Source organism: Actinomadura sp. NPDC048021 (assembly GCF_040653135.1).
In the GTDB taxonomy this organism is placed as follows: domain Bacteria; phylum Actinomycetota; class Actinomycetes; order Streptosporangiales; family Streptosporangiaceae; genus Spirillospora; species Spirillospora verrucosospora.
Map to the genome: position 1 here is coordinate 365,717 of NZ_JBEZJQ010000003.1, position 57,671 is coordinate 423,387.

Sequence of the window (57,671 nt, forward strand, 5' to 3'; positions counted from 1 at the left end):
GCGGGCCGAGGGCGGACACGATCCGGATCCGCTCGGACAGGTTCGCGGCCCGGGCCGCGAGGTCCACGGGAAAGGTCGGCTTCACTCGGGCGGGCTCCTCGCCTGGGAAAGTTCGGGGTGATGGGCCGATGGCTTCGGCCCATCGGTGCTTCCGCGAGCCCGGCGCTACGGCCGGGCGCTAACGCCGAGGCGTTACTTGGTGCTTCCGTCGCACGCGAAGGTGAACGGCCCCGAGCTGCACGTGGACGCGCAGGCGTAGGCGTCGACGGCGGCGACGCCCTCGGTCCAGTAGCCCAGCGAGGCGGTGTCCGGCTGCGCGACGGCGGCGGGGACGGCGGCGGCGGGCACCCCGAACCGTCCCGCTCCGGCGAGCAGTTCCGTGCGGATGTCGGCGTCGGCGGCGGCGTGCCGCAGAATCGTGCTGGGTGACATTTCTTCCTCCTGGTTCGTTGCTGTTCACTCGACCGTTCGAGGCGCCAGCCTGATGCCGAGTCGGCGCTCGGCCTCCTGGAACTCCTCGACGGCGATGTCCATGCTCGGCTTGTCGTTCTGCCAGTCGATCAACTCCCTTTCCTCGGGGGAAATGCCGACCCGAGTCCAGAAGAACTCGAGCCAGGTCTTGGTGGCCTGCGGGTGGAGGTCGCGGATCGGCTCGACACCGTCCGGGAACTCCTCGTTGCGGACGTCGAGCGCGAGCCTGAGCATCTCGCGCGCCTTTCCGTCCGGGGGCAGCACCGAGCACAGGACCATCAGGAACTGGATCTGGCGGACGGTCTCGATGCCCTTGTGCTTCGTCAGGTCGCTGGGCGGCTTCGGGCCAGACCTCACGGCTCACCCTCCTTGCGTTCTCGGCCGCCGGACGCGCAATTCTTCGGTGCCATTCGAGCGGCCCGCGGGACGGACATCAGGAAAACTCTGCGTGCGCATTCCTTTACGCAGAGTGACCATAACAAGGGGGTGCGGGACAGGTCAATGGCGAGAAAGTCGGCCGCGCCGATCCGCCGATACCGGGAGAACGGGCCAATTCGACGGCCGTTTAGAGGCTTCCAGCCCGCTATGCGAGTACTTCACCTGACCGCCGCGGTCAGGTTTCAGTTCCCCGGGGAGACCCTTCCACTTCCCGGCCTCGGCCCGCCGGGGGAGTCTCGCGGCGACCCTCCGCCGCCGGGCCGCGCCCCCGGACGGCGGGCGGCGCATCGCCCGAATGGTGCGCGCCGAAGTTGCTCGGATCCGGTGTGCATCCTCGCTTTCGAGGAAGAAAACCCCGTTCGTCCCGGCCGATATCCCGAGCTTCCGAAAATGCCTGGAACGGTCCCTATGAAAACCTTCTGAAAGATCCGGTGAAGGTAGTGGTGCGACCACCCCTCGGATACGGTCGGCCGATCAACAGTTACCCGAAAGGCTGACCGTGCCGGACACCATCTGGGGCCTGCCCGTCCACCCGCTCATCGTCCATCTTGTGGTCTTTCTGGTTCCGCTGACCGTGGTGGCCGCCCTGGCGGTGACGCTTTGGCCCAAGGCGCGGCGACCGGGGGCTCCCTGGGTTCTCGGCCTGGCCACCATCGCCCTGATAACGATCCCCCTGGCCACCGACAGCGGCGAACACCTGGAGGAGCAAGTCCCCCGCTCTTCCCTGGTGGAAGAGCACGCGGAACTGGGAGACACCCTGCTGCCGCTGGTGGCCACGCTCTGGGTGGCGCTCGCCGTCATCGTCGCCATCGGTTTCCACGTCCGGCGGAAGACGGAACGACCGCCGAGCTGGACCAAGGCGGTGACCCTTGTGGCCGTGGTCATCGCGGTCGGCGCGGCGGTCGTCTCGGGCGTGCAGGTGGTCCGGATCGGGCACAGCGGCGCGAAGGCCGTCTGGAGCGATGTGGGCAAGGGTCAGGGCGACTGATACGCCTTGGGCAGCCGCATGCCGCGCTCGGCCATGATCCGGCGTACGCGGTCGGGGTAGTCGGTGATGACGCCGTCCACGCCCATGTCCATCAGGGCCTCGACGGTGGCGGGGTCGTCGCAGGTCCACGGGATGACCTTCAGGCCCCGGGCGTGGGCCCGCGACACCATCGCGCGGTCGGGGTAGAAGCGGAACCCGGGGTCGCCGACCTGGCCGTTCTGCGGGAACCCGTAGTTGGGCGACAGGGCGGTGACCCCCCTGACGGCGGCGGCGGCCCTCACGAAGTCGCCCCCGTAGTCGTCGACGTCGAGGCCGCCCAGCCAGGGAGAGGCGCCGGGCCGGCCGACCTGGAGGAAGTCGTAGTTCGTCAGCGCCACCAGCGGCCATCTCGGCGCGAGCCGGTGCATGCGCTCCAACGCGCCCCAGTCGAAGGACTGGATGGTGACCTGCCGCTCGATCCCTGACGCGCGGATCTCCTCGAAGACCCGGCGGACGAACAACTCGCGCGGCGCGGTCTGGTCGGGCGCCCCCGCCTCGACCTTGGTCTCGATGTTGAGCTTGACCTGCTTGGCGCGGTAGCGCTTGACCAGGTCCAGCACGTCCTTGAGCTCGACCATCCGGAAGCCGTGGACGACCTCCTGCTCGGGGAAGCCGGGCAACTGCCGGTATCCGCAGTCCATCGTCCTTATCTGGGCCAGTGTCAGATCCTTGATGTACTTGCCGACGTAGGGGTACATCGGGTCGCCGGGGGCGACCGAACCGGTGTCGCGGCATTTCTGGGCGCTGATCTGCCGGTCGTGGTTGACGACGACCTTCTGGTCCTTCGTGACGTGGGTGTCGAGCTCCAGGGTGCTGACCCCCAGGCGCATCGCCTTGCCGAACCCTTCCAGCGACTCCTCCGTCGTCATGCCGAGGCCGCCACGGTGGGCCTGTAGATCGAACTGGGTCTTCTGAGGAAGTACCCCGGGGCCTCCGGCGGTCGCCGCGCGGGCGGGCGCCGGCGCGGCGACCGCGGACGCGAGGGCCAGGCTCGTCAGGACAAGGCGCACGGACATCGAGACCTCCGCTCCGTCGTGCTCCGATCAACTCCCGCGACGCTAGACCGGGGCCCGGCACCCGTGGTTGACGTGGCGTGATGGCCTCATGAACTCGCGAAGGACACGAGCCGGATCACCCTCCATGCCGAACGCGTCGCCCGCCCGACCGGACGCCCCGGCCGGAAGGAATCCGCTCGGCGTGCCGTAGGGGCGTCGCTCAGCGAAACCGCGAAGCCCACCTCTGCGATTTGGATAGGTTTGCCTTTTGCCCGAGACGTGATCGTCAGTACCCAGAAAGGTGCGCCCTGTGCAGGAGCAGCCGAGGCGGACGCGACTGCCCAGCGGTGGCGAGCCGCTCCGGCCCGGCGACCCGCCGGCCATCGGGGAGTACGAGGTGGTCGGACGGCTGGGGGAGGGCGGCATGGGCGCCGTCTACCTGGCCCGGGACGGCGGCGGGCGACACGTCGCGATCAAGGTGATCCGCGCGGAGCTGGCGGCCGACGAGGGATTCCGGGCCCGGTTCCGCGACGAGGTGCGCAACGCCCGCCGGGTGGCCTCGTTCTGCACGGCGAAGGTGCTGGACCACGGTGAGGAGGCCGGGCGGCCCTACCTGGTCACCGAGTACGTGGACGGCACCCCGCTGGACGCCTACATGGAGACCGGAGGGGCGCTGCCGGACGGCACCCTGAACGGCGTCGCGGTGGGGGTGGCCGCGGCGCTGACCGCGATCCACGCCGCCGGGCTGATCCACCGTGACCTCAAGCCGCCCAACGTGATCCTGTCGGTGTCGGGTCCGCGGGTGATCGACTTCGGTATCGCCAAGGCCGCCGACGCGCCCTCCGGGCACACGCTGGCGGGGTTCGTCGTCGGCACGCCGGGGTGGATGGCGCCCGAGCAGGTGATGCTCGGCGAGGTGTCCACGGCCGCCGACGTCTTCGCGTGGGGCTGCCTGGTGGCCTTCGCCGGGACCGGACGCCACCCGCACGGCACGGGCACGGTCATGACGATGGCGGCCCGCGCCGAGAACGGCGAGCACGACCTGACCGGCCTGGCCGAGCCGCTGCGGACGCTCGTCGAGCGGGCCCTGAACCCCGACCCGGCGCGCCGTCCGGAGGCGCAGGAGCTGCTGCTCGAACTGGTCTCCGGCGCGTCGCCCGGGGCGGCCTCGCCCAGCGCGGCCCAGGCCGCGGTCGACGCCGCGCTGACCCGGAACTGGCAGGCCGACGCGCTGCCCCCGCCCTGGATCCCGCCGTCCCCGCCGCGGGGCGTGCAGCCCCGGACCCGGGTCTACGAGCCCGCCCCGCCGCCGCCGGTTCCGGCGCAGCCGGGGCCGATGCCGCCGCCGCCCGCGGCGCCGTGGACGCAGCCTCCGGCGGCGGCCCCGGCGCCCCCGCGGCGGCGACGCGGGCGCGGCTGCACGGGCTGCCTGACCGCCGCCGTCGTGGTCATCGGTCTGATGATCGTCGTGGGAGTCGCGGGGTACCGCTACTTCCAGCCCGTCGAGGGACGGCAGAACACGCCGGCCAGGGACGGCCAGTTCACCTTCGTGGCGTCCCCGACGGCCTGCGGCGTCACCGTGCGCGGCCTCAAGCCCGACTTCGGCGAGAAGCTGTGCCGCGTCAGGATCACCGTGACCAACACCGGGACCAAGACCCGCACGCTCACCGCGGAGCACCAGAAGCTGATCGACGACGGCGGGACGTCGTACGAGGCGCGGGCGATGCCGCGGAGCGGCACCGCGGACGCGCGCACCGCCTCGCTCGCCGAGGTGCTGTCTCCCGGCGCCAGGTTCAACGGCATGCTGATCTTCGAGATCGCCGCCACGGCGCAGCCGGTCTCGGTGGTCCTTCACGACGCCGCTCTGAGCAAGGGCGTGCGCATCGCCGCCAAGGCCGGCTGAGCGACGCGGGTCGGCAGCGGCCGAGGAAGGCGGGACGCAGCGAGCTGACCTTGCCGCGCGGCGATTTTCGCGGTCTTCGCGGTTGCAAGATCGACAGGACTCCGGACGGTGTCCTGTAAGCGGTGTCGGTGCGGTGATGGCGGGTCCATGGCGTCACCGGCGCCGCCGCGGTCCGGGCGTTCGCCGACCGGGCCGCGGAACGTCTCTGACCTGTGGAGAAGACCTGTCCTGATGGCCGTCGACATGCGCTCCGAGGAGCTCCTGCCGCGGCGGCGGACGAAGGAGTGGCCGTGAAGCCGCAGAACAAGGGCGTCGAGATGGCCCGCTCGCGGGTCGGCTGGTGGGCCGCGGCGGCCCTGGTCACCGTGCTGCTGCTCGCCACGATGCTGGGCGGGGGGCGGGTCGGCCTCGCCGTCGCGGCCACCGACGGCAGCGCCTGGCTGTGGAGCCGGACGGCGGGCGAGGTGGACCGGGTCAACCCCGACAGCGGCCGGGTGGAGCAGCGCCGCCAGGTGACCGACGCCCGCGGCCACCGGGTGCAGGTGACCCAGAACGACCGGTTCCTTCTCATCCACGACCTGGACACCGGCCGCGTGTCGTCGCTCGACCTCAACGGCCTGGGCTTCTCGGGACGGCTGGACATCGGCACCCGCGGCGATCCGCACCTGGCGATGGGCTCCAACGGAGCCGCGCTGGTCGAGCGCACGACCGGCGCGGTGCGCGCGCTCGACCCGGCCACGCTGCGGCCGGTGGGCCCGGTCCTGCAACTGCCCGGCCCGCTGGTCGGCGGCGAGTTCGACGACGCCGGCCTGCTGTGGGTCGCCGCGCCCCGGCAGGGCACCGTCCTCGCCGTGAAGGTCGCCGCCCAGGGCCCCAGCGTCGTCCGCACGGCCGAGGCGGCCCCGCCCGATCACGACCTGGCGATGACCGTGCTGGACGAGGGCGCCCTCGTGGTCGACCGCGACGGGCGCGGACTGGTGGTCGCGACGGGCGGCGGCACCCGCCGGGTCACGACGCCGGTGTCGCTCGTCGGCGCCATGGTGCCGGCGCGCACCCACGGCGCGCTCGCCGCGGTCACCGTGCCCGCGGCCGGCGCGGTGGTCACGCTGGGCGACGTGCGCCAGGGCGGCCCGGTGCGGTCGTTCCCCCTGACCGATCCCGTCCAGGAGCCCGCCGTGCCGTTCGCCGGCAAGGTGTACCTGCCCGTGCGGGAGACCGGGCAGGTGCGGGTCTTCGAACCGGCGGGCCGGCAGACCGGCATGCTGTCGATGCCGGCCGGGCGCGGCGACATGGAGCTTCAGGTCCGCGAGGGCAACCTGTTCGTCAACTCGCCGGGCAGCACGGACGCCCTGGTCGTCGGCGGGGACGGTGTGGCCCGCAAGGTCGGCAAGTACCCGGGCGGGCCGGGGCGCGGCGGAGGCCGCCCGCACAAGCCCGGCGGCGGGGCGAGCAGTCCGCCGCCGGTGCCGGCGCCGCCCGCCGATCCGGTCTTCCCGGACCCGTTCGAGCCGGACCCCCCTTCCGAGGGACCCGAGACGCCGCCGTCCACCCCCGCGACGCCGCCTGCGGACCCCCGCACGGAGGCGCCCCGGCCGTCGGCGACGCCCGGCCCGCACCTTCCGTCGCCACGGGTGCCCTCGCGCACGCCCACGGCATCGCCCAGCGGGAGCAGGCCGACCACGCCGAGGCCGACCACGAGCAGGCCGGCGTCCACCAGGCCGGCGACGCCGAGGCCGACCACCACCAGGCCCACCGCGCCGAGGCCGACCACGCCGAGGCCGACCACGCCCAGGCCGACCACCCCCAGGCCGACGACGCCCAAGCCCACCCCGACCAAGCCGAAGCCGAAGCCCACCCAGACGCGCAACCCGTACACGCCGGCGCAGGTCTGCAACGCGACGGCGGGCGGCAACTACCAGGTCCAGCGGTCGTCGTCGTTCGCGGGCGGACGGATCTACCAGCTCTACAGCGCGTCCACCAAGAAGAACTGCGCGGTCACGATGAAGACCGCGGACATCGGCAAGGCCACCAACGTCTGGGTCCGCCTCCAGAGCCAGAACGGCGGCAAGGTCGCCTCCGACAACGGCTCGTTCAAGTACTACGCCGGACCGGTCTTCGTCCTGGCGCCGGGCGACTGCGTCCGGTACTCGGGCGGCGCCTCCGGCGCCAGCGCCTCGGCGGGCTGGGGCAACTGCGGCTAATGAAGGGCAATGAGTGAGCACCACGACCGCGACGCCGGCGCTGCCCGACGAGGAGGCGCTGCTGGCCGCCGCCGCCTTCGAGCGGATGGCCTCCGGCATCCAGTCGGCGGCGCGCTGCGATCCCGCCACGGTGCGGCTGATCCTCACCGCGTTCGCCGCGGGCGGGCACGTCCTGCTGGAGGACCTGCCCGGCATGGGCAAGACGACCCTGGCGCGCGCCCTGGCGGCGGTGACCGGCGGGAAGATCGGACGCGTGCAGTGCACGCCCGACCTGCTGCCGTCCGACGTCACCGGAGTGACGATCTTCAATGAGCGGAGCCGCGAGTTCGAGTTCCATCCGGGCCCGGTGTTCGCCAACGTCGTCATCGTGGACGAGGTCAACCGGACCTCCCCGAAGACGCAGTCGGCGCTGCTGGAGGTCATGCAGGAAGGGCGGATCACCGTGGACGGGAAGGCGCACCCGGTGCCGCGCCCGTTCCTGGTGGTGGCCACGCAGAACCCCATCGACCTGGAGGGGACGTTCCCGCTGCCCGAGGCGCAGCTCGACCGCTTCCTGATGCGGCTGTCGCTGGGGTACCCGGGCGAGGAGGCGGAGCTGTCGCTGCTGCGCGGCTCGTCGCTGACCGAGCCCGAGGACCTGGCGCCGGTGCTGATCGGCGAGGAGATGGCGCGGCTCGGCGCCGCCGCCGAGCGCGTCGCCGTCGCCGACTCCGTCAACCGGTACGTCCTGCAACTGGCCCAGCGCACCCGGCGGCATCCGCAGCTGCGGGCCGGCGTCTCCCTCCGGGGCTCCATCGCCCTGTGCCGGACGGCGCGGATCTACGCGCTGGCCGACGGCCGCGGCTATGTCACCCCGGACGACGTCAAGGCCCTGGCGCGCCCGGTCTGGGCGCACCGGCTGGTGCCGCTCTCGGGCGCCGCGGGCGCGGCCGAGACCGCGGAGCTGCTGGACGGCGTCCTGGCCGAAGTCCCCGTCCCGGCGGCGCAGGGGAACGGCTAGGCCGTGGCCGGCGGCACCCTCCGCCCCACCGCCCGCGGCTGGGCGCTGCTCGCGGCCGGAGCCGTCCTGTGCGGCTGGGGCTTCGGCCTGGGCTACCCGGCGCCCGGTGCGCTGGGGGCGCTCGCCTTCCCGGCGGTCGCGCTGGCCATGGCCCTCGCCGGCCGGCTCCCGGCCGCCCGGGTCGGCCGCCGGATCACGGCGTCGCGGGTCCGCGCCGGAGAACCCGTGACCGTCGTCCTGGACGTCGCGGCGGGCAAGGGCGCCGGGAGCGCCACCGTCGCCGAGCGCGTCACCGGGATCGGTGATCCGGTCGTCCTTCCCCTGGGCCTCGCCCGCCCGAGGATCCGGTACGAGCTGACCCCGCGGCGGCGCGGCGTGGTGGAGGCGGGACCGCTCAGCCTGGTCCGCACCGACCCGCTGGGGCTCGCGCGCGCGGTCCGGGCGGCCGACGACGTGCCGGTGCGGTTGCTGGTGCATCCGCGCCACCACCACCTCGCCCCCGTGCCGGCGGCGGGCGGCGGGGGCCGGGACACCTCGTCGGCGTCGGTCCGGGCCTCCGAGGGGGCGTTCGCGGGGCTGCGCGAGCACGCGCCCGGCGACGACGTCCGGCAGATCCACTGGCGGACGTCGGCGCGCCGCGGGCGCCTGATGGTCCGCGAGCACGCCGACTCCGCCGGCACGGGCATGACCCTGCTGGTCGACGACCGGTACGGTCCGGACGAACTGGACGCCCTCGTGGAGGCCGCGGCGTCGATCGTGCGGTCCGGCCCGGACGTCCCGGTCGAGTTGCGGCTGGCCGGCGGTGTGCGGTCCGCCGCGGCGGCGGGGGTCGTCGCGCACCTGGACGTGCTCGCCGAGGCGGCGGCGCGGCCCGGCGCGGACTTCCCGGGCGCCTGCGCGGGGCTGCGCTCGGCCCCGACGGGGCGCGCGATCGTGCTGCTGTCCACGGCGGCGGCGGACGAGGACGCCGCCGCGGCCATGCGGCTGCTCGCGGCGCGGCACACCGTCTCCCTGGTCGGCCTGATCGGCCCCGGCGACGGCGGGGGCCTCGTGCCGCCCGCCGGGGTGCGGCTGCTGCGCGCGGCCGACGCGGCCGGCTTCGCCGAGCGGTGGAACGAGAGCCGCTGGTGGGCGCAGTGAACCGGATCCGGGCCGCGCTGTCGTCCGCCGCCGTCGCGCTGGCCTCCGCCGCGTCGGCGCCGCTGCTCGCGGCCGGGTACGACCGGCCCCTTCCCGCGTTCACGGTGCTGGCGGTGACCGCGGCCCTCGCCGTCGCGGTGACGTCGGCCGCGTACCGGATGCTGCGCGGCCTCGGCCCCGCCGCGATCCTGGCGGGCCTGCCCGTCGCCGCGGTCTGGCTGGTCGTCCTGGCCTCCTGGGCCCCGGGGCCGGTCAAGGGACCGGTGCCGGGCGCCGCGGACGCGGTGCTGCACTCGGGTGCCCGCATCCTCACGACCTCGCCGCGGGCCCCGGTGACCGTGGACCTGCTGGCGTTCCCGGTGGCGGCGATCTGGCTGGCCGCGGCCATCGCGACGGTGCTGCGCCGCGACGGGCGCGTCCTGCCCGCGCTGCTGCCCGGTGCGCTGCTCCTGTGCGGGGCCACGGCGCTCAACCCGCAGGCGGCCGGGCCCGGCTACTGGTCGGCCGCCCTGGTCGCCGCCTGCGCCGCCGTACTGCTGGCCGCCGCACCGCGTGCGCGTCCGGACACCGCGAGCGCCGGGTTCACCGTCCGCGTTCCGGACCTGGCGGACGCGGGGCCCGCGCCCGCCCGCCGCCGCCCTCGCGCGCGCGTCGGCGCGATGGTCGCGGCGGTGGCCTGCGCGGTGGCCCTGCCCGGGGCCGTCGCCGCGGTCGGCGGGTCCGGCATGCTGGACGACTGGCCGGTCAAGGCGGCCGATCCCCGCCGGGCCGCCGAGGCCCCCGAGGCGCCGGCCGAGGAACGCAACCCCCTGGCGTACCTTTCGGCTTGGTCGGCCGAGCCCGATGCGCCGTTGCTGAACGTGTCGGGGCCGAAGACCCAACTGCGGTGGGCCGTGCTCTCCGAGTTCACCGGGCCGACCTGGCTGCCCGACAGCACCTACCTTCCCAGCGGGGCGACCCTGCTCCCTCCCGCCGACATGCCTCCGAAGACGGTGCGGACGAGCGTGCGCGTCTCGGTCGGCAGGCTGCCCGGCCGCTGGGTGCCGGTCCCCGGCATCCCGACCCGGGTGGACGGTCTCGCGGTCGAGCAGGACCAGGAGTCCGGCACGCTCCTGTCGTCGGACGGCCCGGTGGCCGGGCGGAAGTACGCCGCGACGGGCGAGGTCCCGGAGTGGAGCGGCTCGCAGGCGGCCGGAGCCGTGATCGACTCCGGCGAGCAGTACCAGCGCTACCTCCGGCTGCCGCCCGGTGCGCCGCGCAAGCTCGAGGAGATCGCCCTCGCGGCCGCGGGGGACGGCACCGCGCACCAGCGCGCGTCCCGCCTCGCCGCGTATCTGCGCGCCTCCTACACCTTCAAGCCGGGCGCCCCGGGCGGGCACGGCTACGCCGAACTCGCGAAGCTGCTCGTCGCCCCGGGCCGCCGGGGCGGCGGCGCGACGTCGGAGCAGTTCGCCAGCGCGTTCGCGGTGCTGGCGAGGGCGGCCGGTCTGCCGAGCCGGGTGGCGGTCGGGTTCGGGCCGGGCAGCGGCGACCGCGAACGGGTGGTCCGCACCGGCGACGCGGTGGCCTGGGGCGAGATCTACTTCCGGGGCCTGGGCTGGGTGCCCTACGACCCGAACCCGCGCGAGCGTACGCAGGCGTCCCCCCAGACCGGTTCCGGGAAGCGGATCGAAGAAGGCGATGAGCCGTCCGACGGTCCCGACGCCCAGGACCTCGGCGACCAGGGCGGTGCGGGCGGCGGCGGGCGCTCGGGTTCGGGCTCGGGCCCGGAGGGCCTGCTCGTTCTCCCGGCGCTGGTCCTGCTGGCCTTCCTGATCGGGGCGCCGCTGCTGGGCGCGATCCGGGCCCGGCGGCTGCGCCGGGGGGCCGCGCCCGACCGGATCCGGGCGGCCTGGACGGAGTTGCTGGTGGCGACGCGCGTCGCGGGGCTGCCCGTTCCCGCGTCCGCCACCCCGGTCGAGATGGCGGAGCGGCTCGCGCGGGAACTGCCGCGCACCGACCCTGCCCGGCTGCGCAGGGTGGGCCGCCTGGTGAACGCCGTCCGCTACGGGGGCTCGGTCACCCTGGAGGACGCCGCGTTCACGGTCGCGGAGGTCCGTTCCGTGACCGCCGCGCTGCGCCGCTCCCGGCCGCTGCCGCGCCGCCTGCTCTGGTGGTGGGACCCGCGTGCGCCGCTGTGGGCGGCTCAGCCCTCCCGCTTGCCGCGGTGAGTGCAGACGGGCTTGGCGTAGGCGACCCGGTCGACGTCCAGCACGGCGACGACGGTCAGGCAGTACTCCACGCTCGGGTTCAGGGCGAGGATCGTGGCCTTCGCGGTCCCCGCCGGCACGTTGGCCATGGTGGACGGCGTGCGCCCCGCCGGACCGCCGACCACGTAGTACGCGGCCTTGCCGCCGGTGGCGTCCTTCCAGCTGATCTCGATCGAGACGCGGTTGTCGACGATCTGCACCTGGCTGGGGCTGAACTTGGTCTCCGGCCGCACCGCCGTCGGGGTGGACGTGGGCGTCGGCGAGCCCGAGCTGGGCGCGGGGGTGGCGGGAGCCTGCGACGCCGGAGCCTGCGAGGCGGGCGGCGACGCCGCGGGCGGGTCCGCACGGCGCCGATCGGCCGAGCCTGAGCCCGTCAGGAGGGCGATCACGCTGAACACGACCGCGGCGAGCACGAGCCCCACCAGCGCCAGCAGCACGATCCGGGGGCGCTGCGACTTCGCGGGCTCCCCCTGCGGGGTGAAAGGCCCCTGCGGTTCCGCGAAGTGCAGCGGCTGGTCCGCGAATTCCGTGAGCGGCGCCTGCGGCTCCTCGAAGGGCACGTGCCGGTACGAGGGCTGTGCATACTGCTGCGGGGGCGGCGCCTGCTGTCCCTCGAACGGCATCTGCTCGTAGGTGGACGGCGCCTGCTGTTCCGCGAAGGCCGCCTGCCATTCCGCGAAGGACGCCTGCGGCCCTCCCGGGGAGACCTGCGTTTCCGCCGACGGCGTTCGCGGTTCCGCGAAGTGCACCTGCTGGTCTTCCAAGGGCGCCTGCTGCCCCCCGAAGTGCACCTGCTGATCCTCGAAGGGCGCCTGCTGCCCCCCGAAGTGCACCTGCTGGTCCTCGAAGGGCGCCTGCGGTTCCGCGAAGTGCACCTCCTGGTCAGCGAGAGGCACCTGCGGCTCCGGGACGGCGGCCGGTGCCGGAACGGGCTCCGGTGCCGCCTTGTCCCACGGCGACCAAGGCGCGTATTCCCCAGGGACGTCGTGCGGGGGAACGGCGCGGAGCCCCTCCTCCAGCGCCTCGACGAACGCACGCGCCGTCGGGTACCGGTCGGCGGGCTCGCTCGCCAGCGCCTTTCCGAGGACGTTCCCGAGCCACTCCGGCACGTCGTCGCGCGGCACCCGGGGAGCCGCCTCGTCCGGGGCGCGTCCGCCGCCGGTGGCGAAGGGAGCGCGCCCGGCCAGCAGGCCCCACAGGGTGGCGCCGAGCCCGTACACGTCGGCCTGCACGGTCTGCGGACGCCCCAGCAGCGCCTCCGGAGCGGCGAACCCGGGCTCGACGCGGTCCCGGGCGACCGGCGCCAGGACGCCCGGCGCGGTGTGCGCCGCCAGTCCCCGCGCGGTCGCCGGACCGGTGAGCAGCGGTCCCGCCTCGCCCCGCATGATCCGGCTCGGGCGGACGTCGCCGTGCACCAGTCCCTCGTCGTGCAGCGCCTGCAGGGCCCGGCCCGTCGCGACGGCGGTCCCGACCGCGTCCGCGATCGGCAGAGGCTCCGGCGGGAGAGCGCCGGCGGGGCAGTACACGGCCACCGTGTACCGCTGCCCGCTCGTGGCGCGGCCGCTCTCCAGCACGCTCACCAGGTGCTCGCCGCGGGAGGCGCGTTCGAGGGCGGCCAGTTCCTCCGCCGGGGTCTCGGAACCGTCGAGCCGCACCCTGACGGCGACCTCGGCGCCGGACTCCTCGTGCACGGCGCGGTAGGTCACCGAGCCGGCGCCGCGACGGAGGATCGACAGCCCGCCGTACCCGGGGAGCAGGCTCGACGAGTCGGCGCGGGGGGCGGCGGCGACCCTCAGCTCGGGCGGGGGGCTGTCGGACGGCCAGGTGAACGTCGTCCCCGCCGGGCCCGGCGCCGGCTCGGACCGGGGGGCGCCGAGCAGTTCCAGCAGCTCCGCCAGGGTCAGCGGCTTCGCCGTCGCGATCACTTCGGGGGCGAAGACGTCGCCGCGCTCGGTGAAGAAACCGTGGACGATCACGGTGTGGCCGCTCGCCGCCAGCCTGTCGGCCAGGAAGGGGACACCGGCCTCCGGAAGGTCCTCCTCGAAGTCCGGCGCGAACATGAACGCCGCCGGGGCGCGGACCCTGCCGCTCTTGGACAGGTCACGCAGCCCGCTGGCGGAGGCGGCGTCGAACACGGCGGGGAAACGACCCGTGGCGCGCAGCCTCTGGGCGAGGTCCGGGTTCCCCGCCACGATGAGGTTCGGTGCGGTGACCATTACCTCGGGCCCCGGACGAGAAGGTCGGACGTCGGCACAGGGACCCTCCTCGCTGACCTGTCGACGAATGTATAGCCCATCCCTTCTAGACGTCCGTGCGCGCCGTCATTGCGCAACCCTCCTCGGGCTCCCGATCGCCGCTCGATCTCACCAGACGACGGCGGACTCGTCGCCTTCCTCGTCGCCCGGCGCGGCCACGTCGTGGAGCGTGGCGGTCGGGGCCGGCTGACCGGCGTGCATCTTCTGGATCATCGCCTCGGCCGCCGCCTTGCCCCTCGCGATGGCGTCCCGGTCACCGCGCTTCCACCAGGGGGTGAGCCACATCTCGACGGGACGGGCGGTGCCGGCGACGACGGCGGCGCGGCCGAACGGCATCGTCCGCAGCTCCTCGGGGGTGAGGATGTGCTTTCCCTCGTGCTTGCCCACGAGGTCGGCGAGGTCGGAGAGGTCCTTGACCGTGCCGGAGCCGCCCGAAATGATCTTGACGGTGGCGTTGTCCCACAGGGACGCGGCGCCGTCCGTGCCCCACACCCGGCGGGCCTCCGCCAGCGACGTCAGGTAGACGTGCACGCTGATCGAGTAGCCGCCGGACTCGCCCATGTAGGTGGCGAGGCCGCCGAGGGGGCAGATGTCGGCCACCTGGTTCAGCTCGAACGTCAGCGGCGGGTCGAGGCGGCCGCTCGGATTCTTCATCGCCGTGCCGCGCGCGCTGCGGAAGTACTGCTCGATGATGGTCGTGACGATGGGGGCGATGCCGCCCCAGTCGCTCTGCTTCTTGGAGACGAAGTACAGGGTGTTCCGGCCCTGGAGGAACTTCCGGAAGTCGAACTCCTCACCGGGGTCCGGCGTGCAGTCCGCCAGCACCTCGGGCTGCGAGAAGCACGACATGACCTGGATCACTCCGGACCACATGCTCTCGTTCCGCATGTTGAACTCGAGCGCCCCGGTATAACCGGGGGCGGTCCGCCCCTCGCGCTCGCCCTGGCGCAGGATCTCCAGCGCCTCCTCGCCGTTGGCCTCGTAGACCCAGCGCATCACCTCGCGGAAGTTGAGGCGGCCGATCGCGCCGGCGTGCAGCAGGCAGCGGATGATCGTCATGATGCCACCGAGCAGGCTGCCGCCTTCGTGCCCGATGTCGAAACCGCTCGTCTGGACGAGCGTGCCCGCCCGGACCGCGCACACGTTCGGGTCCTCGCACCCCTGCAGCGGCGACCAGCGCATCCGGTTCGGCCAGCCGGTCCAGTTGAACGGGTCGAAGACGTACACCTCGCCGAACTGCGACCGCACCATGGCCGTGTTGATGAACGTCTCGCGGCGGCTGGACGTGACGATGCAGGGGCCGGGCGCGTCGATGGTGAACGGCGTGACGAAGTGCACGTCCTTCCCCTGCCGCGGCGCCGCGAGGATGATCGCGGTGTCCTCCAGGGACGCGTACAGCTTCCGCCGGGACCTGATGTCCCGGCCGATGTAGAACCCGACGTCCTCGGGCTTCACCGAGCGCGCGGGAACGTTCTGCGTCGACGGCCGGACCTGTGCGGCCTTGCTCTGGACGGTCCGGGCGCTCAGCAGCTTGCGGACCTCCCAGCCGGAGGCGAAGCCCAGCCGCAGCCGGCGCCACGTCCGGTGGCGCCGCCAGTTCAGCAGGAGCCGGATCAGGACGTAGGCGCCGAGGGCCATCGCCAGGAGCAGCACGGCGAGCAGGCCGAAGAAGATCGGGGCCGACCCCAGGGCCGCCGCCGCCGCGGGCGGCCACGCGCCGCGCGGATCGTTCGGATGGCGCACGAGGTTGTAGGTGATGCGCAGGCAGTCCGTCGGGCTGGAATCCGGCCATCCGCCGCCCGAAAGGACCCCGGACAACTGGCCCGCCAACCACGTCAGGAAACTGCTCGCCCCGCCCAGCAGCGCGCTCACAAAGCCAATACCTATGAAGACCACGTAAACGTCGTCGTCGTCATTGCCGGCCATAGAGCCTCCTCAATCGTGATGTCCGGTTCAAGCGGTTCCGACCGCCGACACGCGCCACGGGGCGCTCGGATCCTTGCGCCGGAGGGTGACGAACGCGGTGGCGTGGACGGGGGAGCCCTTCCAGCCGTCCCGGCCGGTGGGCGTGACGGTGATCCCCCATCCCCGGTGAGCCAGCGTGGGCGTGTCGGCGGGGACGTCGCCTTCGGGGGTTCGCCGGGTGAGGCGGACCTTGGCGTAGGCATGGTGCTCGCTCCACTGCCCGGGAACGACGCCGCCGGGCTGGTCGGAGACGGACACCTTGTAGAAGTCGTCCAGAAGGGGCATCGCTCGCTGGTAGGCGTCGCGCTGGCTGTGATCGGTGGTGGAGTCGACGAGCCACATCAGGGTGAGCGCCGCCTTGGACACCGCCGTGGCGTCGTAGTGGTCGAGCCGGGTGAGGTCGGGCAGGCCGCCGGGCACTTTCGGGGACGCGGTCGCAGGCGGCGGAGAGGAGATCGCGCTGGTGGGGGCGGTGCTGGGGGCCGGTGTGGCCCGGGGCGTCCCGCAGGAGGCGAGGGCGCAGGTGAGCGCGGCGAGGAACACGATGCGCGGCGGGCGTCCGGGGGCGGCCATGGGCTCCTTCCGAAGGGCGGCGGGCGGATGCGTGCCGCGGCGCGGCCGGGCGGCCCCGTGGTCAGGCAGCACGTACGTCGCCCAGCACGGAGATGTGGACATGGTCGTAGTGGTTGGCCGTCAGGCCGCCGCGGTCCTCCATCTGCCGCCAGCCCTCGCCGGCCCTGTCGGGATTCCAGATGTGCTGGCGGTAGATGATGTACATGATGCCGAGGCGCCCGGCGTTGGCCTTGGCCCAGTTGGCGATGTCGTAGCCGAGCTGGACCTCGCGGGCGTTCGGCGCCCCTGAGCTGATCATGAAGTCGCAGGCGCGGCCGAGGGGGTGTTCGCCCCCACCGGGGATGCCGCCGTTGGCGCGGTAGCAGCCGATCCCGCGCGGGACGCCGAACAGGGTCTTGATCTGGTCGCGGACGCAGGCCGTCCGCTTGGTGATGTTGCCTTCGACCATGCCCCCGCCCGCGGGGCAGACCGATCCCGGCTTCCAGTTGCCGCCGTCGCCGAACGAGGCGCATGATGCTCCGGCATTGTTCTGACCGCCGAGGGAGAACTTGCCGCCCGCGTAGCGTTCGGCCCACGACAGCACCAGGTTCACATAGTCCGTGGAATGGTTGTAGGCGAAGATCGCCTTTCTGGTGTCACCGGGCGCGCCGCTGGCGTGCAGATAGTTCGCGGCACTGAAAATTGCGTCCGCCGGGTCGTAGCGGCTCTTTTTACCGTCGTTGTTCCCGTCGACCGCATAAGCGTTGAAGGTGCTCTGCAGGAACTGCATCGGACCGCCCGCGCCGGCGTAGTTCTCCCCCGATGAAACGCCCGGAAGTTTGGACCGCCCGTGGTCGGTCTCCACCTTTCCGATTCCGGCGAGCAGGTACCAGGGAATGCCGTACTTCGGGCCCGCGGCCTTGTACAGCTGGACGTAGTTGGCGGGAATGCTGTCCGTGGGGGCCTTGGCCGCCGCGGCGACGTTCCGCACGGCTCCGGCGTCGAGGGACCCTCCGGCCTGAGCGCGGCGGTAGACCACCGGCGCCACGGTCGGGCCGCCCGTCCGGCTCGGCTTGGGCGCCGGGCTCAGCAGGTCGGGGCCGTCGGGATTCGCCGGTCCGCAGGCGAAGGTGGCGCCGGGCGCGAGGATGTTCTGGACCGCCACGAACATCGCCGCGACCAGGAGCGCTGCGATGGCCATCGACCCGAAGCAGCCCGTCCTGAAGATCAGCTTGCCCAGGCTGAAGGTCACCATCGGGGATCATTCCCGGAACAGTTGATGATGTGGCCCTCCCAGATCGGCGGTGACGTCGCCGACCCTCCCGCCGGGGGCGGAGGGCCGAGCCGCCACCGTCGGCGTCCTCTTCGGGCGTGCCTCGCCTGCACGGACCCGCCGACCAAGACAGTGCGGTCAACGCGCGGTGATGCAAGGTGGGTCCTGCGGTCGCGCGCGGGAACGGGCGCCGGGAGACCGCAGGCCGACGGGTTGACGGGAGCGGCGGCTCGCGGACGGTCGGTCCCAGTAGATTGATCTCCGCTGGTGCGGAGCCAGCAGGCCAGAGCAGAGCCGCTCGTGACTTTCCCGGAGGTGGGCACCCGTGGTGCGGGCAACGGAGAGCGGCGGCCCGCAGCGCGGGGGGACCGGCCCCGAGGGGCTGCCGAGCGTGCCGGGCTCGGCATATCCTGTTCGGCAGACCCGACCTCAGCACGAGGGGTATGCTGCCCAGGCGGTCATACCAGCAGAACAAGGACCGGTGCCGAGAAGCACGCTCGGACTGGTCACGTACAACGGACGAGCTCCAGGGATCTGGCTCTCCTCCTGCCATGGGGGAGCCGGCGCCTCCACACTCGCCGCGCTCATCCCCAACAGTGTGAGCGCGGGACGCTACTGGCCGACGCCCGCGCCCCCGGGGCAGTCCCAGGTGCTGCTCGTCGCCCGGAGCCACGCCGCAGGGCTGTGCGCCGCCCAGGCGGCCGTGGCGCAGTGGGCGGCGGGAACCCTCCCGAGCGTCCAGCTGATCGGTCTGGCCGTGGTGGCCGACGCTCCAGGAAAGCGTCCGAAGCCGCTGGCGGACCTCATGCGTCTGATCGCCGGCGGAGTCCCGCGTCTCTGGGACCTGCCGTGGGTCGAGGCCTTCCGCCTCGGCGACCCTCCGGACAAGGTGCGGCTTCCCCCCGCCTACGCGCGTCTGGTCCGCGACGTGGGCGGTCCGGTCCCCTCCTGATCGCAACAGAGTCGCCGCCCTGCGGCGCTTGCCGATCAGTGCGGCCCCCGGACCGTCCAGTACAAGTACAGAACCGTGCTCGGAAGGAGCCCGCCGGTCCAGCGCTGACAGGCGGCGACCCCTTCCAGAATGGGGCCCATCGATCGCGCGGACGGCGGATGCGTCGCGACGCGCGCCGGTGAGCCCCGGCCAAGTCGCCGTCCGCCGACTCCGGCCGGACAGACCCTCATCGCATCATCTCGGAGGACGCGCATGCTCGACGCGACGATCACGTGGACGGCCCACCTGCTCGACCATGCGGCTGCCCTTGCCAGGGACATCCCGAACCCGGGGCAGGGCGAGGCGCCGCCGTTCGCGAACAAGATCGAGAAGCTGCTCGGCTGGGCGGCGTGGGGCGGCCTGCTCGCCTGCGTGGCGGGTTTCGTCATCATCGGCGCCCGGATGGGGATCCAGCACAAGAAGGGCGAGGGGGGCAGTCACCTCGGAAGCATGTTCATCGTGGGCTTCGGCTGCCTGCTCATCGTGAGCGCCGGATTGATCGTCAGAAACCTCGCGGCTTGAGGCCGGCGCCCCGGCACCTCCGCGCACGCGGCAGGGGCCGCAGGGGCCGGACGCCCGCGCGCCGGCGCGTGTCGGTCCTGTCCGCCGCGCTGCTGGCGCTGGGCGCCGCCCTGCTCACGATCAGCCTTCTCCCCGCTCCCGCACCGGAGATCGCCCTGGACGGGCAGCGCGGGGCGGCCTCGTTGGAACGCTCTGAACCGGCCGGTCCGCTCGCCGCGGGCCCGGCGCGGCTCGCGGTCGAGGCCCTCCCGGCCGTCCAGGGACCGGGCCGGGTGGCGACCGTCGGCTTCGCGGCGCTGGGAGCGCCCGTCGACTGGGACAAGACGGAGGACATCGAGACGATCGACACCGACCCCGGCGGCAAGCTCCAGTTCGACCCGGAGTCGGGCCGGATCAGAGTGTGCGACAGCAACGAAGACGGCCACGTCGCGCGCGGCTACGCCATCCTCGACGGGCGCGAGGTGGCCTTCGTGCACAAGGGCACGAAGGGGCATTGCGACGAGATCCAGATCCCCGACTACAAGCGCAGCACGAACTACCAGTTCAAGGTCTGCATCGCCAGGAGCAATTCAGATCCGGACGGCTACTGCAACACCAGCACCAGCACCCAGTGGCCGAAGGAAGACAAGAAGAACGACTCCTGCTGGGATCTGAAGACCGACGACGAGAAGATCGACTGCGTGGGGGGTGTGGAGGAGTTCTGCAACCAGTGGCAGCACACCAGTGGAATGTTCCCCAAGCAGTGCGAGAAGGACCATTCTGACAAGAAGCCGAACGTTCTGAAGCCTCCCATCGGCAGAAAGCCGGACGTCAACGCCAGGCCCGACGCTTCGCTGCCGCGCGGCCACGCCAAGGGCGTGGGCGAGGTCACCGAACCGATCCAACCCTTGCTCCGCTGGATGATCTGGACGGCGCTGGCGGCATGCGTCCTGGGCTTCATCCTGGTCGGAGGAAAAATGGGGGTCAAGCACAAGAGGGGCGAGTTCGGATCGCACGCCGCCGACCTGAGGTGGGTGCTGCTCGCGTGCGTTATGGCGGGCTCAGGGCTGGCCCTCGCGTTCGTCACCCTTCTGGTCGATGATTTCTGAGAAGAAGGCCCGTCGTGTTTAGGTCGAGCGACTTCGCAATCTCCGCTCCACGCCGTTCAGGGGGTTCGTAATGGACGATCTCCTCAATCAGGCGTGGGCATGGCTCGTCAGTAAACTGCTGGACTGGGCGCTGTCGAGTTTCCAGACGTTCCTCACCTGGTGGATGAGCGACGCCTACAGCGTGCAGATGACCGGCGAACAGGGCGGAGTGCTCTACGGGATCCGCGAGTACAGCAACTGGATGACCGCCGGGGGAGCGTTCGTCGGCTTCCTCGTCGCGGCCTTCCGGATCGCGGTCAAACGCAAGGGCGCGCCGTTCAGACAGGCGATGTCCCAGTTCTTCGAACTGGCCGTCATCGTCCTGACGCTGGCCACGCTGGTCAACCTGCTGAACATCGCCGGGCAGAGGTACTCGCACTGGATCGTCGCGGGCATGGGCCCGAAGAACGACGCCTGGATCGACAACTGGAAGAACGGGATCGATCTCCTCGGCGGAAACCAGGACGACACCTCGTTCATCCTCGCCTTCTTCGCCCTCGCCGCAGCGCTCTCGTCGGCGATCCAGTTCGTTCTGATGCTCTTCCGCAACGGCGCTCTCGTCGTCCTGGTGGGAATTCTCCCGACGGTCGCCGCGGCCCGGTTCACCTCGTACGGAGACGCCGCCTACAAGCGATGCCTCGGCCTGCTGGTCGCCTTCGTCGCGGTCCAGCCGGTCATCGCGACGATCGACGCGAGTGCCCTGGCCCTGATGGCGTCCAAGTACGAGGCCGACCGCCTCGCCGGCCTGGCCCTCGCCGCCGGGTCGGTGTTCGCGATGCCGACGACCATCCGCGCCGTGATGCCCGTGGCCACGGAGGGCATGGGCTTCTTCGGCATCCGCCAGGTCGGCCACTTCACCTACGGCGGTACCGCGGTGACCATGCGCAGGTCGGCGACGGGTCTCTTCACGGGCCTGCTGGCGAGCGGTGGCGGCGGTGGCGGTGGTGGCGGGGCGGCTCCCGCGCCGCGCACCCGCACCGGCGGCGGCTGGGGCTGGGGCTGGGGTAACAGAGGCGGCGGCGCGGGCGGCGGCACGGGCGGCGGCGGAACGCCCCCCAGGCCGCCCAACGGCCCGGGCGGCGGACCAGGCGGCGGACCGGGCGGTGGCCCGGGCGGTGGCCCGGCCGGCGGACCGGGTGGCGGACCGACGGGTGGACCGACCGGCGGGCCGACCGGGGCACCGAGCGGTGGCCCGAGCGGCGGGCCGGGCAGCGGGTCGGGCAGCGGGTCGGGCAGTGGCTCGGGCAATGGCCCGGGCGGCGGCGGAGGACCGCAGGGCCCGTCGGGCGCCGACCCTTCTTCCAGCGTCCCGCCGTATGACGTTCCCGCTCCCGACTTTTCCTCCATCGGAGGGAATGGCAGCCAGCCGCCGCCCTACCAGCCCCCCGATTCTGGTTCCTCCTCCAGCGGAGGTACCGGGTACTCGCCTCCGTCCGGGGGCGGTGGCCCGAGCGGCAGCAGCGGAAGCGGAAGCGGTCCCAGTGGCAGTTCGTAGCCGAAGGAATGAGGTGGAGGCGGCGTGACGTCCGACTACCGTGAACCCACGTACGGGAACTGGCGGAAGCCGGTGTCCCCTGGAATCGGGCGGCTGGGACTGGCGGGCACGCTGATCCTCATGGTCGGGCTGATCGTCATCACCCTGATCGCGACGTTGTCGCTGATGCTGGCCCTGCTCGGCGCCGTCGCGCTGGGGGTGGTCATGCTGCCGCTCGTCATCCAGGACGCGCATGGGCGGACCGCCCTCCAGTCGCTCACGGCACGGGTGACCTGGTGGTCGGGCCGCTCCCAGGGGTGGCACCTCTACCGTTCGGGACCGCTGAGCGTCGTCCCGCACGGCACGTGCCGCCTTCCGGGGCTGCTCGCCCAGTCCCGGCTGGTGGAGGGCCGCGACTCCTACGGGCGCCCGTTCGCCCTGGTCGTGATCCCGTCCACGAAGCACTACACCGTGGTGTTCGAGTGCAACGCCGAAGGTGCGGCGCTGGTCGACCAGACCCAGATCGACACGTGGGTCTCCCACTGGGGGCAGTGGCTGGCCTCGCTGAGCTACGAGCCGGGGCTGGTCTCCGCGAGCGTGACCATCGAGACGGCCCCCGACACCGGGACCCGCCTCCGGGAGGAGATCTACGCCAACACCGACCCGAACGCGCCCGAGCTGGCCCGGCAGGCCCTGGACGAGATCGTCTGGAACTACCCGGTGGGGAGCGCGCGGGTCTCCACCCGCATCGCGGTCACCTACGCGGCCCTGCCGCAACTCGGGGGCAAGCGGCGCGACCAGGACGCGATGGTGCGGGAGGTCGGGATGCGCATTCCCGGACTGATCTCCGGGCTGGCGATGACCGGCGCCGGATCCGCCCGCGCGCTGACCGCGAAGGAACTCGCCCGCGCCGTGCGGATCGCCTACGACCCGGACGCGCAGAAGGTCCTGGAGGCCGCCGAGGACCAGGAGATCCGCTGGGAGGACGCCGGGCCGGTCGCGGCGCAGGAGTCGTGGGACCACTACGTCCACGACAGCGGCTGCTCCATCACCTGGGGCATGTCGGAGGCGCCGCGGGGCGAGGTGCTGTCCAACGTGATGACGGGGCTGGTGGCCCCGCACCACGACATCGCCCGCAAGCGCGTCACCTTCCTCTACCGCCCGCACGATCCGGCCTCCGCGGCCCGGATCGTGGAACGGGACCGCCGGGACTCGCGCTTCCGCCTCGACGGCGCCTCCAGCGCCGCCCGGAACGAGATCGACGTGATCAAGAGCGACCAGTCGGCCCTCGAGGAGGCCAGGGGAGCGGGAGTGATCCGGTTCACCGTCCTCATCACCGCCACCGTCCGCTCGGCCGAGGAGCTCCCGGTCGCGGCGGCGGCCGTCGACACCCTCACGGGCCCCGCGCGGCTGCGGCTGCGGCAGATGTACGGGTCGCAGGCGTCGGCGTTCGCGGCCGCCCTTCCGCTGGGCATCGTCATCCCCGACCACCTTCAGGTGCCGGCTCTGGTGCGGGAGGCCCTGTGAAGCGCCCCGCCGAACCGGTCCCCGGAGTGGTCGGAGAGCTCCTCGCCGAACAGGACGGCGAGAAGGGCAAGAAGAGCAAGAAGAAGAAGGAGAAGAAGCCCAGGCCCGAGCTCAAGCCCGGGTTCCGGGGGTTCTCCCGCCGCGGCGGCGGCCGGGCCTCCTACGTGGAGATGCCGTCGGAATGGCGCGGGACCACGGTCCAGGTGTGCGGGCTGTGGCCGTTCGGGGCCGGGTCGGGAACGCCGATGGTGGGGGTGCCGCTCGGCCGCGAGCTGACCACCGGCGCGGCGCTGTGCTGCGACCCGATCTCGTGGTTCCAGCGGGCGAACCTGATCCACAACCCGTCGGCCCTGGTGCTGGGCAAGCCGGGGCTGGGCAAGTCGACGCTGATCCGCAGGATGGTGGTGGGGCTGGTCGGGCAGGGGGTGTTCCCCATGGTGCTCGGCGACCTGAAGCCCGACTACGTCGACCTGGTCCGCGCGATGGGCGGGCAGATCATCAAGCTCGGCCGCGGGCTCGGCTCGCTGAACGTGCTCGACCCGGGGGCGACGGCGCACGCGGCGGCCAGGCTCCCCGGGCCCGCGCGGGCCAAGCTGATCGCCGACGCGCACGGCCGCCGGCTGAACATGGTCAGCGCGCTGGTCACGCTGCTGCGCGGCGCGCCGATCGCCGACACCGAGCGCACCGTTCTGAACGCGGCCCTGCGGGTGCTGGACGAGCGCCACAGCGGCGTGCCCGTCCTGCCCGACCTCATCAAGGTGATCGACGACGGGCCGGAGCGGCTGCGCGCGGTGACCCTCGCGCGCGGGGACGAGGCGCGGTACCGCACGGCCGTCGACCCGCTGCACGCCTCGCTGCTCGGCGTCCTGGACGGTCCGATGGGCGAGACGTTCGCGCACCAGACCACCACCGCGATCGAGCTCGACAATCCGGGCGGCGTCTGCATCGACATCAGCGGGATCGACGACGCCGACGCCGAGCTGCAGGCCGCCGTCCTGCTGGCGTGCTGGTCGGACGGGTTCGGCTCGATCGAGGCCGCGCACGCGCTGGCCGACGAGGGGCTCGAACCGCAGCGGCACTTCTTCGTCGTCCTGGACGAGCTGTGGCGGGTGCTGCGGTCCGGGCGCGGCCTGGTGGACCGGGTCGACGCGCTCACCCGCCTCAACCGGCAGCGCGGCACGGGGCAGGTGATGATCACGCACACCATGGCCGACCTGCTGTCGCTGAGCGACCGCGCCGACCGGCTCAAGGCCAAGGGCTTCGCCGAGCGCGCGGGCATGGTGATCTGCGGCGGGCTGCCGCAGGCGGAGATGCCGATGGTGAACGAGGTGGTCCGGATGTCCTCCATCGAGGAGCGCATGATCATCGACTGGTCGACGCCGCCGTCCTGGAACCCCGAGCTCAAGCGGGACAGCGAGCCCCCGGGACGCGGGAGGTTCCTGGTCAAGGTCGGCGGCCGCCCGGGCATCCCGTTCAAGGTGGAGCTCACGTCCGTCGAGCGCGATGTGAACGACACCAACAAGCGCTGGACCAACTCGACCACGAGGCCTCCCGCCCAAGCCGTCTGAGGGCTGTTCGCCCGGCCGGCCGTGGAACATCCTTGTACCGGCGTGGTGATTCGCGGCGGATGTGAGGGAAGCCGTGGCGAGACGGACATGGTGGCGGGGCGCGAGCGTCTACCGGCCGCCGCCGCCCGCGCCGACGCTCGTGGACCCCGCCACGTCCGCGGCGGCGGACGGCGTCCCGGAGGAGTGGGCGGTCGGTGACCGCATCCTGGACCTCTACGAGGTCCGCGAGCTGTACGGCGACGGCGGCATGGGGCTGGTCTACCGCGTCCGCCACCTCGGCTGGGACATCGACCTGGCCGTCAAGTGCCCGCGCCCCGGCATGCCGGCGAGCGAGGACCTGGTGCGGCTGTTCGTCCAGGAGGCCGAGACGTGGGTGGCGCTGGGCCTCCACCCCAACATCTGCACGTGCCACTACGTGCAGACGCTGGGCGCGGTTCCGCGGGTCTTCGCCGAGTTCGTCGACGGGGGAAGCCTGCGGCATTGGATCCGCGGGGGACGCCTGTACGAGGGCGGCCCGCGGGCGGCGCTGGAGCGGATCCTGGACGTGGCGATCCAGACCGCCTGGGGCCTGGCGCACGCGCACCGCCTCGGCGTGGTGCACCAGGACGTCAAGCCGGCCAACGTCCTGCTCGACTCGGCCGGGAACGCCAAGGTGAGCGATTTCGGGCTGGCGCGTGCTGGCGAGCTGATGACGGAGCGGTCGTCGGCGGCGGAACCGGGCGACGGCACGCTTCTGGTCACGACCGGGGGACTGAGCCCCGCCTACGCCTCGCCCGAGCAGGCGGCCCGGCGTCCCCTCGGGCGGCGCGCGGACGTGTACAGCTTCGCCGTCAGCGTGCTCGAGATGTTCACCGGCCGGGTCCGCTGGCGCCTGGGCCCGGCCGCGGCGACGGGCCTCGCCTGCTACCTGGACGGCCGGAGTCCCGGCGCGCCCATGGACGCCATGCCCGCCGGGCTCGCCGGCCTGCTGGCCCGGTGCCTGCGCGAGGAGCCGGAGCACCGGCCGCGGGGCATGGCCCCGGTCGCCGAGGAACTGGTCTCCCTCTACGCGGCGGAGTTCGGGACGCCCTACCCGCGGGCCCTGCCCAGGACGGCCGGACTGCGCGCCAACGAGCTCAACAACCGGGCGCTGTCGCTGCTCGACCTCGGGCGGCCGGAAGAGGCGGCGGCGGCCTTCCGGGAGGCGCGCGCCGCCGACCCGCGCCATCCGGAAGTGATCTACAACTCCGGCCTGCTGCGCTGGCGCGCCGCCGGCATCACCGACGCTGACCTGACGGCTGAGCTGGAGTCGGTTCGCCGCGACGATCCCGAACGGGTGGGACGGCTCCTCCGCCTGGTCGAGCGCGAGCGCGGTGACACCGAGGTCCGCGAGGAGCGCGGCGCCGACATCGAGGCGGAGGTCGAGGAGGACGAGGAGGACACCGAGTTCGAGGCGGAGGTCGAGGACGACGTCGAGTTCGACACGATCGGAACCGAGACCGTCTTCGCCCTGTGCCCCACACCCGACGGCCGGTACATCGTGGGCGCGGGTTCGAGCGGGTGCCTGCTCGTCTGGGAGCTGGACACGGGCCGCCGCGTGCGGACCATCCCGACCGGCAACTGGGTGATCTCCCAGATCCGCGTGACCCGCGACGGGCGGCACACGCTCGTCGGGAAGGACAGCCTGCAGGCGTGGGACCTGGTCACCGGCGAACGCACCGGTCCCTGGCGGGGGAGGAGATCGGGAACGGACGCGATCTGCCTGACCCCCGATGGAGCTTTCGCCCTGACGGCGGGTCGGCGCGACTCCATGCATCTCTGGGAGGTGGCCACGCTCCGGCGAGTGCGCACGTTCCCTGGGCCGCGGGACGAGAAGGGTCACAGCGTCATGAACGCGGTCTGCGTCAGCCCCGACGGGCGCCATGCCCTGTCCGCGTACGGCGGTCCCCTGCTGTGCCTGTGGGATCTGGTCACGGGGCAGACGGTCTGGAAGACGGAGATCCCGGATGAGATGGACGGCCGCCTCCTGCACAACGCGTCGCTGGTGCACGTCACCCCCGACGGCCGGCACGCCGTCGCGGCCTTCCCCCGGGGCGTCGTCGTCACGCTGGACATGGCCACCGGGCGGATCACGCACACGTTCGCCGATCCCTCGTCCCCCGCGCTGAAGAAGATGTGCGTCACTCCGGACGGGCGCCATCTGCTGATGATCGACGGCGTGCTGCGGCTCTGGGAGCTGGACACCTGGCGCTGCGTCCGGACGATGAGCGCCCCGCCCGATCCGCGGAGTGCCTGCGTGGCGCCGGACGGCCGCCGCGTCGTGATCGGGCCCGATCACGGTCGGCCGCGAGTCCTGGATCTGGGGCGGCGGCGCCCGGCCCCGCTGCAGATCTGCCGCCCCCGTTCCCACGGCGAGCTGAGCGGGCTCGACTCGCACGTCAGGGCGCAGGCGGCGGAGGCGGAACGGCAGATCGGCGCGCGGCGGTACACCAAGGCCGCGGCGACGCTCGAACGGCTCCGGAGCACGCCCGATCTCGGCGGCAGCGCGCCCGCCCTCGACGCGTGGCACAGACTCGCGCTGGTGTCGACCCGGGTCGGGGTCCGGGCGTCATGGCATCTGGGGACGCTGGCGGCTCATACCGGGCCGGTGACGTGCCTGGACGTCACGCCCGACGGTGAGCGGGCCGTGTCGGCGGGCGCGGACGGTGCCGTGCGGGTGTGGGACGTCGCCGCGAGGCGCCTCGTGCACCGGCTGGTCGAGGAGAGCCCGGGCGTGCGCGCCCGCCTCACCCCGGACGGGCGCCGCTGCGTCACCGCGTCGACGGGCGACGAGCTGAACGTGTGGGACCTGTCCGCCGGGAGGCTGGTGCGCACCCTGCGGACCGGCGCGTCCGGGCGCGGGCGGCTCATCGCCGTGTGCACGAGCCCGGACGGCCGCCATGTCGTCACGGCGGGAGCCACGGAAGGGGGCGGCGAAGAGATACGGCTGTGGAACATCGAATCCGGCCGCACGACGATTCTGCACGGCGGCCGGGAGGGCGGCCCCGGCGTCCCCCCGGCCTGCGACGTCACGGCGCTGACCGTCACCCCCGACGGCCGCCATCTGATCATCGGTGGCTGGAACGATGTACGGGATCTCTTCGGCGACGCCGAGGCCACCGCGACGAGCTGGGTGGACGACGCCGCGGGCGTCAGCATGACCCGGGACGGCCGCCACGTCCTGAGCATCTCCCCCGGTACCTACCCCTCCGGGGACTCCGTGCTTCTCCTGCATCCCCTCGGCGACCTCTCGATCGAGGCCTACGGGACCGGGGTCACGGCCGCCTGCGCCACGGTCGACGGGCGCTGGGGGCTGACCGGCTCCGCGAACGGAGCGGTGACCATGTGGGATCTGCGCCGGCCGGGCGGCGGCGAACCCCACCACGTCCTGTCCGACGGCGGGAGCGGGGTCGCCCTGGTGCGCGTCACCGACGCGGGCCGGCACGTCCTCGCCGCGGGTCTCGACGGCACGGTGCGCGTGTGGGAGCTCGACTGGAAACTGCGCGTGCGGAACCCGGCGGACTGGGACGACCGGGCACGGCCGTTCCTGACCGTTTTCCTCACCCTCCGCAGTCTGGAAGGGCGGGACGCTCCCGAGTGGACGGAGGACGAATTCGACGCCCTCTGCCGCGAGCTCCGGTACGCCGGATTCGGCCGGCTCCGCCGGTCCGGGGTGAGAGCGGAACTCGACCGCATGGCCGAACGCTGGAACGGCCCGCCCAAGCCGAGATTCGCATGGGATCGGGATCGGACGACGTGACGGCTGAATTGCGGTGATTCCACTAGGATCTCGCCATCACGGTCGGGGGAGGGCGCCGAGATGAGCGGACGCGAGCTCAGCGGGACGCTGGCGGTGCGGCGGCACTGGTGCCGGCCGGACGAGCCCGTTCTGCTGTGCCTGTACTGCCATGGCGCCGCCCTGCGCTTCGACGTGGACGGCCACGACTGGCGGGGCATCCCGGGCGGCGCCGGACGCGCCGTGCTGAACGCCGTCGGAGCCGGTGTGGACTCGGCGTTCCGCGAGGACAGCCTCACTCCGCCGGCGCTGGTGGTCTTCGGCCCCGGCGGGGGCATGGCCGCGCGGGTGACGCTCCCCGACTCCGCGGAGACCCGCTACCTCGTCCTCACCCCGTACCGGATCGGCGTCGTCGCGATGATGCCTGGCGAGGCCGCCGAGTCCGAGGCACGGCGCGAGCCGCAGGCGGGGGTGCTGTCGCGGGCCCGCAGGATCGCCGCCGGGGCGGCGGAGCTCGGGCGCTCGCTCGCTCGCGACCATCCCTACCCACCGGGCGAACCGGTGCCGCTGTCACGCGTCGCGGGCCTCGCCGAGATCCCGGCGGCGCACATCGCGCACCTCGGCCTGGACCGGCGCAAGCTGCCCTCCGGGTTCCGTCCCCGCAAGGTCCCGGTCCTGCGGATCGGGCTCCACGACGGTTCCGGCTTCGACGTCACCGCACCGGACGACGAGGCGGCGGGCCGGCTCCTCCACCTCGCCACGCAACGTTCCTGACGGGCGATCACATGCCGCGCAACGAGCAGAGGCTGTACGAGATCGCCCGCGCGCACTGGTGCGCGCCCGGCGAGAGGCTGGTCATGGGCGACCACGCGGCCGGGCACATCGGCGCGACGGTGGGAGGGCTGAGCACGGCCCCGGCCCCGTCCGCCGTCGCGGACGGCTCGTCCGTCCCGGACCCGTCCTGGCCCCTGCCGACCGATCCGGTCCGGACGGGCCGGTTCTGGTACGACGAATGGGCCGACGACCCGGTGATCTGGGGGTGGGCGCACGCGCCCGGACCGGACGCGGCGGCGGCCGCCGTCGCCGGCCACATGACCGGCTACGCCGACGAGGCGTGGCTGCTGCTCACGGACCGGCGGCTCGCGGTGTCCGTGGAGTCGCGGTTCGCGCGCCCCTCCGGTCGGCCGGGCGGGCTGCGCGGTCGCGTCCGCGGTGCTCGGGGCGATGACTCGGGCGATTCCACCGCGCCCCTGACGACCTGCTGGGAGATCCCGTTCGCGGCGGTCCGCGGATTGCGGGCGGTGCCCCTCGGCCGCACCCCGCAGCCGGAATGGTTCATCCGGATCGACTTCACCGACGGGTCGGCGTTCGACTTCCGGCCCCGCCGCGGCGCCAAGGCCCCGGAGTACGTCGCGTCGGTCTACTCGGGCCTGGCCCCCAGGCCCTGAACCCCGCGTTCATCCGAAACCGGAACCGCCCCAGGACCCAGCCGTTTTCCGCTGGAACGTCGGAATGCCATTCAATCCGGCCGGTTTCCCTATTGGCCTACCGGGCAAGCCGGGTTGTCCAGCGGAAACCGGTGGTCCATTGGCCTGGGGCGCCTCCCGAACCTGATCACGATCTGGTCTGCGGACGGTAAGAGTCTTGTCGGTTTTATGGCCTTTTTGTATGTTCACTCCCACCGGGGGAAGTCCGTTGTCCCGCCGTCCGCCGCCGACTCGGGATCCGGGCCGGCGACGCCGGCCGCCGATCTCCCGAGGAGACGCCATGTCCGAGGTCAAACGCCGCGATCTGCTGGCCGGGGCCGCCGCCCTCACCGGTTTCGCGACCGTCGGCCTGCTCCCCGGCACCGCCGCCGCCGCGACCCGGCAGCGCCCCGGTGCCCTCCGGCCGCCCTCCCTCACCGCCGGCGACAGGGCCGTGGTCGCCCGCGTCGACGCCCGCCGGGCGCTGCGGCACCTGAAAGTGCTCAGCGACGAGATCGGCTGGCGCATCGCCGGGACGCCGTCGGAGCACCGGGCCGCCCGCTACATCGCCGGATGCCTGCGCGATCTCGGCTACAGGGTCGAACTCCAGCCCTTCCCGGTTGCCGACAAGTACCTGGCCGAGATCCGATCCAAGGGCGAGCGGGTCTGGCAGTGCAGCGCCTCCCCGCAGGGCGCCGTCGCCTCCGTGGACGGCACGGTGGTGGACGTGGGCCGGGTCACCGAGGTCACCGGTGACGTGCGCGGCGGCCTGGTGCTGTTCGACCGGATCCCCGGCATGGAGACCGAGCAGGCCAAGGCCGCCGCGGGCGCGGGCGCCGCGGCGGCCCTCATCGTCAACGCGCGCTCGGTCACCTACCCGGAGCGCAAGGCCGGCGCCTTCGTCCCGACGCTGAAGGAGACGGTCGCGATCCCGGTGCTGGGCCTGGCCGAGTACCACGGCGAGCGGATCCGCGCGGGCGCCCGGCGCCTCTCCTTCGAGATCACCCACCATTCGGGGCTGACCTCGTACAACGTCCTGGCCGAGCGGAAGGCGACGCTGCCCAACCCCACCGGCAAGGCCGTCATCGTCAGCGCCCACTACGACACCGTCCCGGGCTCGCCCGGCGCCAACGACGACGGCAGCGGAACCGTGCTGTGCCTGGAACTGGCCCGCGTGCTGAAGCGGCTGCCGACCCAGCAGGCGGTCCGCGTCTGCCTGTGGGGCTCGGAGGAGTCCGGCCTGGTCGGAGCGCGGCACTACGTGAAGCAACTCGACGCGGAGGGCGTCGGGCAGATCACCGGCTGCTTCCAGAACGACATGGTCGCCACCAGCCATCCCCCGGCGGGCACGTACTGGCTGCTGTCCGTGGACGGCGCGGACAACACCACCACGGCCGCGGTGAACGCCGCCGCGGCCCGCCTCGGCTACTCCGACCAGACCAAGGGCCCCACCGCCCGGGGCTCCAGCGACCACGAGGCCTTCTACGAGCGCGGCATACCGGCGGGCAACTTCAGCTGGCGCGGCGGTGAGGCGCCCAGCCAGCTGGAGCCCGTCTACCACACCCCCGAGGACACGATCGCCCAGAACGTCAGCCTGGAGCGGTTGCAGGTGTCCCTCGAACTGATCGGCTGCGCCCTCTACGACGTCGCCCGCCGCAAGTAGCCCGCGCCCGCGAAGGCCCCCGGGTTCAGCCTGCGGGCGATCCCACGCGGGCCGGCGTCCCGGCGGCCCCGCCCTCCCGGTCGGCGGCCGCCGGGGCGGAGGCCGGTCCGGCCTGCCGTCCCGGCGCCTTGGCGTTGACGAAGACGCCCGCGACCAGTGCGGCCAGCAGGATGATTCCCGCGGAGGTCCAGGTCGCCACGGAGTAGCCGTGCACGGTCGCCTCGGCCAGCGCGGCCCTCACCTGCGGCGTCCGCTGGGCGAGGTCGACCTCGTGGCCGGTCAGCCAGTCCGCGGTCGCGCTCGCCGCGATCGTGTTGAGGAGCGCGGTGCCGACCGATCCGCCCACCTGCTGCATGGTGTTGAGGGTCGCCGAGGCCGCCCCCTGCTCGTGCGGGGCGACGCGGCCGGTGGCCGTGGACATGGCCGCCATGAAGGTGACGCCCATGCCGAGGCCCATCATGCAGATGCCGGGCAGGACGCGGCCGGGGTACGTGGCGTGGACGTCCATGGAGGCCAGGACGGCCAGCCCGCAGGCGGCCAGCACCAGGCCGGGGATGATCAGCGCCCGGACCGGCACCCGGGGCAGCAGCCGCACCGAGATCTGCGTGGAGCCGATGACCATGCACACGGTCATCGGCAGGTAGGCCGTGCCGGTCTTCAGCGGCGACCACCCCTTGATGCCCTGCAGGTAGAAGGTCAGGAAGAGGAAGACGCCGAACATGGCGACGGTGACCAGGGCCATCGTCAGGTAGGCGCCCGCCCGCTGCCGGTCCCTGACGATGTGCAGGGGCAGCAGCGGCGTCCGGGCGCGGGTCTGCCACAGGGAGAACAGCCCGAGGACCAGCACGCCGCCGATGAGCAGGGCGAGCACCCGGGGGTCGTCCCAGTCCCGGGACTCGGCCTCGCTGAAGCCGTAGACGATGGACAGCACGCCGGCGGAGCCCAGCGCGGCGCCGAGGACGTCCAGCTGCGCACCGGCCTTGCGGCCGGGGTCGTCGAGCAGCACGACCGCGCCGAGCACTGCGACGGCCGCCACCGGGGCGTTGACGTACAGGCACCAGCGCCAGTCCAGGTACTCGGTCAAGAGGCCGCCGAGCAGCATGCCGATCGCGCTGCCCGCGCCGGCGATGGCGCCGAACACGCCGAACGCCCTGCCGCGTTCGCGCGGGTCGGTGAAGGTCGTGGTCAGCAGGGACAGCGCGGCCGGGGCCAGCAGCGCGGCGAAGACGCCCTGCAGGGCGCGGGCGGCGAACAGCATGCCGGGGCCGGTGGCGGCCCCGCCGAGCGCGGAGGCCGCGGCGAAGCCGAGCAGGCCGGTGATGAAGGCGCGCCTGCGTCCGAACAGGTCGCCGAGGCGCCCGCCGAGCAGGAGCAGGCCCCCGAAGGCGAGGGTGTAGGCGGTGATGGCCCACTGCCGGTTGCCGTCGGTCATGCCGAGGTCGCGCTGGGCGGACGGCAGGGCGATGTTGACGATGGTCATGTCCAGCACCACGATCAGCTGGGCGAGGGCGATGACCACCAGCCCCCACCAGCGGCGGGAGCTCGAACCGGGTGGAGCCTCCGTCGTCGTGCCGGATCGGGTGGGGATGTTCTCGGGTGAGGCCGTCTCGGCCATGTGGCGGATGCCTTCCACTCGTATCGCGAGCCGCCCGGACCGTTCGCCGTGCGGCGTCCTGACGAACACGAGACGCCGCCGCACCGGCCCCTGTAACAGCCGCGGCGATGTGACGTAGGCCACCCGAGCGCGGGTGTTACAAAACGGCGGGCTGCGACGTCCAGTGCACGAGGCAAGGGTGGGAACGCACAGGCGGGAGCCGGGGATGAGCGAGCGCACGGAACGGACCGCGGAGACAGCCGAGCCCGCGACCTCGGTGGACTCCGCCACCGAGGTGTTCGTCGCCCACCGCAACCTGCTGTTCACCGTCGCCTACGAGATGCTCGGCTCGGCCGCCGACGCCGAGGACGTCCTGCAGGAGACCTGGCTCCGCTGGGTGGACGTCGACACGGCCATCGTGCGGGAGCAGCGCGCCTACCTGGTGCGGATCGTCACCCGGCAGGCGCTGGACCGCCTGCGCGCGCTCGGCCGGCGCAAGGAGTCCTACGTCGGTCCGTGGCTGCCCGAGCCGCTGCTGACCACGCCCGACGTGGCCGAGGACGTCGAACTCGCCGAGAGCGTCTCGATGGCGATGCTGCTGGTGCTGGAGACCCTCGCGCCGACCGAGCGGGCGGTGTTCGTGCTGCGCGAGGTGTTCGGCCTCGGCTACGACGAGATCGCCGACGCCGTCGGCAAGAGCCCCGCCGCGGTCCGCCAGCTCGCCTACCGGGCGCGGGCGCACGTGGCCGCGCGCCGGCCGCGCGGCGTCGCCTCCCCGGCCGAGACCCGAGCGGCGCTCCTGGCCTTCCAGCGAGCGGTCGAGACCGGCGACCTGCAGAACCTGCTCGACATCCTCGCACCGGACGTCGTCGCCCTGAGCGACGGCGGCGGAGTGAGGCACGCCCTGCCGCGGCCCGTCTCGGGCGCGGAGAACGTGGCCCGCCTGCTGACCGCGGGCTGGTGGAAGCGCGACGCCGAGAGGTCGGTCGAGCTGGTGCAGGTCAACGGCGGCCCGGGGCTGCTCGTCCGAGTCGACGGCGAGGTCGACGGCGTGTTGGCGGTGCGGGTCGAGGGCGGCTGCGTCACCGGCGCGTACCACGTGCGCAACCCGGAGAAACTGTCGCACGTGGACCACGAGACCGCCCTGAGCCGCTGAGGCCGGAACGTCCACGGCCCACCGTCCCGGAGATCGCGGAGTGGGCCTAGCACTACCCCCATTGGCGTCCTGCCCCTACGGCCCGAGGGCCGCCTCCGGCCCGAGCATGGGTGTCATCGGCCCCCGGGAAGCGCCCGGCTCCGGCCGCACGAAGGGGAGATGGACACATGAGCGGGTCCAGGACTCGAACCACGGCGCTGTGCGCCGCGCTCGCCCTCGCCGGGACGCTCGCCCCGGCGATGCCGGCCCACGCCTTCGCCGGGCACCGGCCCGCCGCCCAGAGGATCCGGTCCTCCGGGACCACGGAGCTGACCTCCGGCTGGGCGATCCGATCGTCCGCCGACACGGACGACACCGGCGCCGAGATCTCCATGCCGGACTATGCGGCCAAGGGGTGGCTGCCGCTGTCCCGGCCCCAGACGCTGATGGCGGGCCTGCTGGAGAACGGCCGGTACCCGAACATCTTCCACGACGACACCATGGCGAAGGTCCCGACCAAGCAGTTCGACGTGAACTGGTGGTACCGCGACCAGCTCACCGTCCACCCCCGGAAGGGCGGCCGCACCTTCCTGGTGATGAACGGCGTCTCCGGAAAGGCCGACCTCTGGATCAACGGCAAGAAGATCGCCGGCGGCGCGCAGCTGCAGGGCTCCTACGCCCGGCTGGAGTACGACATCACGCCCTACGTCCGGGACGGGGCGAACGCCATCGCGCTCGACGTCTCCCGCAACGACGCCGACATCACCAAGTTCGACACGCCCATGCGGTACCTGACCCAGAACCAGGTCGACTGGAACCCGATGGCGCCCGACCAGAACACGGGGCTCCAGTACGCGCCGCAGATCGTCCAGGAGGGCCCGGTCTCGGTCCGCAACCTGCACGTCCTGCAGGACAACGCCCGCGACCTGTCCACCGCCGACCTGACCGTCAAGGCCGACGTGCGCAACAACACCGGGTCGGCTCAGCGGGTGGTCGTGTCCGGCGCGGTGACGCGCGGCTCCGCCCGCATCGCCTGCAAGACCACGGTCACGGTGCCCGCGCACGCGACCCGCACCGTCGCGATCGGCAAGGCGGACTGCCCCGGCCTGCACCTGGTGCGCCCGGCCGTGTGGTGGCCGTACCAGATGGGCGCCCAGCCGATGTACCACCTCGCGCTGAACGCGTCCGTGGGCGGAACGGTGTCCGGCGCCGCCGCCGAGGACTTCGGCATCCGGACGGTGACGTCCCGGCTCACCAAGCCCGTCCCCGGCAAGACCCACGGCAAGGACGGCTACCGGCAGTTCATCGTCAACGGCAAGCCGCTGGTCATCCGCGGCGCCGGATGGTCGCCGGACCTCTTCCTGCGCTACTCCCCGTCCAACGTCTCCGACCAGATCTCCTACATCCGGAACATGGGCCTGAACGCGGTCCGGTTCGAGGGCAACTTCCCGCCCGACGACATGTTCGCCCAGCTTGACAAGGCCGGCGTCCTCGCGATGCCGGGCTGGCAGTGCTGCGCCCTCTGGGAGGGCAAGTCGTCGACCTGGTCGGACGACGTCAAGGCCAACGCGTCCAACCAGGCGGGCACGATGGCGGAGCGGCTCCGCGACCACCCGAGCGTCTTCACCTTCTTCCAGGGCAGCGACGACGCGCCCGACCCGGAGAAGGAGGCCCTCTACCTGAAGGCGTTCGAGCGGGCCGACTTCCGGCTCCCGCAGGTCGCCGCGGCGGAGTACAAGGCGTCGCCCAAGCTCGGCCCCGCCGGAACCAAGGAGGGCGGCTACAACTACTTCCCGCCCAACGCCCTGTGGAACAACAGGCGGGAGACCGTCAACACCGACGACCCGACGCTCAGCATGACCGGCAGCGCCTGGGGATTCGACACGGAGGTCAGCACCGGGAACACCATCCCGACGCAGGACTCGCTGAACCGCTTCCTCCCCCCGGACGAGCAGAAGAAGATCTGGGACCCGGCGACCGCGCAGGGCCAGACCGCCGGCCAGGACATGTACCACACGTTCTTCTACTCCGACTACACGCGCCTGTCCCGGATGGGCGTCTACAACACCCCGCTGTGGCACCGGTACGGCCCCTGGAAGGACGCCGCCTCCTACCAGAAGACCGTCCAGCTCGGTCAGTACGAGGTCACCCGCGCGCAGTTCGAGTCGTACGTCGGCAACTCCACCGACAAGGCGAACCCGAGCACCGGGATCATCTACTGGATGCTGAACAAGGCGTGGCCGTCGCTCCAGTGGAGCATGTACGGCACCGACTTCGACCAGCCGGGCGTCTACTTCGGCGCGAAGAAGGCCAACGAGCCCCTTCACGTCATGTACTCCTACGACGACGGCTCCGTCAAGGTCGCCAACCTGACCGGCGCCCGGCAGGACGGCCTGCGCGCCACCGCCCAGATCATCGACCTCGACGGCAAGGTCCGCGCCACCGCCACCGCGCCCGTCGGGGCGCTGGGCAGCCAGGACGTCCGGACGGTGCTGCGCCCGAAGGTCCCGGCCGGGATCTCCACGACCTACTTCGAGAAGCTCACCCTCACCCGCGGCTCCGAGGTCGTCAGCCGCAACGTGTACTGGCTGTCGACGAAGGCCGACAAGGTCGACTGGCCGAAGACGCACGCGCCCGGCCAGTACACCCCGTCCAACGGGTTCGCGGTCTTCCAGAAGGACGGCTACGCCGACCTGACCGGCCTGCGTTCGCTCGGGTCCGCCGACATCAAGGTCGAGGCCGCCACCCACCGCGAGGGCCGCGAGATGGTGACGAGCGTGACCGTCCGCAACGTCGGCCACGGCGGCACTCCCGCCCTGTTCACCCGGGCCGACCTGTTCGCGGGCGGCAAGCAGGTGCTGCCGATCCGCTGGAGCGACAACGACGTCACGCTCTGGCCCGGCGAGGAGCAGACCATCACCGCCCGCTACGCCGCCACGTCCGCCAAGCCCGACGTCCGCGTCAACGGCTTCAACGTCCCCACTCAGACCCGCCACGCCGGCTGACCGGCAGAACGAAGGCCGGACGGGGCCCCGCCCCGTCCGGCCTTCGCGCGTGCGCTACCGGGAGGTCATGGACCGGCCCTGGCAGAGCGCCGTCTGGACGGCTCTCTTCATGTCGTCGCTCTGCGCGTCCGAGCCGCCCGGGTCGAGGTTCACCATGACCGTCGCCTGGCTGCCGCCGACCGTGGCGCCGCTCGCGGTCTCGTACCCGAAGACGTCGCCGCCGTGCCCCCAGTACAGGCCGCCGCAGGGCAGGGGCCTGCTCTCCAGGCCGAGGCCGTAGGCCCGGCCGTCCGGGGCGCCGGTCGGCCGCGTCCTCATCATCTCCCGCAGCTGGGCCGGGCGCAGCAGCTCGCCGCCGACGAGCGCGCCCAGGAACCGGTCCACGTCGCCGCCACTGGAGATCATCCCGCCGGCCGCGCCCGCGACCGAGGGATTGAACGCGGTGAGATCGACGAGCGGCGCGTCGCGGCCCGGCCGCACGTACCCGCGCGGGTGCGGGCCGGGGATCGCCGAGGCGTCCCCCGGCACGGACGTCCCGCGCAGGCCCAGCGGGGCGACGATGCGCTCCTGGACCTCCTCGCCCCAGGTGTGGCCGGTCACCTTCTCGATGAGCATGCCGGCCAGCAGGTAGTCGGTGTTGGAGTAGCTCCAGCCGGTGCCCGGCGCGAAGACCGGCGGACGGGCGAGCGCGAGGTCCACCAGGTCGCGGGTGTCGTGGTGGGCGAGCGGATCCTTGAGGATCTCCTGCGGGTCCAGGGAGGCGAGGTAGTCCGGTACGCCGCTGGTGTGCTGCAGCAGCCGGCGGACGGTGATCTTCCGCCCGGGTCCGCCGTATCCGCGGAGGACACCGGGCAGGTACCGGTCCACCGGCGCGTCGAGCGAGACGCGGTGCTCTCCCACCAGCTGGAGCACGACCGTGGCCACGAACGGCTTGGTCATGCTCCCGATCCGGAAACCGCTGTCGCGGGGGACCGGCGCCTGGCTGTTCACGTCCGCCACACCGCTGGTCAGCACCGTGCTGCCGCGCTGCTCCCGCAGGTGGAGGAGCGCTCCGGGGCCGCCGTCGACCGTGGTCAGCCGGTTCAGAAGCCGGCGCAGCTCCGCCTGGTCGGCGGCGCCGCCGACTCCCGCGGCGCCGTCGGCCCGCGACGTGCCGGTGCCGGTCAGCGCGCTCACCGCGACACCGGCCGCCACGGCCAGGGCGATTGCGCCGCGCAGCGCGCGCCTCTGCTTGATCATGTTCGCTCCCTGAGTTCGGTGGTGACGGGTGGTCGCGTCCGGCTAGGCCGCCGCGGAGGACTTGGCCGCGCGGTGCGCCGGAATGGACTGGCTCTGCTCCCGGGTGTGCGGGAGGAGGGCGAGCCAGATCAGGGCCGCACCCGCCGGCAGAAGGTCCAGGTCGGCCGTGATGACCACGAAGGCGAGGACGACGAGGACGGGGCTCGCGGCGACCGACGCGCGCCGGGGGCCGACGACCGCGTGCTGGACGAGCAGCGCGGTCAGGCCCAGCATGAAGAGCACCGGCCCGATCTCGTAGAACGCCTGGGGGAGCACGGCCGGAACGTCCGCGTACCGGTCGGAGAGCGCGCTCTTCTCGGCGGAGTCCGCCGCCCGCAGGCCGACGACGATGTCGATGATCGCGACTCGGACGAAGGTGACCAGCCCGACGGCGGCCATCGCGGTGAGGGCGCCGGCGGTGACCCGGCGCGCCCTGCCGCCCTCCGCGACCGGCATCCGCCGCCACAGGCCCGCGATCACCGCCCCGTACAGGAGCAGCGACCCCAGGAAGAGCAGGTGGCCCACCGTCCAGGCGGGGCCGGGCCCGTGCCGCCCGTCGCGGCCGTCGATCAGCCGGACGGCGCCGTAGGCGAGCATGAGGGCGGGGGCGAGATGGAAGGCGATCCTGGTCATGAGCGGTTCTCCCGGAGGTCGAGGCTTGCGTCCCTGCGTTCTCGATCTTCAGGGAGGGCGGTGGTCCGGGGGATCGCCGTCGCGAGGGGTCTTCGGGCCTCGGTGATGCGGGGGAGAACCGGGGTGCGGCTCCCCCGCGCGAGGGAGCCGCACCTTCAGGAGGGCTCGATCAGCCGGGTCTCGTACGCGGCGATGACGGCCTGGGTGCGGTCGCGGATGCCGAGCTTGGCCAGGACGTTGCTCACGTGGGTCTTCACGGTGTGCTCGCTGACGACCATGGCCGCGGCGATCTCCGCGTTCGACAGGCCGCGGCCCAGCAGGCGCAGGGTCTCGCGCTCCCGCTCGGTCAGGACCGACAGGCGGTCGGAGACCGCCGCGCCGGCGCGCGGCCGGTTGCGCGTGATGTCGGAGATCAGGCGGCGGGTGACGGTGGGCGCGAGCAGCGACTCCCCGGCCGCCACCACCCGCACCGCGTGCACGAGGTCGTCGCGGCGCACGTCCTTGAGCAGGAACCCGCTCGCCCCGGCGTAGAGCGCGTCGTAGACGTAGTCGTCCTGGTCGAACGTGGTGAGCATGATCACGCGGGTCCGGGTCCCGGCGCACACGGCCTTCGCGGCCTCGATGCCGTCCATGCCCGGCATGCGGATGTCGAGCAGCGCGACGTCGGGGTCGTGCTCGCCCACGGCGGCGACCGCGGCGGCGCCGTCCTCCGCCTCGCCCACCACCTCGATGTCGGGCTGCGCGTCCAGGATCATCGCGAAGCCGGTGCGGACGAGCTCCTGGTCGTCGGCGAGCACCACCCGGATCACGCGGCCACCGCCGCGGCGCAGGGCAGCGTCGCCGAGACCCGGAACCCGCCGCCCGGCAGGGGACCGGCCTCGGCCGTGCCGCCGCAGGCGGCGGCGCGTTCACCGATGCCGATGAGGCCGTCGCCGCCCCGCCGCCAGCCCGGATCGGCCCCGGCCCGGCCCCGCCCGTCGTCGGTCACCGTGATCTCCAGTTCGTGGTCGGTCCAGCGGAGCAGGACCTCGGCCGTCCGCGCGCCGGCGTGCTTCACCGTGTTGGTCAGCGCCTCCTGCACGATGCGGTACGCCGCCAGGTCGGCGTCGGCGGCCAGGCCGCGGCGCACGCCCTCGACCGTGAGCCGCACGCGGACCTGGGTGCGGTTGACGTGCTCGACCAGGCCGGGCAGCGCGCCGATGGTCGGCTGAGGCGCGCGTACGCCGTGGTCCTGCTCCTCCTTCAGCACGCCCAGCGTGCGCCGCAGCTGGGTCATCGCGTCCCGGCCCGCGTCGGCGATCGCGTCGAAGACCCGTTCGGCCTGGCCGGGATCGGTGTGGACGACCACCGGACCGGCCTCCGCCTGAACGACCATGAGGCTGACGGCGTGCGCGAGCACGTCGTGCATGTCGCGGGCGATGCGGGCCCGTTCCTCCGCCGCCGCCCGCGCCGCCTCGGCCTGGCGCTCGCGTTCGAGCGCCTCGCGTTCGCGTTCGAGCTGCGCGGAGCGTTCCACCAGCGCGTTCGACCGCTCCCGCGCGGTCCGCGCCAGCGTGCCGAGCAGGAACGCCGTCATGGGGAGCAGCAGCGTGAACATGAACTCGCCCGCGTCGTTGTTCTTCACGAGCAGCGCACCGGGCGGGATGGACGCCACGATCACGCCGATGAAACCCCACCTCTGCCAGCGATGCCGCCCCAGGTCGGCAAGGGTGTAGATCGCCACCAGCGCGCCGTACTGCAGCATCAGGCCCGGCCGGTGGTGCAGCGACACCCCCATGGCGAAGCACGCGACCACCAGCGCGATCGCGAACGGCGCCCGGCGCCGCCACACGAGCGGGACGACCGTGCCGAGGTTGAACACCACTCCGAGCGGCGTGACCTCCGGCGCCGTGGCGAACGGCACGAAGACCGGGACGGCGACCGCCGCGGCGACCAGCACGTCCACCAGGCGGCCGCCCTCCCCAGGCCGCCGCCGCAGCCACCTGGGGAAACCGAAACCGCGCAACCGATCTGACATCCCCCCAGTATCGGCCGCCGCACGACACGTCCACCTCGCTCGCACGACGGATCTTCACAACCTCCGACGCCGCGACATCGCCGCCCGGCACCTGTGACTCCGTCGAAGGACTACGGCCGAGAACCAAGGCTCGAAGACGAGATCAGCGCGGGGCAGGTAGCGGCGGTGTGCCCAGCCGGTAGGGCATGAGCTGCAAGTGGACGTCGTGTTGGAGCGCGTAGGCGGAGACGTCCACAAGTCTGAGCTCGCTGCGTTCACGCAGTGCCTGCACCTGTGCCCACGACAGGCTGCCGTTTGCAGCGAGCGCCGTGGAAAGGGCGTGGTGCCCGCTGGGCGGGATCGTCCGGTCGATCAGGTCACGTTCCGTTCGGAGACCCGCGACCGACAGCCACCCCCAGCCGTTGCGGTGTGCCATCGATCGTGCAGCCCGCGCCTTGGCGCGGTTGATGCTCAGAGCGATCTCCCACAGAGGCTTGACCTCGATGAGCACTGTCCGCCCGTCGTCGGTGACGATCAGAAGGTCGGGGTGGTACCGCCGCGCTCTCGTTCCGTAGTGGTAGTCGACGACGCAGGGCTGTTCCTGGAAGTAGGCGATTCTCTCGCAGTGCTCAAGGGCGTCGATGACGTTCCGCTCCAACCCCGATTCGAAGGCCACCTTGCGGCCGAGCTTGGTGGACGGATAGAGGCCGGCCAGCTCGTCCATCTCGATCCCCCGGGACGCGCGCAGGCTGTCACGGGAGGGCGGGGAACCTGGATCCGCAGGCCAGTGCGTGTGCGCAAGCCACCTTGCGACCCACCGCTCCGCACGGCCGCCTTCTGCTCTCTGATCGGCCTTGGCAGACGCGCTACGGGCACTGGCCCGTTGAAGAGCGAGGGCTGCGATCCGTGTGGCGTCGGCTCGGTAGAACCCGGCAGCAGCCAGCAGCAGCGGCAGGCTGGTCCGCTGACTTACGGTGAACGTCGTAGCGGCCAGCTCGTAGATTCGGTCGGCGAACTCCTCGTCTGAGCCGTCGCCGCCATGCCGCTCGAGCAACGTGGCGAGGGAGGCCCCCGGAGTGCCCGGCTGCCGAGCCCGACGGACCAGCCTGCCGGCCGCCTTGTTCTGGAGCTGGCGCACGCGTTCGCGTGAGACCCCGAGGTGATCTCCGATCGCCTGGAGAGTGCGGGCGTCTCCTCGCAGCCCCAACCTCGCTGCCATGATCTCGCCCAGCCGTCGGTCGGGAAGCCCGGACAGGGCCTCGGCCACGAGGCCACCCAGCTCTGCGGCGAGATCGGATTCGGCAGCGGCGTCCTCAGAACCGGCGCGTGTCACTCCCCACCGTCGCGAAGCACCCACCTCCAGGTCCGTGCGCCTCAGTCGAAGGTGGTGGAGATCTCGTGCCAGCCGCCGGGAACGAGGGCGGCGGCTTCGTCCGGCCCCCAGGAGCCTTTGGCGTAGGGGAGGGGCTGGGTGGGGAGGTCGAGGACGGGCTGGATGATGCGCCAGGACTCTTCAGCCAGGTCGAAGCGGACGAACCGGCGGGGGTCGCCGGTCACGGCGTCGGTGAGGATCCGCTGGTAGGCCGCCTCCATCGGGCCCAGGACCTTGGTGAAGTCCACGCTGAGCGGGACTTTCCGTGTGCTGTCGCGTCCGGGGACCTTGGCGAGCAGGTCGAACGTGACCCCCGCGTCGGGCTGGATGCGGAAGCGGATCAGATTGGGCTCTGGGGCGCCGTCGAAGTAGGTGGTGGGCGGGGTGCGGAGTTGCGCGACCACTTCCAGGTCGGTGGTGCCCAGTGCCTTGCCGGAACGGATGTAGAACGGGACGTCGGCCCAGCGCCAGTTGTTGATGCGCAGGCGCAGTGCCGCGTAGGTCTCGGTGGTCGAACCCTCGCGGACGCCCTCGGTGGTGAGGTAGCCGTCGTACTGGCCGCGGACGACATCGCCGGGCGCGACGGTCTCGACGGCGCGAAGCACCCGCCACTTCTCGTCGATGAAGGCGCGTGCGTCGGTCGACGGCGGCGGGTCCATGGCCAGGAGCGCCAGGATCTGCAGAAGGTGGTTCTGAACGACATCGCGGATCGTGCCGTTGGCGTCGTAGAACGAGCCGCGGTCGGCGACGTCGAAGTCCTCGGCCATGGTGATCTGCACGTTGTCCACGTAGTGACGGTTCCAGATCGGCTCCAGGAGCATGTTCTCGAACCGGAACATCAGCAGGTCCTCGATCGGCTCCTTGCCGAGGAAGTGGTCGACGCGCCTCAGATGGTCCTCGTCGAAGAACTCCAGCAACTCGGCGTTCAACGCCCGCGCCGACTCCAGGTCCTTGCCGAACGGCTTCTCGACGACCATTCGGGCGTTCCTGTTCAGGCCCACCTTGGCCAGGCCCCCCGCGACCGTCGCGAACAGCGAAGGAGGAACCGCCAGGTAGTGAGTGAGGAATCCCGCGTCGCCGACCTCGCGACGGATCGCATCGAAGGTGGCGCCGTCGGTGTAGTCGCCCGCGACGAGTCGCAGGTTCCCTGCGAACTTGTTGAACGCCGCGTCGTCCACCTTGTCGTACTTGGCCTCGCAGGCCTCACGGGCCCGACTTCGCAGCCCGGCCAGGTCGAGGTCGGTCTTGGCGACCCCCACGACCGGCTGGTCCAGCACCCCGTCCGCCGTCAGCCGGTACAACGCCGGCAGCAGCATCTTGTACGCCAGGTTCCCGGTGATCCCAAACAGCACCAACGCGTCGGCCCGCTCCATCGCCAGCCCCCTCTCGTCGGCTCACAGCTTGCCGTCCCGGCCATGCGGTGAACAAGGCCCGGGGGCGCGGGTGCCTGTCACTCGGCGAGTTGATTGTCGTTGACACAAGCGACTTTCATAAATATTGTGTGAGTGCGTTGTTGCGAGTCTTTGTCGTGCGAATAACCTCCGATGGCTCCGATCAGTCACCACCTGTCCGTGCCGTGTCGCCAGATCGTCGGCACTAGCCGGGCTGACCGCTGAGCTACTTGTCCGTTCGTATTTGGAGCGGTCCAGCCTCGAATTGACGCTGCGCAACTGTACGGAGCCGCCGTGCGCATGCCATCGCCACCGCCGACCCGGATACCCAGCCCACCCGGAAGACTGCCGGTCATCGGCCACAGCCTGTCCCTGATGCGTGACCCGCTGGCCTTCATGGAGTCACTACGACCGTACGGCGACGTGGTCCGCGTCTTCATCGGCCGCCTTCCCGTGTACGTGGTGACCTCGTCGTCGCTCGTCCATCACCTTCTCGTGGCCGAGGCGGGCAACGTGGAGAAGGGGAAGCTCTTCGACAAGGTCCGGCCTCTGATCGGCAACGGCGTCTTCACCTCGAACGGCGCCTTCCACATGCGTCAGCGGCGGCTGCTCCAGCCCGCCTTCCACCGCGACCGCATCGCCGGTTACACCCGCGTCATGAGCGAGGAGACCGCGCGGCGGGCCGGGGAATGGCGGCCGCGGCAGGTGCTCGACGTCCAGCGGGAGCTCTTCGACCTGACGTTGAAGATCATCGCCGCCACGCTGTTCGCCACCGACCATGCCCGCGAGGTCGTCGCGGAGTTCCAGCAGAACTTCCCGCGCATCGTCGCGGGGATCGGCTGGCGCACCATCGCGCCGACGCCGCTGGTCGAACGGCTTCCCGTGCCGGCCAACCGCCGGTTCGACGAGGCGACGCGGGGACTGCGCCAGGCGATCCAGGAGACGATCGCGAGGTATCGGGCCGACGGTCGCGACCACGGCGACATTCTCTCCATGCTGCTCGCGGCCAAGGACGAGCGCACGGGTGAGGGCATGAGCGACGAAGAGATCCACGACGAGGTCATCGCGTTGCTCGTGGGGGGCACCGAGAGCACCGCGCTGACCCTGTCCTGGCTGTTCTACGAACTCGGACGGCATCCGGAGCTGGAGGCACGGCTCCACGCGGAGATTCGTACCGTTCTGGGAGACCGGCAGATCGGGTTCGAGGACGTCGGTGAGATGACCTTCGTGCGGGCCCTCATCACCGAGACGCTCCGGCTCCACCATCCCATCTGGATCGTGATGCGCAGAGCGCGATCGCCGATCGACCTCGGAGGCGTGCGGATTCCCCGGGGAGCGGAGATCGTCTTCAGCCCCCACACGCAGCAGCTGGACCCCGACCTCTTCCCCGAGCCTCATCGGTTCGTGCCCGGCCGCTGGCTGTCATCGTCCGCTCCCGTGCCCCGGGAGTGTTTTCTGCCGTTCGGGGCGGGTCGCCGCGTGTGCCTGGGCGATGCTTTCGCCTGGACCGAGATGACGGTGACCGTCACCACCATCGCCGCCCACTGGTCGCTGACCCCTGCCCCGGGGAGCCGCGTGCGTCCACTCGCACTCGCGACCGTGTACCCCCGCGACCTGCGAATGGTCCTCGATCCGCGTCCCTAGTGAGTGATCTTCCTCATGAGCGATCCTGCCCTGACCGTTGAAATACCTTCGCTCTACTGTCCGCTGCGCACCCGGACACACCCGATGCTCGCCGAGCTGGAACAGCGCGGAAACGACTGGATGGCCGCCCACGGATTCCACGAGAACGAGCGCCTGTGGCGGCGTGTCCAGGAGAGCAACGCCGCCGAGTTCTTCGCCCGGATCTGCCCGGACGCCGCGCCCGAACGGCTCCAGATGGCCATCGACTGGAGTTACCTCATGTTCGTCTTCGACGATGTTCTGGACGAGGCGCAGGTGACCGGGGCCTCACAGGGATTCGTCGACATCGCGTCGCGCGTCGTGCGGACGCTGGCGGATCCGGGCTGCGAGATGATGGCCGACGACGACCCGTTCCGCGCTCCCGTCCAGGACCTGGCGCACCGCCTCCGGCGATACGCCACCCCAGCCCAGATCGGCCGCCAGCTGGACGCGCACCGCGCGTGGCTGCTCGGGGTCGCGTGGGAGATCAACTGCCGGCTCAGAGGCACCGTGCCGACTCTCAACGACTACACCGCCATGCGCCCGGTGTTCGCCGCCGCCGATCCGACGCTGGTATGGGCCGAGATCGCGCTCGGCGCGCCCATCCCGGAGGACGAGATGTTCTCCCGCGAAGTCTCAGCACTGCAGGAAATGACGGCGACCTACGCCGCCTTCAGCGACGATCTGTACTCGCTCGGCAAGGACCTGTGGTTCGCACAACGCCATGGAGGCGGGAATCCGAGCGGGCTGAACCTGGTCAATGTCTTCGTAGCGCACGAGCACTGCACGATCCAGGAGGCCATCGCCAAGGCGGTGGACCTGTGCAACCGCATCGCCCGCCGTTTCGTCGACGTCCGCGACAACGTCGAGCCGCACGCCAGTGAACGGCTCCGGCCCTATGTCGCCAACCTGGGCTATCTCATGCGCGGCAACATCGAATGGGGCCTGGCGACGCCGCGTTACAGCAATCCCGACGGGGCGCACCCCGGAGCCGTCAGGACCACCTGCACTTGGTCGGACACGCCACCGCCCGGAACGGACCAGCCTCCGAAGATTCCCTCGATCGCCTGGTGGTGGGAGGAGCTTCCCTAGGCGTCGCCGCGCTGGGGTGAGCGCGGCGGGACGAGGAGCGGGCCTTCCCCGGCGGCGGGATGACGAGGCGAATCTCTACGCGCCTGGGCTGAAACCGCGTCCCGGTGGGACAGCTACCCGCCTACCCGTCGTAGCAACATCCCGGCTAGTACGCGGCGTAACCGTATACGGGCCCCGACCCTACGGGCGTGCTGCGGGATGGGGCACGCTCTGGGGCTCGGCTCCTGTCGCGGCAAGGTCGCTGCGGACTGGGATGACACGCTGGACGCTGATCCGCCCTCCACCATCGCGGGGCAGTCCTTCCCGACGTCGTGTGATGATCGACCTGGCGCCCGATGGCGACGATGTCCTCGGCCGGTCCGCGCCGAGGCGGGGGGTGCGTCACGTCCGTGCCGTGCGGCGGAACCGTCCGGGTGGGACGCCGTACTGCCGCTTGAACGCGTTGGCGAGAGCGAACTGCGACGAATAGCCCACCTGGGCGGCGATCTGCTCCAGCGGGGCGTCGGTCTCGCGGAGGATGCTGGCCGCGGCGGTCAGCCGCCACCAGGTCAGGTAGGCCAGCGGCGGCTGGCGGGTCGCGGCGGTGAACCGGCGGGCGAACGCCGCCCGCGACAGCCCCACCTGATCCGCGAGCGACTGGACGGTCCAGGCGTGCGCGGGATCCTGGTGGATGGCGTGCAGCGCCGAGCTGATCGGCGGGTCGGCCAGTGCCGCGGCCCAGCCCGCGCCACCGGGATCGCGCGGCCGGTCCTCGAACCAGGCGCGCAGCACGTGCAGCAGCAGCATGTCGAGCAGGAGCGGGACGAGTGCCGCGCCGCCGGGACGGGACGACCCGAGTTCCCGGCCGAGAGCGTCGAGTGTCGTGCGCAGGTCGTCGTGCCGTCCGACCAGCGCGGGCAGGTGGAGCACCGCGGGAATGTCGCGCAGCAGCGGGTGGGTGCGGTCCGGGTCGAGCCGGTAGCCGCCGCACAGCGTCACCACATCGCCGTCTTCGGCTGGCCGCCGCGGCGGGTGCGCGGCCTCGACCAACGGTGTGGCCGGGTCGTCGGCCATGCCGTAGCCGTCTCCGCGCGGTGTGAAGATCACGTCGCCGGGTCCGACTGCGACCGGCGCGCGGCCGTCGACCAGCGCGGGACACTCGATCCGTACGAGGGGTCCTGCGGTCCCTGGTCCGCCATACCCTCCTTTCCGCTCAAGATCCCCCCCCGCAGTCCCGTAGCACGCAGGGGATCTTGAGAGGCGCCACCGCCGTGCGCCCCCGCGGTCACCGGCAGGCCGACACGCCCGGACAGCCCATGGCCCGCCGGACTCCCGCTCGGCGCGCCCTTCTGTTAGAGCCAGAGGATGACGTTGAGGGTGGGGACGTGGATCAGGAGGAAGGCGTTCTTCGCCTTCGCCGTCGCCTCCGGCTGGCGTGGGGAGACGGCGGTCGTGACGACCACGTAGCGGTCCTGGGTTCCGACATCGCCGATGCGGGCGCCTCCCGGCGGGTCGACGTCGCCGTCCGGAACGAAGCGCAGGTCGGTGTGCCGCAGACGAGGCCGGGCGCCGGCGGCGGAGGCCCGGTCGGGGAACTTGAGAACGTGGCTGCTGACCAGGACGCCGTCCGTGGTTCTGAACGCGATCTCGATCCGTCCCTCGCACCGGGTCCGGCGCAGGACGGCGCGGGCTTGCCCACTGGTCGCTCCCGCCAGACAGCCCTGCTCATCGTCCAGGACCTTGGCGGCCGTGCGCTCGTAGGTCTCGGACCGCCCCTCGAAGCGGTTCTCGAACCCGGTGGCGTCGTCGTAGAAGGTGTCGACCTCGAACGCCGGGCCGCCGATGGCGAATGGCCCGGCGGTCATGAGCACGACGGCGAACGGTGCGGACAGAACGGTCGCCCCGAGAACACCTAACGTGGAGCCGAGCGCGATGCGCTGCTTACGTTCGCGCGCCTCCCAGCGGCGCACATGGTCGGGAAGCCCGGTTGGGCTTGGAGACCCAAGGGTCGCCAGCCCGCCGGTCTCCGCGGGCGCCGGGGGAGCCTGGGCCCGGACGACCACCGTCCCGGCGCGCCGGTCGTGCAGGCACTGTCTCAGCCGCTCGTCTTTCCCGCACACCCAGGGATCGCTGATCAGCGGTAGGGACGCGGAGTTCCTCGGGAGGGCATACCGCCGGAAGGACCGCCGCCAGTTCGGGGGCCGTGTTCCGTCCTCCTCGCGCACCACCCGGATCCCGGCGACTCGTTGGCCCAGGGTGCAGCCCCACCGCACGATCCCCCCGACGCGCAGCAGCAGCGGGCCGGCCATGCCGAGGACCACGACTGGGGCGGTCGCCCAGAGGAACGAGGTGGAGGAGCCATCGGACAGCAAGGCGACCGCGTAGACCGGCGACACAGCCGCAATGACCACGAAGAAGGCGGCCAGCAGGTCGAGCACGCGGGCCGCGACCCGCTGCCGAGTGCTCGCCAACACCCGCACGACGCGGCCGTCATCGCCCGGTACCCGCTCTGGGGGCGTCCCTGCCGGGACATACAGGGGCGTCGTCACGGGCGTACATGCAAGCACACCCCAACTCCACCCGCGCGGCCGAGTCGACCGTGAAGTTGCGAAAAATGATGACGCCGTTCCTGCGGGCGGTGGCCAAGGACTCCTATGCCGCGCTGCCCGCGCGGAAGCCGGCCTGTCCGCGGGCGGCGACTGGCCGGTGAGCACCCCGGATCCGCTGCGGGCGTGCACGTCGCCGTCAACCGGGTGGCGCCCGGCGAGAAGGCCGCCTTCGCCAAGGGCGAGCGGGTCCATCCGGCGCCGCCTTGACCGACCGGCGACTCGTCGGTTCCGGAAAGGCTAGCAAACATGAGGAAATCTCATGTATTTTGGCGCTTCTCGGCGCCTGGAGGCCACATTGGGTTCGCGACGTCTCGTGTCAACGGCCGTGGGTGCCGTTCTGGTACTGGTCGCGGCGGGGGCTCTGATCGATCCGGTCGGGTACTTCGCGTTGCTGGGAATGCCCGGAGGGGTGGTACCGGCGGCGCGCTGGCAGATCGTCCCCCTGGTGGTCTACGTTCCGTTGCTGCTGACGGGCACGGCGTGGGTCGTGGCCGCCTTCGGGCATCTGGGACGGCGGGCGCGCTTCGCGACGGTCTGGGCGGGGTTCGTGCTGACCGCCGTGGTCGCGAAGGCCGCCATGTCGGTCGCGGCGACGGCACCTGAGCTGGACGTCGCCGACCTGCTGTGGTCGACGAGTTTCACCGTGCCGAAAGCGGCCCTGTACGCACTGGTCCCGGCGGCGGTCACCCTCCTTGCGCGTACGGGAGAGCGTGAGGACGGCGAGCCCACCCGCCGGGCGCACTGGCCGGTCGCGGCCATCAGCGTCTCGGTGGTGGCGGTGACCGGGATGTGGGTGGCGTCGCACTGGTCGCGGGACCTGCCGGACGGACTGCCGTCGGCGTCCCCGCAGGGTGGGGCGGCCGGGCTCCTCGCCGGGCTGGTGACGCTCTTCCTGGCGCTCGCCCGCACCCAGCGAACCTTCGCACGCCGATCCCGCACGCCCTCGGGGGCCTTCATCGGCGGATGGCTGGCCGCGCTCTGGGCGGGCATCGTCCTCGGCGCCGTCCAAACCGCCGGACTCCTGGTGCTGGACGGGCCGGGCGCTCCCCTGCAGACGCCCGCGGCTCTGTGGACCAGGCTCGGCGAGGGCGCGTCCCTCGGCGTCGCCTTCGGCTGGTTGCCCGCACTGCTGGCCTTGCCCGCCACCGGCCGCGCGTTCAGGCGGGCGGCTGGTGGCGCCTCCGCCGCGACGGCCCTGAGCTTCGCGGTCGCGGTGGCTGCGATGGCCGGAGCCGTGGCCCTCGCCGGGCCGGAGCCCGCGCCCGTCGCCCGCAGACCCGCCGCCGCGCCGGAGACGGGGCTGTCACCGTTGCGGGCCGTCCGGGGGAAGCGGCCTCGCATCGTCGACAGTGAAGGCCGGCAGGTCCTCCTGCGCGGAGTGAACGTCAACCAGTTGGTGGACTTCTATTCGCCGCGCCCGGGAGTGCCGGCGACACTGCCACTCGACGAGGACGATTTCGCGCAGATGGCGGCGCTCGGCCTGAACGTGGTGCGGCTGGGGGTGTCATGGTCACGTATCGAACCGCGCCCCGGCCGGTACGACGAGGGCTACCTGCGGCAGATCGCCCAGGCCGTGGCCTGGGCGAAGCGGCACGGGCTGTACACGGTGATCGACATGCACCAGGACGGCTGGAGCAACGAGCCCACCCCGGCCGGAACCTCGTGCCCCTTCGGCACGTCCCGGATGGACGGCTACGACGGCGCGCCCGCGTGGGCGACCAAGGCCGACGGCGCGCCGCGCTGCCAGTTCACCGGACGCGACATCTCGCCCGCGGGGAACCGCGCGTTCACGAACTTCTACTATGACCGCGACGGTGTCCAGGGCCGCCTGGTGAAGGTGTGGAGCATGCTCGCCGCCCGCTTCGGCGACGACCCCGCGGTGGCCGGGTTCGACCCGCTCAACGAACCGGGCTTCGGTGAGCAGGCGCCGCTGACATCGACGCTGCTGCTCGGCCGTTTCTACGACCGTGTCCTGCGGGCGATCCGCTCCGCCGAGGCCCGTCACCATCTGCTGTTCGCCGAGCCGAGCATCTTCTGGTCCGGCACCGGGTTCGACGCGATCCCGCGCGGCTCCTTCCGGTCCGATCCCGACGTCGTCTTCGCGCCCCATCTGTACGCCGAGTCGATCACCATGGACGCTTCGCTCGGGCTGCCCGTCATGACCTCCGTCGAGCACGGCTTCGCCCTCGCGCGGCGGGCCGCCGGCGACATGCCGGTCTGGAGCGGCGAGTGGGGCTTCTGGGGCGATGCCGGCTCGGTGGCCGGCAGGCTTCGCCGCTACGCCCGCCAAGAGGACGACAACAGGATCGGCGGAGCCTTCTGGGTGTGGAAACAGGCGTGCGGCGATCCGCAGAACGGCGTCGAGCCGATCGGGAACGGGCTCAACAACCTCGACTGCGCGACGGGACGCTTCCTGCGCCGCGACGCGGTGGCCGAACAGGAGATCTCGCGCGCCTACCCGCGCGCGGCCCCGGGCGTCCTCACCTCGCTGCGGTCCCTTCCCGGCGGGCGGCCGGGCGGAAAGGCCGCCGGGCCGCAGGAACTCGCGCTCACCGGAAAGACAACGGGCGGCGGCTGTGAACTGGACATCTGGGTGCCGGGAGAAGACCGTCCCGCTCCCGCGGTCACCGGCATCGAGAGGATCGAAGCGAGAAAGGCCGAGGGCGGCTGGCGCGTCACCGGCTGCGCCCGCGGCTCGTACCGGCTGACGATCAGCTGACCGGCGGCCCGTCCACTACTTGGACGCCGACGTCCCTCCCCGGAAGAACCCCAGAAACGCAAACTGGGACAGATGAGCATCTGCCCCACTTTGTCGTGAAGTGTCCGAGGGGGGACTTGAACCCCCATGCCCCGTAAAGGGCACTAGCACCTCAAGCTAGCGCGTCTGCCTATTCCGCCACCCGGACCGGTCGCAGGCCGCAGCGGGGCTGCGGCGGCGGAGTTCACCATACCAAAGGTGGCGAGTCGCGGCGAAGTCGATCGACGGGGCACCATGGGACGGTACGCCAGCGACGCGAGGTGATCATTGTGGTGCGGCAGCCGACCGCCGAGGACGAGGTCGTTCAGCTCTGCCAGGAGCTGATCCGGATCGACACCAGCAACCCGGGCGATCACTCGGGCCCGGGGGAACGGGCGGCGGCGGAGTACGTCGCGGAGAAACTGGAGGAGGTCGGGCTGGAGACCCGGATCTTCGAGTCGCATCCGGGGCGCGCCAGCCTGGTCGCGCGGATCGAGGGCGAGGACCCGGGGCGCGACGCCCTGCTCCTGCACGGGCATCTCGACGTGGTGCCGGCGCGCCGGGAGGACTGGACGCGCGACCCGTTCGGCGGGGAGATCGCCGACGGGTGCGTCTGGGGGCGCGGTGCCGTCGACATGAAGGACATGGACGCGATGATGCTCGCGGTGGTGCGGCAGCGCCTACGGGAGGGGCGAAAGCCCCCGCGGGACGTGGTGCTCGCCTTCCTGGCCGACGAGGAGGCCGGGGGGAAGTGGGGCGCGCACTGGCTGGTGCGAGAGCATCCCGAGCTGTTCGAGGGGTGCACCGAGGCCGTGGGTGAGGTCGGCGGGTTCAGCCTGACGGTGCCCGGGGACCGGCGGATGTACCTCATCGAGACGGCGGAGAAGGGCATCGCGTGGATGAACCTGACCGCCTCCGGGACGGCCGGCCACGGGTCGATGGTGCATCCGGACAACGCGGTCACGGCGCTGGCGGCCGCGGTCGCGCGGCTGGGAGCGCACGAGTTCCCGGTGCGGCTGACGAAGTCGGTGCGGGCGTTCCTGGAGCGGGCCTGCATGGCGTACGGCGTCGAGTTCGATCCGGAAAATCCGGAAAAATGCCTTAAGGAGATCGGGCCGCTCGCGCGAATGATCGGCGCGACGTTGCGGAACACGCTCAATCCGACGCGGCTGGATGCCGGTTACAAGTCGAATGTGATCCCGCAGACCGCCACCGCTCAGGTGGACGGACGATTCCTTCCCGGGCACGAGACGGAATTCTTCGCCGTAGTGGACGAACTTCTCGGGTCGGACGTCAAGCGGGATTTCGTCCATCATGACCGCGCGGTCGAGACGGACTACGAGGGTGCGCTCGTCGCGGCGATGGAGGCGGCGCTTACCTCGGAGGACGCGGGTGCGCTGCCCGTGCCGTACTGCCTGAGCGGCGGGACGGACGCCAAGGCGTTCTCCACTCTGGGCATGCGGTGCTTCGGTTTCGCGCCGCTGAAATTGCCCCCAGAGTTGGACTTTTCCGGAATGTTCCATGGGGTCGACGAGCGCGTTCCCGTGGACGGTCTGCGCTTCGGCGTGAGGGTTCTCGACAAATTCCTTGATCGCTCCTGAATTTGCCATCACCAGAGCTTTCCGTGGTGCTATCGTCACCATTCGTTGAGGGCGGATCGGTCGCAGCGGAGGGTGTCCGGTGGCAGGTGGCGCGGTGCGGGTCGGGGCGGTATCCGCCCTGCTGCGCCGTGCCGCCGTCGGGCGTTCCGTGCGGCGCCTGCTGGTCCTCGGCGGGCTGCTGATCGCCGGCTGGCTCCTCGGGTGCGCGGCGCAGGTCGCGCACGCCGACGAGCCGCCGACCGCGCCCGTGACGGGGGTCGTCGAGAAGACGCCCCTGCTGGGCGACGCGGTCCAGACCGTCCGCGACCGCCGGCCCGTGCGGGAGGCGCCCGGCGTCGCCGCCCCGGTCGAGGTCGTGGGCGTCGTGGCACCGCAACCGCGTGAAGAGAAGACCGCGCACGACGCGCCGCCGCCCCCGCCTGAAGTTCGGGTCGAGCCGTCCGTCAAGCGCAAGCCCAGGCCGGTCGTGACCGAGGTCGCCGCCGCGCCCGAGACGCACCACGAGGCGTCCGCGCCCGCTGTTTCCAGCCTTTCCCGGACGCGACCCGGCGTCGGCCATGCCGCCCGCCACGTCGTCGTCCGGCACCACCCCGCACCGAGCCCGGCGCCCGAGAAGCCGGGCACCCATTCGGCGACCGGCGGCTTCATCGCGTCCAGCGTCGCCGCGGGGTTCCCCTCTGCCGGGACTCCTGTCCCCGCGCCTCGTCGGGCATCGCTGCGCCCCGTCTTCGGCGCCGTGCCACCGGCCGTCCGCACCGCTGCGGACGAGCCCTCCTTCGCGCCCGACTAGTTCCCGACTCCAGTCTCCGGACGCGTGCCCGTGCGGCTCGGGCGCGCCGATCCGGTCTTCCGCCGTGCCCTCATGCGCGGCCTTCCCCCGAGACGCACCTGTCTCTTCCTTCACCAACTCTCCCCTAGGAGCATCATGCGAACGTGGGCAAAGGGCACCTCCCGTGCCGTGCTGACCGCGGGCTTCGTCGCCCTCGGCGTCAGCGCCATCCCCGTCAACGCCTTCGCCGACGTCACGTCCGGAAACGGCGGCGTCCTGAGCGGCAACCAGGTCAACGCGCCGATCTCCGCGCCCGTCGACGTGAGCGGCAACGCCGTCTCGCTGGTGGGCGGCAGCCAGGCGGCGTCCCGCGGCGGCGCCAAGGTCGAGCAGGGCGGCAGCGGCGGCGGCCAGAAGACGTCCGGCAAGCGCGGCGTCGCGTCCGGCAACCAGGTCAACGCCCCGATCTCCCTGCCGGTGAACGCCTGCGGCAACGCCGTCGCCGTCGTCGGCGGGTCGCAGGCCGGCTGCGAGGGCGGCGCCAAGGTCAAGGGCAGCGGCAAGGGCGGCCAGACCACCGACGGGACGGCCGGTGTCCTGAGCGGCAACCAGGTCAAGGCCCCGATCTCCGCGCCGGTCAACGCGTGCGGCAACGGCGTCGCCGTGGTCGGCCGGGCGCTCGCGGGCTGCGAGGGAGGCTCGAAGGTCAAGAGCGGCGGGCACACCGGGTCGAAGCAGCAGACGTCCGGCGTCCGCGCCGTCGGCGGCGGCAACCAGGCCGACGTCCCGATCAGCGTGCCCGTGGACGTCTGCGGCAACGCGGTCGGCAACGCGGTGGCGGCGTGCGAGGGCGGCGCCTCCGTCCGCAACGGCGGCCACCGGACGGGACAGCAGACCACCTCCGGCGTGCGCGGCATCCTCTCCGGAAACCAGGGCAACGCGCCGATCAGCATCCCGGTGACGGCCTGCGGGAACGCCGCGGCCCTCGTCGGGGAGGCCGGGGCGATCTGCGAGGGCGGCGCGCACGTGCGCAGCGGCTCCGGCGGCGACCAGAAGACCTCCGGGACGCGGGGGATCCTCTCCGGAAACCAGGGCAACGCCCCGGTCTCCGTTCCCGCCGAGGTCTGCGGCAACGCGGCCGCCGTCGTCGGCGGCGCGGCGGCGGGGTGCAACGGCCAGAGCCTCGTCCAGGGCCCGCACGGCTCGGGGTCGAAGACGTCCGGCGACCAGGGCACCGGCTCCGGGAACCAGGCGAACGCGCCGGTCCAGGCCCCGGCCGTGGTGTGCGGCAACGCCGCCGCCGCGGTCGGCCTGGCCTCCGCGGTGTGCGACGAGCCCGGGAACGGCGGGTACGAGCCCTACTCCCGGACGACCGGCACCGCGCCCCGTCCCGGCTCGAAGATCGACCCGCCCGCGGTCGGCGGCCTCCCCGTCCTCGACGGCCTGCCGGCCCAGGGCGGGCCCGCGGGGCGGAACCAGCGCACCGCGCTCGACGGTGACGGCGCGCCGGCGGCCGTCTCGCTCCTGGACACGCAGGCCCTGCCGGGCGGCGCCGGGCTGCCCAAGGTGAACGGCCGCAGCGCGCCGGTCGACGGCGGCCTTCCCGTGCTGGGGAGCCCGCGGTCGCTGAGCGGCACCGCGTCGAAGCTGGGCCCGGTCGAGCTGCCCAAGGGCGCCTCGCTGGTGGGGACCCTGCTCCAGGACCAGCCGGCCCGGGGCGCGATGTCCAGGTCGAAGGGGCTGCCGAACGGCACCGGCCTGCCGCAGGTGGGCGTCCTGCCGAACGTGAACGGCGCGTCGCAGGTTCTCCCCGCGGAGAAGGTGCTTCCCCAGGTCCAGGGCCTGGCCGGGAAGAGCGCGCCGGTGAAGGTCGGCGCGGAGCGCGTCCGTCCGGCCGAGGCGGCGCCGGGCACGGTCTCGCTGCCCGTGAAGCCGGTCCTGCCGGTCGACGTGCGCGGCGTGGCGACCGCCGAGATCGCGGACGTGCCGGACCGGATCGGCCCGATGAGCCCGGTCGCGTCCACCCAGAAGATCACGCCGGGGACCAGGACGGGCGCGACGCTGCTCGCGGCGGTCTCCGGGGTGCTGGCCGCCGCGGCCGGGGCCCTGGTGCTGGGCCGGCGGATCCGGGTGAGCCGCCGCTAGATCCACCAGACCGCGGGTGAGCCGGCCTCGGGCCGGCATGCGAAAGACCTTCGCCCGTCCCGGAGGCGCGGACCGGGGCGGGCGAAGCCATGCCCCCGACCAGGTGGCCGTGCCGTGAGCGGGCGAAGTCGTGCCCGACGCGCGGATGGAGCCGTGCCCGTGGACGGGTGCGGCCCTACCTGTGACAGGCGCGCGAGCCTCCTGCACGCCCGGCGGGGGCTGGTGTAGCGCGGCGCTCGCCCCACCGAAGCCGTACCCGTGAGCGGCGCGGCCGTTCACGGGTACGGTGAGGCTGCGTTCGCGGGACGCTGACGGCGAGTCCGCAGGCCGCGACGCCGCGTCCGTGTGCCGGGGGCGCTGTGTTCGTGGGCGGTGGGGCGAGGGGGCGGCGGACACAGTAACGTCACGTCAAGGAATCCGTACGCAGTGCTACGCTCCGGACAGGCCGCTGGGAACGGTCAGAAAGTACGGACCGCGCGGATGACCTTGCGGCGCAGTTGAATACGACGGCGGCCGTCCGGGTACAGGCGCAAGCGATCGAGTTCCCAGCCGCCGTGCTCCGCGTGCTCGGTCATGATCCGCCGGGCGGCGTCACGGGTGGTACCGCGCGGCAGTGACAGGACGAGGTAGGTGTACTCCGCCATTGCGACCATTATTACTTGGTCTACCGGCCGTGCGGCACCGTACCGTGGCCTCCCGGTCCGCGCGGTGCGCGGCGGCGTGTCATCCTGTCGGGGGCGTGCGGCGGTGAGAATCCCGCCCCTCCGCGGGGGCGGCACGATGATCGCAGGGCGGCGGCGGGAAGGCGCGGGCACAAACAGGCCGCCATGCGACGTTGTACGAAGCCGGTAGGAAGAGCCTGAGTCAGAGGACCCGAGACAGCGAGGTTGGAGCGACTGTGCCAGCCAAGAACGGCACCGCGAACAGTGGCCGGGGCAACGGCCCGGGGACGCGCCTGGTGATCGTCGAGTCGCCCGCGAAGGCGAAGACGATCGCCGGTTACCTGGGCCGCGGTTACATCGTGGAGTCCAGTATCGGCCATATCCGGGACCTGCCCGGAAGCGCCTCGGAGGTGCCGGCCAAGTACAAGGGCGAGCCGTGGGCGAAGCTCG

General features: G+C 72.4%; 43 protein-coding genes and 1 tRNA gene (2 of these 44 running past the window's edge). 25 read left to right on the top strand and 19 right to left on the bottom strand.

The annotated features are described in order from the left end of the window. From AB0C87_RS07595 to AB0C87_RS07605, 3 genes are all read right to left on the bottom strand, one after another. Positions 1–85: the 5' end (the start) of a type 2 lanthipeptide synthetase LanM family protein gene (locus tag AB0C87_RS07595; protein WP_360576834.1), read on the bottom strand. Its footprint begins 3,110 nt before the window's first position; 85 of the gene's 3,195 nt are visible here — the first part of the coding sequence; its start codon is at positions 83–85; its stop codon lies off the left edge, out of view. A gap of 107 nt (positions 86–192) precedes the next feature. Beyond that, positions 193–432: a cinnamycin family lantibiotic gene (locus AB0C87_RS07600; protein WP_185028960.1), complete on the bottom strand. Its 240-nt coding sequence runs from the start codon at positions 430–432 to the stop codon at positions 193–195. A gap of 24 nt (positions 433–456) precedes the next feature. Beyond that, entirely contained in the window at positions 457–828 is a 372-nt protein-coding gene (locus AB0C87_RS07605; RefSeq protein WP_345183385.1) for a DurN family substrate-assisted peptide maturase, read from the bottom strand. Positions 829–1,408: 580 nt separating this feature from the next. Here AB0C87_RS07605 and AB0C87_RS07610 point away from each other — a divergent pair. Further along, the gene (locus tag AB0C87_RS07610) at positions 1,409–1,897 is read left to right on the top strand and encodes a DUF2231 domain-containing protein (protein WP_360576835.1); all 489 of its coding nucleotides are present in this window, start codon (positions 1,409–1,411) and stop codon (positions 1,895–1,897) included. On the opposite strand, the gene AB0C87_RS07615 is transcribed toward AB0C87_RS07610, so the two are convergent. Continuing rightward, positions 1,885–2,952: a glycerophosphodiester phosphodiesterase family protein gene (locus AB0C87_RS07615; RefSeq protein WP_360576836.1), complete on the bottom strand. Its 1,068-nt coding sequence runs from the start codon at positions 2,950–2,952 to the stop codon at positions 1,885–1,887. The genes AB0C87_RS07610 and AB0C87_RS07615 overlap by 13 nt on opposite strands. Positions 2,953–3,241: 289 nt before the next feature. Between AB0C87_RS07615 and AB0C87_RS07620 the strand changes: the two genes are divergently transcribed. The 5 genes from AB0C87_RS07620 to AB0C87_RS07640 all read left to right on the top strand — a co-directional run bounded on the left by AB0C87_RS07620 (position 3,242) and on the right by AB0C87_RS07640 (position 11,385). Continuing rightward, positions 3,242–4,834 carry a serine/threonine-protein kinase gene (locus AB0C87_RS07620; protein WP_360576837.1) on the top strand — a complete coding sequence of 531 codons (1,593 nt, stop codon included), beginning with the start codon at positions 3,242–3,244 and terminating at the stop codon, positions 4,832–4,834. A 290-nt stretch (positions 4,835–5,124) separates the two neighbouring features. Further along, on the top strand, positions 5,125–7,035 hold the full coding sequence (locus AB0C87_RS07625) for a hypothetical protein (RefSeq protein ID WP_360576838.1): 1,911 nt from the start codon (positions 5,125–5,127) through the stop codon (positions 7,033–7,035). Positions 7,036–7,048: 13 nt separating this feature from the next. Then, on the top strand, positions 7,049–8,035 hold the full coding sequence (locus AB0C87_RS07630; protein ID WP_353835228.1) for an AAA family ATPase: 987 nt from the start codon (positions 7,049–7,051) through the stop codon (positions 8,033–8,035). 3 nt (positions 8,036–8,038) lie between these two features. Continuing rightward, complete coding sequence (locus AB0C87_RS07635; RefSeq protein WP_345179623.1) at positions 8,039–9,175, top strand: DUF58 domain-containing protein; 1,137 nt, start codon at positions 8,039–8,041, stop codon at positions 9,173–9,175. After that, a complete protein-coding gene (locus tag AB0C87_RS07640) occupies positions 9,163–11,385 on the top strand; it encodes a transglutaminaseTgpA domain-containing protein (RefSeq protein ID WP_360576839.1) in 2,223 nt (740 codons plus the stop codon). Before AB0C87_RS07635 ends, AB0C87_RS07640 begins: the two co-directional genes overlap by 13 nt. Here AB0C87_RS07640 and AB0C87_RS07645 read toward each other — a convergent pair. The 4 genes from AB0C87_RS07645 to AB0C87_RS07660 all read right to left on the bottom strand — a co-directional run bounded on the left by AB0C87_RS07645 (position 11,361) and on the right by AB0C87_RS07660 (position 17,451). Continuing rightward, positions 11,361–13,640 carry a hypothetical protein gene (locus tag AB0C87_RS07645; protein WP_345179626.1) on the bottom strand — a complete coding sequence of 760 codons (2,280 nt, stop codon included), beginning with the start codon at positions 13,638–13,640 and terminating at the stop codon, positions 11,361–11,363. The genes AB0C87_RS07640 and AB0C87_RS07645 overlap by 25 nt on opposite strands. A gap of 147 nt (positions 13,641–13,787) precedes the next feature. Beyond that, positions 13,788–15,605: a TraM recognition domain-containing protein gene (locus tag AB0C87_RS07650; protein WP_360576840.1), complete on the bottom strand. Its 1,818-nt coding sequence runs from the start codon at positions 15,603–15,605 to the stop codon at positions 13,788–13,790. Between the two features lie 27 nt (positions 15,606–15,632). Then, positions 15,633–16,217 carry a hypothetical protein gene (locus tag AB0C87_RS07655; RefSeq protein ID WP_345179631.1) on the bottom strand — a complete coding sequence of 195 codons (585 nt, stop codon included), beginning with the start codon at positions 16,215–16,217 and terminating at the stop codon, positions 15,633–15,635. Between the two features lie 61 nt (positions 16,218–16,278). After that, complete coding sequence (locus AB0C87_RS07660) at positions 16,279–17,451, bottom strand: lytic transglycosylase domain-containing protein (RefSeq protein WP_345179633.1); 1,173 nt, start codon at positions 17,449–17,451, stop codon at positions 16,279–16,281. A 499-nt stretch (positions 17,452–17,950) separates the two neighbouring features. Here AB0C87_RS07660 and AB0C87_RS07665 point away from each other — a divergent pair, with 499 nt between their 5' ends. From AB0C87_RS07665 to AB0C87_RS07710, 10 genes are all read left to right on the top strand, one after another. After that, positions 17,951–18,421: a DUF6668 family protein gene (locus tag AB0C87_RS07665; RefSeq protein WP_345179635.1), complete on the top strand. Its 471-nt coding sequence runs from the start codon at positions 17,951–17,953 to the stop codon at positions 18,419–18,421. 252 nt (positions 18,422–18,673) lie between these two features. Continuing rightward, positions 18,674–18,982, top strand: coding sequence for a hypothetical protein (locus AB0C87_RS07670; protein WP_345179637.1), 309 nt, complete (start codon positions 18,674–18,676; stop codon positions 18,980–18,982). Then, the gene (locus AB0C87_RS07675) at positions 18,979–20,070 is read left to right on the top strand and encodes a hypothetical protein (protein ID WP_360576841.1); all 1,092 of its coding nucleotides are present in this window, start codon (positions 18,979–18,981) and stop codon (positions 20,068–20,070) included. The genes AB0C87_RS07670 and AB0C87_RS07675 overlap by 4 nt, the downstream gene beginning before the upstream one ends. A 70-nt stretch (positions 20,071–20,140) precedes the next feature. Further along, a complete protein-coding gene (locus tag AB0C87_RS07680; RefSeq protein WP_345179641.1) occupies positions 20,141–21,604 on the top strand; it encodes a hypothetical protein in 1,464 nt (487 codons plus the stop codon). Positions 21,605–21,628: 24 nt separating this feature from the next. Next, positions 21,629–23,110: an SCO6880 family protein gene (locus tag AB0C87_RS07685; protein ID WP_345179644.1), complete on the top strand. Its 1,482-nt coding sequence runs from the start codon at positions 21,629–21,631 to the stop codon at positions 23,108–23,110. Next, positions 23,107–24,678, top strand: a complete 1,572-nt coding sequence (locus AB0C87_RS07690) for an ATP/GTP-binding protein (protein WP_360576842.1) — start codon at positions 23,107–23,109, stop codon at positions 24,676–24,678. Before AB0C87_RS07685 ends, AB0C87_RS07690 begins: the two co-directional genes overlap by 4 nt. 73 nt (positions 24,679–24,751) lie before the next feature. Next, entirely contained in the window at positions 24,752–28,456 is a 3,705-nt protein-coding gene (locus AB0C87_RS07695) for a WD40 repeat domain-containing serine/threonine-protein kinase (RefSeq protein WP_360576843.1), read from the top strand. A gap of 60 nt (positions 28,457–28,516) precedes the next feature. After that, positions 28,517–29,206, top strand: a complete 690-nt coding sequence (locus AB0C87_RS07700) for a hypothetical protein (protein WP_353831708.1) — start codon at positions 28,517–28,519, stop codon at positions 29,204–29,206. Between the two features lie 11 nt (positions 29,207–29,217). Next, a complete protein-coding gene (locus AB0C87_RS07705; protein WP_360576844.1) occupies positions 29,218–29,880 on the top strand; it encodes a hypothetical protein in 663 nt (220 codons plus the stop codon). A 319-nt stretch (positions 29,881–30,199) separates the two neighbouring features. Continuing rightward, positions 30,200–31,561 carry a M20/M25/M40 family metallo-hydrolase gene (locus tag AB0C87_RS07710; protein WP_360576845.1) on the top strand — a complete coding sequence of 454 codons (1,362 nt, stop codon included), beginning with the start codon at positions 30,200–30,202 and terminating at the stop codon, positions 31,559–31,561. A 25-nt stretch (positions 31,562–31,586) separates the two neighbouring features. On the opposite strand, the gene AB0C87_RS07715 is transcribed toward AB0C87_RS07710, so the two are convergent. Continuing rightward, complete coding sequence (locus AB0C87_RS07715) at positions 31,587–33,176, bottom strand: MFS transporter (protein WP_360576846.1); 1,590 nt, start codon at positions 33,174–33,176, stop codon at positions 31,587–31,589. Between the two features lie 205 nt (positions 33,177–33,381). On the opposite strand from AB0C87_RS07715, the gene AB0C87_RS07720 reads away from it, so the two are divergent. Then, positions 33,382–34,311, top strand: coding sequence for an RNA polymerase sigma-70 factor (locus tag AB0C87_RS07720; RefSeq protein ID WP_360576847.1), 930 nt, complete (start codon positions 33,382–33,384; stop codon positions 34,309–34,311). Positions 34,312–34,478: 167 nt separating this feature from the next. Continuing rightward, positions 34,479–37,295 (top strand): sugar-binding domain-containing protein, encoded by a 2,817-nt coding sequence (locus AB0C87_RS07725; RefSeq protein ID WP_360576848.1) that lies wholly within the window; start codon positions 34,479–34,481, stop codon positions 37,293–37,295. A 54-nt stretch (positions 37,296–37,349) separates the two neighbouring features. Here the strand turns inward: AB0C87_RS07725 and AB0C87_RS07730 are convergent, their stop codons facing one another. The 6 genes from AB0C87_RS07730 to zwf form a co-directional block, all read right to left on the bottom strand. Beyond that, complete coding sequence (locus tag AB0C87_RS07730; RefSeq protein ID WP_360576849.1) at positions 37,350–38,534, bottom strand: serine hydrolase domain-containing protein; 1,185 nt, start codon at positions 38,532–38,534, stop codon at positions 37,350–37,352. Between the two features lie 42 nt (positions 38,535–38,576). After that, positions 38,577–39,206 carry a hypothetical protein gene (locus tag AB0C87_RS07735; protein ID WP_360576850.1) on the bottom strand — a complete coding sequence of 210 codons (630 nt, stop codon included), beginning with the start codon at positions 39,204–39,206 and terminating at the stop codon, positions 38,577–38,579. 155 nt (positions 39,207–39,361) lie between these two features. Continuing rightward, a complete protein-coding gene (locus tag AB0C87_RS07740; RefSeq protein ID WP_345179664.1) occupies positions 39,362–40,015 on the bottom strand; it encodes a response regulator transcription factor in 654 nt (217 codons plus the stop codon). Then, a complete protein-coding gene (locus tag AB0C87_RS07745; protein WP_360576851.1) occupies positions 40,012–41,223 on the bottom strand; it encodes a histidine kinase in 1,212 nt (403 codons plus the stop codon). The genes AB0C87_RS07740 and AB0C87_RS07745 overlap by 4 nt, the downstream gene beginning before the upstream one ends. A gap of 142 nt (positions 41,224–41,365) precedes the next feature. Continuing rightward, positions 41,366–42,469 (bottom strand): TnsA endonuclease N-terminal domain-containing protein, encoded by a 1,104-nt coding sequence (locus AB0C87_RS07750; protein WP_360576852.1) that lies wholly within the window; start codon positions 42,467–42,469, stop codon positions 41,366–41,368. Positions 42,470–42,576: 107 nt separating this feature from the next. Further along, positions 42,577–43,947, bottom strand: coding sequence for a glucose-6-phosphate dehydrogenase (gene zwf / locus AB0C87_RS07755; RefSeq protein ID WP_360576853.1), 1,371 nt, complete (start codon positions 43,945–43,947; stop codon positions 42,577–42,579). 318 nt (positions 43,948–44,265) lie between these two features. On the opposite strand from zwf, the gene AB0C87_RS07760 reads away from it, so the two are divergent. Both AB0C87_RS07760 and AB0C87_RS07765 read left to right on the top strand, forming a co-directional pair. Beyond that, on the top strand, positions 44,266–45,609 hold the full coding sequence (locus AB0C87_RS07760) for a cytochrome P450 (protein WP_360576854.1): 1,344 nt from the start codon (positions 44,266–44,268) through the stop codon (positions 45,607–45,609). A 3-nt stretch (positions 45,610–45,612) separates the two neighbouring features. Beyond that, positions 45,613–46,719, top strand: a complete 1,107-nt coding sequence (locus AB0C87_RS07765) for a hypothetical protein (RefSeq protein ID WP_360576855.1) — start codon at positions 45,613–45,615, stop codon at positions 46,717–46,719. 381 nt (positions 46,720–47,100) lie between these two features. Here AB0C87_RS07765 and AB0C87_RS07770 read toward each other — a convergent pair whose 3' ends face one another. Both AB0C87_RS07770 and AB0C87_RS07775 read right to left on the bottom strand, forming a co-directional pair. Beyond that, the gene (locus AB0C87_RS07770; protein WP_360576899.1) at positions 47,101–48,060 is read right to left on the bottom strand and encodes an AraC family transcriptional regulator; all 960 of its coding nucleotides are present in this window, start codon (positions 48,058–48,060) and stop codon (positions 47,101–47,103) included. Continuing rightward, positions 48,051–49,169, bottom strand: coding sequence for an RDD family protein (locus AB0C87_RS07775; protein ID WP_360576900.1), 1,119 nt, complete (start codon positions 49,167–49,169; stop codon positions 48,051–48,053). The genes AB0C87_RS07770 and AB0C87_RS07775 overlap by 10 nt, the downstream gene beginning before the upstream one ends. Positions 49,170–49,632: 463 nt before the next feature. On the opposite strand from AB0C87_RS07775, the gene AB0C87_RS07780 reads away from it, so the two are divergent. After that, positions 49,633–52,026 carry a cellulase family glycosylhydrolase gene (locus tag AB0C87_RS07780; RefSeq protein ID WP_360576856.1) on the top strand — a complete coding sequence of 798 codons (2,394 nt, stop codon included), beginning with the start codon at positions 49,633–49,635 and terminating at the stop codon, positions 52,024–52,026. A 101-nt stretch (positions 52,027–52,127) separates the two neighbouring features. Here the strand turns inward: AB0C87_RS07780 and AB0C87_RS07785 are convergent. Then, positions 52,128–52,213 (bottom strand) — tRNA-Leu (locus AB0C87_RS07785). Positions 52,214–52,325: 112 nt separating this feature from the next. Here AB0C87_RS07785 and AB0C87_RS07790 point away from each other — a divergent pair. The 3 genes from AB0C87_RS07790 (at position 52,326) to AB0C87_RS07800 (ending at position 56,559) form a co-directional block, all read left to right on the top strand. After that, on the top strand, positions 52,326–53,645 hold the full coding sequence (locus AB0C87_RS07790; protein WP_360576857.1) for a M20/M25/M40 family metallo-hydrolase: 1,320 nt from the start codon (positions 52,326–52,328) through the stop codon (positions 53,643–53,645). A gap of 79 nt (positions 53,646–53,724) precedes the next feature. Further along, a complete protein-coding gene (locus AB0C87_RS07795; protein WP_360576858.1) occupies positions 53,725–54,435 on the top strand; it encodes a hypothetical protein in 711 nt (236 codons plus the stop codon). A gap of 135 nt (positions 54,436–54,570) precedes the next feature. After that, the gene (locus AB0C87_RS07800; RefSeq protein WP_360576859.1) at positions 54,571–56,559 is read left to right on the top strand and encodes a chaplin; all 1,989 of its coding nucleotides are present in this window, start codon (positions 54,571–54,573) and stop codon (positions 56,557–56,559) included. A gap of 458 nt (positions 56,560–57,017) precedes the next feature. Here the strand turns inward: AB0C87_RS07800 and AB0C87_RS07805 are convergent, their stop codons facing one another. Beyond that, entirely contained in the window at positions 57,018–57,203 is a 186-nt protein-coding gene (locus AB0C87_RS07805; protein WP_179845705.1) for a DUF5703 family protein, read from the bottom strand. A 254-nt stretch (positions 57,204–57,457) separates the two neighbouring features. Between AB0C87_RS07805 and topA the strand changes: the two genes are divergently transcribed. Beyond that, positions 57,458–57,671: the 5' portion of a type I DNA topoisomerase gene (gene topA, locus AB0C87_RS07810; RefSeq protein ID WP_345179685.1), read on the top strand. It continues 2,477 nt past the right edge of the window; 214 of the gene's 2,691 nt are visible here — the first part of the coding sequence; its start codon is at positions 57,458–57,460; its stop codon lies beyond the right edge, outside the window.

What these genes read in the sequence shown, in the direction of transcription:
- AB0C87_RS07600 (WP_185028960.1), bottom strand. Translation starts at nt 432, where the DNA reads ATGTCACCCAGCACGATTCTGCGGCACGCCGCCGCCGACGCCGACATC.
- AB0C87_RS07615 (WP_360576836.1), bottom strand. Translation starts at nt 2,952, where the DNA reads ATGTCCGTGCGCCTTGTCCTGACGAGCCTGGCCCTCGCGTCCGCGGTC.
- AB0C87_RS07645 (WP_345179626.1), bottom strand. Translation starts at nt 13,640, where the DNA reads ATGGTCACCGCACCGAACCTCATCGTGGCGGGGAACCCGGACCTCGCC.
- AB0C87_RS07650 (WP_360576840.1), bottom strand. Translation starts at nt 15,605, where the DNA reads ATGGCCGGCAATGACGACGACGACGTTTACGTGGTCTTCATAGGTATT.
- AB0C87_RS07655 (WP_345179631.1), bottom strand. Translation starts at nt 16,217, where the DNA reads ATGGCCGCCCCCGGACGCCCGCCGCGCATCGTGTTCCTCGCCGCGCTC.
- AB0C87_RS07660 (WP_345179633.1), bottom strand. Translation starts at nt 17,451, where the DNA reads ATGGTGACCTTCAGCCTGGGCAAGCTGATCTTCAGGACGGGCTGCTTC.
- AB0C87_RS07670 (WP_345179637.1), top strand. Translation starts at nt 18,674, where the DNA reads ATGCTCGACGCGACGATCACGTGGACGGCCCACCTGCTCGACCATGCG.
- AB0C87_RS07680 (WP_345179641.1), top strand. Translation starts at nt 20,141, where the DNA reads ATGGACGATCTCCTCAATCAGGCGTGGGCATGGCTCGTCAGTAAACTG.
- AB0C87_RS07700 (WP_353831708.1), top strand. Translation starts at nt 28,517, where the DNA reads ATGAGCGGACGCGAGCTCAGCGGGACGCTGGCGGTGCGGCGGCACTGG.
- AB0C87_RS07705 (WP_360576844.1), top strand. Translation starts at nt 29,218, where the DNA reads ATGCCGCGCAACGAGCAGAGGCTGTACGAGATCGCCCGCGCGCACTGG.
- AB0C87_RS07710 (WP_360576845.1), top strand. Translation starts at nt 30,200, where the DNA reads ATGTCCGAGGTCAAACGCCGCGATCTGCTGGCCGGGGCCGCCGCCCTC.
- AB0C87_RS07715 (WP_360576846.1), bottom strand. Translation starts at nt 33,176, where the DNA reads ATGGCCGAGACGGCCTCACCCGAGAACATCCCCACCCGATCCGGCACG.
- AB0C87_RS07720 (WP_360576847.1), top strand. Translation starts at nt 33,382, where the DNA reads ATGAGCGAGCGCACGGAACGGACCGCGGAGACAGCCGAGCCCGCGACC.
- AB0C87_RS07725 (WP_360576848.1), top strand. Translation starts at nt 34,479, where the DNA reads ATGAGCGGGTCCAGGACTCGAACCACGGCGCTGTGCGCCGCGCTCGCC.
- AB0C87_RS07730 (WP_360576849.1), bottom strand. Translation starts at nt 38,534, where the DNA reads ATGATCAAGCAGAGGCGCGCGCTGCGCGGCGCAATCGCCCTGGCCGTG.
- AB0C87_RS07735 (WP_360576850.1), bottom strand. Translation starts at nt 39,206, where the DNA reads ATGACCAGGATCGCCTTCCATCTCGCCCCCGCCCTCATGCTCGCCTAC.
- AB0C87_RS07745 (WP_360576851.1), bottom strand. Translation starts at nt 41,223, where the DNA reads ATGTCAGATCGGTTGCGCGGTTTCGGTTTCCCCAGGTGGCTGCGGCGG.
- zwf (WP_360576853.1), bottom strand. Translation starts at nt 43,947, where the DNA reads ATGGAGCGGGCCGACGCGTTGGTGCTGTTTGGGATCACCGGGAACCTG.
- AB0C87_RS07760 (WP_360576854.1), top strand. Translation starts at nt 44,266, where the DNA reads ATGCCATCGCCACCGCCGACCCGGATACCCAGCCCACCCGGAAGACTG.
- AB0C87_RS07800 (WP_360576859.1), top strand. Translation starts at nt 54,571, where the DNA reads ATGCGAACGTGGGCAAAGGGCACCTCCCGTGCCGTGCTGACCGCGGGC.
- AB0C87_RS07805 (WP_179845705.1), bottom strand. Translation starts at nt 57,203, where the DNA reads ATGGCGGAGTACACCTACCTCGTCCTGTCACTGCCGCGCGGTACCACC.